This window comes from Pseudomonas sp. NPDC087342, assembly GCF_044744265.1.
GTDB classification, from domain to species: domain Bacteria; phylum Pseudomonadota; class Gammaproteobacteria; order Pseudomonadales; family Pseudomonadaceae; genus Aquipseudomonas; species Aquipseudomonas nunensis.
Genome location: NZ_JBIUXZ010000017.1, coordinates 66,377 through 109,426 on the forward strand (window position 1 = coordinate 66,377; position 43,050 = coordinate 109,426).

The window sequence follows — 43,050 nt, forward strand, 5'->3', positions numbered from 1 at the left end:
ATCGAGAACGCGCCGAGGTCGTGGAGGATGTCTTCGGCGGCAATCGTCTCGCGGCGGATGCGGCTTTCGGCGAAGGCCACGTCCTCGGCAATGCTCGGGTCCAGGTGATGGCAGACCATCAGCATGTCCAGGTGTTCGTCGATGGTGTTGCGGGTGAATGGCCGGGTCGGGTTGGTCGAACTCGGCAACACATTGGCAAAGCCGCAGGCCTTGATGATGTCCGGCGCATGACCGCCGCCCGCGCCTTCGGTGTGATAGGTGTGGATGGTGCGGCCCTTGAAGGCGGCGAGGGTGGTTTCGACGAAGCCGGATTCGTTGAGGGTGTCGGTGTGGATCGCGACCTGCACGTCGTATTGATCCGCCACGCTCAGGCAGTTGTCGATGCTCGCCGGGGTGGTACCCCAGTCTTCGTGCAACTTGAGGCCGATGGCGCCGGCCTTGACCTGCTCGATCAACGGCTCCGGCAGGCTGGCGTTGCCCTTGCCGGTGAGGCCGATGTTCATCGGGAACGCATCGGCGGCCTGGAGCATGCGCGCCAGGTGCCACGGCCCGGAGGTGCAGGTCGTCGCATTGGTGCCCGTGGCCGGGCCAGTGCCGCCGCCGATCATGGTGGTGACGCCGCTCATCAGCGCTTCTTCGATCTGCTGTGGGCAGATGAAGTGAATGTGCGTGTCGATGCCGCCAGCGGTGAGGATCATGCCTTCACCGGCGATGACTTCGGTACTGGCGCCGATAGCGATGGTCACGTCCGGCTGCACGTCCGGGTTGCCGGCCTTGCCGATCCCGGCGATGCGCCCGTCCTTGAGGCCGACGTCGGCTTTGACGATGCCCCAGTGATCGACGATCAGCGCGTTGGTGATCACCGTGTCGACCACTTCAGCGGCGAGCAGTTGGCTCTGGCCCTGGCCATCGCGGATGACCTTGCCGCCGCCGAATTTCACTTCTTCGCCGTAGGTGGTGAAGTCTTTTTCGACTTCGATCCACAGCTCGGTGTCGGCCAGGCGCACCTTGTCACCGACGGTGGGGCCGAACATATCGGCGTAGGCTTGTCTGGAGATTTTCATGTGCTTGCCTTGGAAAATAATTGAATGGGAGATCGCATTCGCGGGCAAGCCTCGCTCCTACAGGTCATGTGTCGTTCGCGGAATCGGAATTCAACACGAACTCTGTAGGAGCGAGGCTTGCCCGCGAAGAGGCCGGTACGGGCTGCACACGACTTAAAGGTCACCCATGATCCTGCCGGCAAACCCGAACACCCGCCGATGCCCGGCCAAATCCACCAGCTCGACCTCGCGGCTTTGCCCCGGTTCGAAGCGCACGGCGGTGCCGGCCGGGATGTTCAGGCGCATGCCGCGGCTGGCGGCGCGGTCGAAGGTCAGGGCGTCGTTGGTTTCGAAAAAATGGTAATGCGAGCCGACCTGGATCGGCCGGTCGCCGCTGTTCGCCACCTTCAGGCTAATTGTGCGGCGGCCGACGTTGAGTTCGATGTCGCCGGGCTGGATCTGGTATTCACCGGGAATCATCCATTCACTCCTTGCAGAATCTTGTAGTAGAGGGCGGTCGGCCGGTAGTTGCCGGCGGGATCGCAAGCGTAGTCGGGAATCTGGCCGGCGCGGGTGTAGCCCAACGCCTGGTAGAAGTCTTCGGCGGGGGAGCCGGCCTCGGTGTCGAGGTAAAGCATGCCGCGTTTGTGCTGGCGGGCGGCGAGTTCCAGGGCGCTCATCAATTGCTGGCCGAGGCCGCGACGGCGCGCATGTTCACGCACCAGCAGTTTCTGCACCTCGGCACGGTTCAGGCCGTTGGCTTTCTGGCACAGGGTCAACTGGACGCTGGCCTGCACCTGCTCATCCTTGACCACCACCCACAGCAGCACGTTGCCCTTGTTCAGGTTGGCCTGGACCTCATCGAAATAGGCCCGGGCCTGAGTCGCATCGAGGTCGGCCATGAAACCGACGCTGGCGCCATAACCCACGGCGTCCAGCAGCAAATCGATCAAACCCTGGCGATAGTGCGCAAAGCTTTCAACATTCACGCGACGCAGTTGGGCGGCGTTCATCGGTGTTACTCCTTGTTGGCGTTCGGCGGCTCCGCGCCAGGATTGAGGGTCAGTTGCATGAAGGTCAGGTCCAGCCAGCGACCGAACTTGGTGCCCACTTGGGGCATCTGCCCGGTGATCAGGAAACCGGCGCGCTCATGCAGACGAATAGAAGCGGCATTGCCGCTTTCGATGGCGGCGACCATCACATGCTTGTCGCAGCCCCTGGCGCGTTCGATCAGCTCGACCATCAATTGCGGGCCGAGGCCGTTGCCGCGCTGGTCGCTGCGCACATAGACCGAGTGCTCGACGGTGTGGCGAAAACCGTCGAACGGCCGCCAGTCACCGAATGAAGCGTAGCCCAGCACCGTGTTATCACCGTCAACGATCACCAGGATCGGATAACCCTGGGATTGCCGGGCGCTGAACCACGCCTGGCGGTTGCCCAGGTCCACGGCCTGTTCGTTCCAGATCGCAGTGGTGTTGAGCACCGCGTCGTTGTAGATGTCGCGGATCGCCGGCAGATCGGCGTGCAATGCATCGCGAATGAGATAAGTCATGGCGCGGCCTCAAGCGATCGGTTGGTGGACGGTGACCAGTTTGGTGCCGTCGGGGAACGTCGCTTCGACCTGGATCTCCGGGATCATTTCCGGGATGCCTTCCATCACTTGTTCGCGGCTCAGAAGGGTGGTGCCGAAGTGCATCAGCTCGGCCACGGTGCGACCGTCACGAGCGCCTTCGAGCAGCGCCGCGGAGATGTAGGCCATGGCTTCCGGGTAGTTGAGTTTCACGCCGCGAGCCAAACGCCGCTCGGCGACGAGGCCGGCGGTGAAGATCAACAGCTTGTCTTTTTCGCGTGGGGTCAGGTCCATCGTTGGGAATCCATATCGGCAGTTAAAAGGTCACGCATTCTTTTGTAGGAGCGAGGCTTGCCCGCGAAGCTTTTGGCGGCCTTGAGGTCCCCTTCGCGGGCAAGCCTCGCTCCTACAGGGAGTTGTGTTTCAGGTGCTCCAGATTCTTGGGGGGACGGCTTCTCGTCCGAGTAACGCAGGTCTGAGCAACCGCCACAAATCTATAAGCCAACCCCGTGCCAACAACGCTTCGCTGGCCAGGCAGCGCGCCACCAACAGTCCCGGCAACTGGGTCAGATCCCCGCGTACGTCATTGGGCAGCGAGCGGCAGGTTTCCAACAAATCACTGTCGATCTCCCCGGTCACCAGCAACGTCGCAAACACCGGTTGCCCATCCAGGCCAATCGGCGAGTCGAGCAAACCATCGCTCCCGACAATGCGCTGGCGTTCGTGCCAGAGCAACTGGCCGTCGCGGCGAATGTCGAGTTTTGCCTGGAAATGCCCAAGGTCGAAGCGCTCGCCACTGGCCGGGCGACCCAGCGCCACAACGTCCCAGTAGAACAGCCGGGCATCGCCTTCAAGGTTGATCGAGGTGCTGAGTTCGGCCTGGGCCGCGCTGAAGATGATCGTTTCCTGGGGCAACCATTCCAGTGTCGCACCGGCCGCCACCTTCAAGTCGAGCTGCTGATAAGCGGGGCCGGCCGCGCGATACCACTTGGCGGCGCCGGGGCTGGTGATTTGCGCCCAGGCATCGGCGCCGACGCTGGCGCTGATGTCCAGCCGATCACCCCCGGCAATCCCGCCCGGCGGGTGGACGATGATGTGCTGGCACACCTCGGGCCCTTCGGCGTACAGGTGCTTTTGCACGCGCAGCGGGCCTTGATGCCGGCGCAGGACCGGGCGTGTGCTCACGCCGAAACGGGCGTAGCCCAGCTCCAGCTCGGCGTGCCAGCTCGGGGTAAACAGGACAGTGGGTAAAGGTAAATTCATGATTTCTGATTATCGTTAGGACGCTACAGACTAGATCGTAACCAGTCCGCGCACACCTTCGGCTTCCATATTTTCACCGCGACCCTGTTGCACGATCTCGCCCCGGGACATCACCAGGTACTGATCGGCCAGTTCAGCGGCGAAGTCGTAAAATTGTTCCACCAGCAAAATCGCCATGTCGCCGCGAGCGGCAAGCTTCTTGATCACCGCGCCGATTTCCTTGATCACCGACGGCTGGATGCCTTCGGTGGGTTCGTCGAGGATCAGCAGGCGCGGACGGCTGGCCAAGGCCCGACCAATCGCCAATTGCTGCTGTTGGCCGCCGGACAAGTCACCGCCACGTCGTTGCTTCATTTGCAGCAGCACCGGGAACAGCTCGTAGATGAATGCCGGGACTTCTTTCGCCTCACTGCCGGAGAAACGTGACAGGCCCATCAGTAGGTTTTCTTCCACGGTCAGTCGCCCGAAAATCTCCCGGCCCTGGGGCACGTAGGCGATCCCGGCATGCACCCGTTGGTGCGGCTTGAACGTGGTGATCGGCTTGCCTTCCCAATTCACCGCGCCCTCCTTGGACGGCAGCAAACCCATCAGGCATTTGAGCAGGGTGGTCTTGCCCACGCCGTTGCGCCCGAGCAGGCAAGTGACTTCGCCGACCTTCACGTCAAACGAGAGACCGCGCAGGATGTGGCTACCGCCGTAGTACTGGTGCAGCTTGTCGACTTGCAGCATTTTTGAATTCTCCTAAATCCCCCGTAGGAGCGAGGCTTGCCCGCGAAGGGGACCTTAAGGCCGCCAAAAGCTTCGCGGGCAAGCCTCGCTCCTACGGGAGCAAAATCATCTTCCGAGATAAACCTCGATCACGCGCTCATTGTCCTGCACCTGTTCCAGCGATCCTTCCGCCAGCACGCTGCCCTGGTGCAACACGGTGACGTGGTCGGCAATCGAGCCGACGAAACCCATGTCGTGTTCCACCACCATCAGCGAATGCTTGCCGGCCAGGCTTTTGAACAGCTCGGCGGTGAATTCGGTTTCGGCGTCGGTCATGCCCGCCACCGGCTCGTCGAGCAGCAGCAATTGCGGGTCCTGCATGAGCAGCATGCCGATCTCCAGAAACTGCTTCTGACCGTGGGACAACAAACCCGCCGGGCGATTGACCGACGTGGTCAGGCGAATGGTTTCCAGCACTTCAGAGATACGGTCGCGTTGCTCACCGCTCAATCGCGCGCGCAAACTCGCCCACACCGATTTGTCGGTTTTCTGCGCCAGCTCCAGGTTTTCGAACACGCTCAAGGCTTCGAACACCGTCGGCTTCTGGAACTTGCGACCGATGCCAGCCTGGGCGATTTGTACTTCGCTCATCTGCGTCAGGTCCAGGGTTTCACCGAACCAGGCCTTGCCGTGACTCGGGCGAGTCTTACCGGTGATCACGTCCATCAGCGTGGTCTTGCCCGCGCCGTTGGGGCCGATGATGCAGCGCAATTCGCCGACGCCGATGTACAGGTTCAGGCTGTTCAACGCCTTGAAACCATCGAAGCTGACGCTGATGTCTTCCAAGGTCAGGATCGTGCCGTGGCGCGTATCCAGGCCAGGGCCGACACGTTGGCCGAAGCCGATGCTGTCGCGGCTGGTGCCCGCGTCCTTGTTCGGTTCCACCGGGAAAAACGCGGGTTCGAGCATAAATTCCGCCGTCGCTGTAACTCTCATTGTTCGCCCCTTTTCTTCAGCAGACCGATCACGCCTTTAGGCAGATACAAGGTCACGACGATGAACAGGGCCCCGAGGAAGAACAGCCAGTATTCCGGGAAGGCCACGGTGAACCAGCTCTTCATGCCGTTGACCACACCGGCGCCGAGCAACGGCCCGATCAGCGTGCCGCGACCGCCCAGCGCCACCCAAACCGCTGCTTCAATGGAGTTGGTCGGCGACATTTCGCTCGGGTTGATGATCCCGACTTGCGGCACGTACAGCGCACCGGCCAAGCCGCACAACACCGCGCTCAACACCCACACGAACAGCTTGAAACCGCGTGGGTCGTAGCCGCAAAACATCAGGCGGTTTTCCGCATCTCGCAACGCGGTCAGCACCCGGCCGAACTTACTCTGCGCCAGACGCCAGCCGATAAACAGGCTCGCCACCAGCAACACCACCGTGGCGAAAAACAGCACCGCACGCGTCCCCGGCTCGGTAATGCCAAACCCGAGAATCGTGCGGAAATTGGTAAAGCCGTTGTTGCCGCCAAACCCGGTTTCGTTGCGGAAAAACAGCAGCATCCCGGCGAAGGTCAGGGCCTGGGTCATGATCGAGAAATACACACCTTTGATCCGCGAACGGAAGGCGAAGAAGCCGAACACCAACGCCAGCAGTCCCGGTGCCAAAACCACCAGGCACATGGCCCAGAGGAAACTGCTGGTGCCGGTCCAGTACCACGGCAATTCGGTCCACGACAGGAAGGTCATGAACGCCGGCAAGGCATCGCCTGAAGCCTGGCGCATCAAGTACATGCCCATCGCATAGCCGCCGAGGGCGAAGAACAGACCGTGACCGAGGGACAGCAAACCGGCGTAACCCCAGACCAGATCGAGGGCCAGGGCGACGATGGCGTAGCAAAGAATCTTGCCCACCAGCGTCAGCGTGTAGGCCGAAACGTGGAAGACGCTGACCGGCGATAGCAGCGACAGCAGCGGTAACGCCAACAGCAAAACGAGGATCACCGCACCCACGGAGATCGTGACTTTGGGGCCGGCCTTTTGTGAGGCTGTGACGATAAGAGGCTGGTTCATCAGTCGATCACCCGTCCTTTCAGTGCGAAGAGGCCTTGCGGACGTTTCTGAATGAACAGAATGATCAGCGCGAGGATCAGGATCTTGCCGAGTACGGCACCGATTTGTGGTTCGAGAATCTTGTTGGCGATACCGAGGCCGAACGCCGCGAGCACGCTACCGGCCAACTGGCCGACGCCGCCAAGCACCACCACCAGGAACGAGTCGATGATGTAGCTCTGGCCGAGGTCTGGGCCGACGTTGCCGATCTGGCTCAGCGCCACGCCACCGAGGCCGGCGATGCCCGAGCCGAGGCCGAAGGCGAGCATGTCCACACGTCCGGTCGGTACGCCGCAGCACGCGGCCATGTTGCGGTTCTGGGTGACCGCACGCACGTTCAGGCCCAGGCGGGTTTTGTTCAGCAGCAGCCAGGTCAGCACCACCACAAACAGCGCGAAGGCGATGATCACGATACGGTTGTAGGGCAGCACGAGATTCGGCAGCACTTGAATCCCGCCCGACAACCACGCCGGGTTCGCCACTTCAACGTTCTGCGCGCCGAACAGCAAACGCACCAACTGAATCAGCATCAGGCTGATGCCCCAAGTCGCGAGCAGGGTTTCCAGCGGGCGGCCGTAGAGGTGACGAATCACCGTGCGCTCCAGCGCCATGCCGATGGCGGCGGTGACGAAAAATGCCACAGGCAATGCGATCAGCGGGTAGAACTCGATGGCTTGCGGGGCGAAGCGCTGGAACATCAGCTGCACCACATAAGTCGAGTAGGCGCCGAGCATCAGCATCTCGCCGTGGGCCATGTTGATCACGCCGAGCAGGCCGAAGGTGATCGCGAGGCCGAGGGCGGCGAGCAGCAGGATCGAACCGAGGGACATACCGCTGAACGCCTGGCCGAGCAACTCACCGATCAGCAGTTTGCGTTTGACTTGAGCGAGGCTGGTTTCGGCGGCAGTGCGCACGCCGGCATCGGCTTCGACGCCGGGTTCGAGCAAACCTTCGAGGCGCGTGCGGGCCAGCGGGTCGCCGGTTTCACCGAGCAAACGCACAGCGGCAAGACGCACGGCGGGGTCGGTGTCCACCAGTTGCAGATTGGCCAGTGCGAGGCTCAGGGCGGCGTGAACGCTTTCATCTTTTTCGCCAGCCAGTTGCTGGTCGAGGAATTTCAGCTGCGCCGGTTTGGCGCTTTTCTGCAATTGCTGCGCGGCGGCCAGACGGATTTTGGCGTCGGCGGCGAGCAATTGGTGGCTGGCCAGGGCGGTGTCGATCAGACCCCGCAGGCGGTTATTCAGGCGCAGGGTTTTCGGTTGGCCGTCGACGGTCAATTCGCCTTGTTGCAGGGCGTTGATCAGTTCGACACGGGCCGGATCGGGCTGCGCGGCCCAGGCTTCCAGGAGTTTGGCTTGCTGCACGGGATTGGCCGCGACGAAGTCTTCGGCGTCGCCGGCGTGGGCGGCCATCGGCAGCAGGAGCGCGAGGGCAAGAAATAGACGATAGAGGGACATGGCAACGTCCTGAAAGGCGATGAGGAACCTTGTAGGAGCGAGGCTTGCCCGCGAAGGGGACCTCAAGGCCGCCAAAAGCTTCGCGGGCAAGCCTCGCTCCTACAGGTTTCGTGTGAGTTCAGTCAGGTGCCTCAGTTGCTCTTCACCGCATAATCCGGCTTCTTGTCGTTGCCATCGATAAACGGGCTCCACGGCTGGGCGCGGATCGGGCCTTCGGTTTGCCACACGACGTTGAACTGACCGTCGGCCTGGATCTCGCCGATCATCACTGGCTTGTGCAGGTGGTGGTTGGTCTTGTCCATGGTCAGCGTGTAACCCGACGGCGCGGCAAAGGTCTGGCCGGCCAACGCTTCGCGGACCTTGTCGACGTCGGTGGACTTGGCTTTTTCAGCCGCTTGCGCCCACATATGAATGCCGACGTAGGTGGCTTCCATCGGGTCGTTGGTCACCGCTTTGTCGGCGCCCGGCAAGTTGTGTTTCTTGGCGTAGGCTTTCCAGTCAGCGACGAATTTCTTGTTCTGCGGGTTCTCGACCGATTCGAAGTAGTTCCACGCCGCGAGGTTGCCCACCAGCGGTTTGGTGTCGATGCCGCGCAGTTCTTCTTCGCCTACCGAGAACGCCACGACTGGAACGTCGGTGGCTTTCAGGCCCTGGTTGGCCAGCTCTTTATAGAACGGCACGTTGGAGTCGCCGTTGACTGTGGAGATGACTGCCGTCTTGCCACCGGCCGAGAATTTCTTGATGTTGGCGACGATGGTTTGGTAATCGCTGTGGCCGAACGGGGTGTAGACCTCTTCGATGTCCTTGTCCGCCACCCCTTTGGAGTGCAGGAACGAGCGCAGGATTTTGTTGGTGGTGCGCGGGTAGACGTAGTCGGTGCCGAGCAGGAAGTAACGCTTGGCGCTGCCGCCTTCTTCGCTCATCAGATATTCAACTGCCGGGATCGCCTGCTGGTTCGGCGCCGCGCCGGTGTAGAACACGTTTGGCGACATCTCTTCGCCTTCGTACTGCACCGGGTAGAACAGCAGACCGTTGAGTTCTTCAAACACCGGCAATACCGATTTACGCGACACCGACGTCCAGCAACCGAACACCACGGCCACTTTGTCCTGGGTCAGCAACTGCCGGCCTTTTTCAGCGAACAGCGGCCAGTTCGACGCCGGGTCGACCACTACCGGTTCCAGCATCTTGCCGTTCACGCCGCCCTTGGCATTGATTTCGTCGATGGTCATCAACGCCATGTCTTTGAGGGATGTTTCGGAGATCGCCATGGTGCCGGACAGGGAGTGCAGGATGCCGACCTTGATGGTCTCGGCGGCCTGGACAGTCCAGGTCATGCCCATCGCGGCAATGCTTGCCGTGAGTGTGAAAGCCTTGATCAAGCTGCGACGCTTCATTGTGCGATCTCCGTGAACATTAGTATTTTTTTTGATTGGCAGAGGCGGACTACTGAAGGCTGTTTTGCAAGGGCTGTGCCTGGTCGGGTTTTGGCAAGGAAATGTCGTGTTAGAGCGGTCGCGCGGGGATGGCGGCGCACCAGGAAGGAACGCCGAGGATGCACTGGTGCGCCTGCTTGCGCCAGATTGGGGCGAAGGTGTTGCAGGCAACACTAAACAAATGTGGGAGCGAGCCTGCTCGCGAAAGCGGTCTGCCTGTCACAGAGATATTGGATGTACCGCCATCTTCGCGAGCAAGCTTCGCTCCTACAGGGGATTTGTGTCGGGAGCGGAATCTGAGAGCGCCGACGAACCGTGTAGGAGCTGAGCTTGCTCGCGAAAGCGGTGGGTCAGTCGATATTTATTTTGAATGTCGGACCGCATTCGCGAGCAAGCTCGCTCCCACAGGGTTTAGTGTTGGTTCTGGAGATCAGCGGCGGCGCATGAGGCCGATGAAGAACAGGCCGCCGATGGCTGCGGTAGCGACGCCAATCGGCAAGTCTTCCGGGGCGATCAGGGTGCGGGCGGCGACGTCGACCCAGACGAGGAAAACGCTGCCGAGCAAGACGCAGACGGGCAACAACCTACGATGCTCAGCGCCCACCAACCGCCGCGCAATGTGCGGCACCATCAACCCGACAAACCCGATGGACCCGCTGATCGACACCAGCACCCCAGTCATCAGCGAAGCAATCAAAAACACCCGCAACCGCACCGTGCGAGCATTCAAGCCCAGCGTCACCGCCGTCTGCTCACCCGCCATCAACGCATTCAATGGCCGGGCCATCCCGAGCAACAATACCAGCCCAAGCAACACGCTGACCGCCGGCACCGCCAGCAACTCCCAGCGCGCCAACCCGAGACCGCCGAGCATCCAGAACATCACCGCCGAACTTGCGCGGTGATCGCCCATGAACAGCAGCAAATTGGCAATCGCCATCATCACAAACGACACCGCCACGCCGCACAACAGCAGGCGATCACTGTCCAGCCGCCCGTTGCGATTGGCGATCATCAGCACGATCAACATGCTCGCCAGCGCACCGATAAACGCCGCAATCGGCAAGGTCAGCAACCCGACAATCTCCCCGACATGCAGCACCACAATCACCGCGCCCAACGTGGCGCCCGAGGTCACGCCGAGCAGGTGCGGGTCGGCCAGCGGATTGCGCGTCACCGCTTGCAGCACCGCACCGATCAACGCCAACCCGGCACCCACCAATGCCCCGAGCAACATGCGCGGCACGCGGATCAGCCACACGATGTGTTCCTGCCCGGCGGCCCAGTCCGGCACGCCGACACCGAAGATCTTGTGCAGCAAAATCCGCCACACCACGTCCACCGGCACCCGCGCCGGGCCGAAGCCCAGGGACACCACGCACGACACCAGCAACAGCGCGCCGAGTGCGATCAGCAGCAAGGCATAGCGACGCTCGATCATTCGCCGTGGAACCCTTTGGCCAGGGTTTCAACCGCGAGTACGTTGTCGATCCCCGGCGTGGCCTGCACGTACGGGATGACAATAAAGCGCTGGTTCTTGATCGCGTCCACCGATTGCAGCGCCTTGTTGTTGAGCAGGAATTGTTCTTTCTGCTCGGCGGTGACTTCGCCGTAGTCGACGATCACGATCACCTGCGGATTGCGCTCGACCACGTTCTCCCAATTGACCCGCGTCCAACTGGCCTCGACGTCATCGAGAATGTTTTGTCCACCGGCTGCATCGATCAGCGCTTGCGGCATGCCGAGACGGCCAGAGGTCATGGCCCGGTCTTCGCCGCTGTCATATAGAAAGACGCGGGGTTTGTCGGCGGGCAGATCCTTGCGCACCTCTTCAACTTGCGCCTGCATATCCGCGATCAGGGCGTTGGCGCGGTCCTGCACGTCGAAGATTTTGCCGAGGTTGCGCAGGTCGTTGTAAGTGTCCTCCAGCGTGGCCGCCGGGCGCTTCATCACGAAGGCGCAGGACTCGGTCAGCTCGTAGACATTGATGCCCAGCGGCTGCAGGGTTTGCGGCGTCAGGTCACCGCCGACGCGCATGCCGTAATCCCAACCGGCGAAGAAGAAATCGACGTTGGCGTTGAGCAGGGTTTCCACCGACGGGTATTTGGCCGCCAATTCCGGCAAGCCATTGAGGATGGTCTGCATTTCGGGCGTAACCGACTTCCATCCCGTGACGCCGCTGTAGCCGGCCATGCTCGGTTTGAGGCCGAGGGCGAGCATCATCTGGGTCATGTTGATGTCGTGGCTGACCGCGTGTTTCGGCGCTTGCTTGAACGTCACTTCGCGATTGCAGCTCTGGACGGTCAGCGGGTATTTCGTGGCCTCGGCAGAGGCGTGGGCAGCGCCCAGCAACAGGGCGACGCACAGCAGGGAACGCACAGTCATGGTTGGGTTATCCAGGTGATTCGGGGGTAGCCGTGGAGGGGGTGGTCATCGATCAGCGCTTCGACGCCGAATACATCGCGCAGCAGCGGGGCGGTCAGGACTTCTTTCGGTGTGCCGCTGGCGACGATGCGACCGTGGTTGATCACGTACAAACGATCGCAGAAAGCAGCGGCCAGATTCAGGTCGTGAATGCTCGCCAACGTGCCGATATTCAGGCGTTTGACCAGTTGCAAAAGCTCAAGCTGATAGCGCGGGTCGAGGTGGTTGGTCGGCTCGTCGAGGATCAGCAATTGCGGTTGCTGGGCCAGGGCTCGCGCCAGGATCACTCGCTGCTTTTCACCGCCGGAGAGGGTGGCGAAGGCATGGTCTTCGAAGCCTTGTAAGCCAACGGATTCCAGTGCTTGATTGGCAAGGTTTCGATCTTCGAGGGTGTCACCGTCGAACAGGCCTTTGTGCGGCGTGCGGCCCATGGCGACCACTTCCTCGACGGTGAGGCCGAAGGCATCGGGGAATTCCTGCAACACGACGGCGATGCGTTGTGCGCACCAGCGTGAGGATTGTTTCCAGACGTTGTGGTGATCGAGCTGGACCTCGCCGCTCTCGGGTTTGCTGAAGCGATAGGCGCAGCGCAACAGGCTGGTCTTGCCGCTGCCGTTGGGGCCGATCAACCCGACAAATTCACCGGCAGCCACGTGCAGCGAGGCGTCACGCAGTTGGAACTGGTGATGGCAGTGGCCGTGGCCCAGGGGTGTCCAGGCGAGGTTTGTGAGGTTGAGCGAGGTCATGCATTTACTCTGAAATATTGGGTGTTGCTGGTGACGCCTTCGCGGGCAAGCCTCGCTCCTACAGGGGTTGTGTCAGTCACAGAATTTGCGAACGACACAACCCCTGTAGGAGCGAGGCTTGCCCGCGAAGAGGCCATTGAATCAAAAGGTGTAATCAGCCGTGACAAAGAAAGACCGCGGCTCCCCAAGTATCCACTGCTGCCCCTCATTGTATTGGCTTTGCGCATACTGCCGGTCAAACAGATTGTTCACCTGCAACCCCAGCGTCGTATTGCGCAGCGCTTTCCAGGACAGCGTCGCATCGACCACGGTGTAGCTCGGCAACTCATTCTGATTCGCCATGTCCGCATAACGCGCATCCACATAGCGCACGCCAGCACCGGCTTTCAGGTCTTGGTTGATCGCTTTGCTCAGCCACAGATTGGCGGTTCGGCGCGGAACATCGCTCGGGCGGTTGCCGTTGTACGAGACGGTTTCACTGTTCACTACCGCCGAAAAATCGTCGTACTTTGCCTTGACGATGGCGGCGTTGGCTTGCAGTTGCCAGGCGTGGGGCAGTTGCAAATCTAGGCTGGCTTCGATGCCATTCGACGATTGCTGGCCGACCTGTTGCTTGAGTGTCGGGTTGCCCGGATCGTCGGTCAGCAGTTTCTTTTTGACGATGTGATACGCCGCCAACGTGAACTCGCCGCGCTGATCCCAGAACAATTGCTTCACACCTATTTCGGTCTGCTTGGCAGTGGCGAGGTCGTATTGCTGCTGGCTCGGACTCAGGGAAATCAGGCCGCCGACGCCGTCGGTGCTGGTGGCGTACTGGCCGTAGAACGAGGTGTCCGGTGTCAGGGCAAATACCAGCCCGGCCTTCCAGTTATTGCCGGTCAGGGTCTTGTCGCTTTGGCTGCCGTCTACCAGGTTGTCGCGATCCACATGCACGTAGTCGCGGCGCACACCGGTCACCAACGACCAGCGCTCACTAAGCTGCGTGCGGTTTTCCGCAAACACCGACATCTGTTTGGTCGTGGACTGGAATTGACTGCGATACGGATCGGCACTTTCAAAGCGACCCGGTTGCGGGTGGTACAAGTCCACCGGTTGCCCGTTCGGCAGCACGTCGTTGAACGGCGAGTTGCTGTCGAGCTGGAAGCGGATGCGGTTGTAATCGACGCCGGTCACGGTCTGGCTGTCGAGGCCGAACAGGGTGTGTTTGAAGGTGACGGTCTGGCGATCACCGATCTGTTCCTGGGTGTGGCCGATGCCGAAATAACCGCTGCGGCTCAGTTGCTGGGTGTCGCGGTCAAAGTTGTAGTTCTCGGCGTTCTGCCAGCGACGCTGGGCCTTGAGGTAATATAGTTCGTTGCTCGAACTGACGTTATCTGAGATCTGCCATTCGCTGGTCAGCCGCGTCCACTGGTCGTTGTAGTGCTGCTTGTCGTTACTGACGTTGTAGTTCTTGTCCCGCAGGCTGTTCTTGAAGTGGCCATTGATCAGCGGCGTGCCGAAGTAGTTCATCGGCTTTTGATCGCCGTAATCGTGGGCCAAGGTGAACGCCAGATCGTCGGTCGCCTGCCAGCGCAGGGCGGCGCTGATGAAGTCGCTGGAGGAGTCACCGCGATCCACCCAACCATTGCTGCGCAGGCGATTGAGGTTCAAGCGATAGCTCAAGGTGTCGGTCAGCGAACCGCCGCTGTCGAAGGCTTGCTGCTGACTGTCGTAGGAACCGTAGCCGACCCGCAGGTGGTTTTCGATCTCGCCGTCGAAGGGCTTTTTCGGGATCACATTGACCACCGCGCCGGTCGCGCCTTCGCCGTACAACACCGACGCCGGACCGCGCAGCACATCGACGCGCTCCACCGACCAAGTATCCACCGGGAACGTCACCGTGCCCATGCCGGAGTACATGCGGTTGCCGTCATACAACTGCATCACCGAACCCTGCCCGGTAAACCCTCGCGCCGACAACGACGTGCCGCCATCGCCGGGCGTGCCGGTGCGGCTGATACCGGTGCTGCGCGATACCGCGTCCTGCACGCTGCGATCACCACGGGCGCGGATCTGTTCGCCGGTCAGGCTTTCGACACTGGCCGGGGTTTCCATCGCCGTGAGTTTCAGGCGCGAACCGGCGGTGGTCGGCGTGTTCAGGCTGACGCTTTCATCATCGACGGCGGTCGCGGTGATGGTGCCGGTGGGCAGAGTCAGCGGTTGCGCCTGGGCACTGCTGTTATTCAGGGCGAGCAGGCAAAGGCTGGACAAGAGGTACTTGTTCATCGGGGCGGTGAATCACTTCTGCAAAGAAAACCCGCAACAATCCTGTTGCGGGCAGGGCGGTCCATTTGCGTTATACAGTAACACTAAAAATGGCCGGGAGATAAGCGCGCGAAGTCTACAGATCCCTCTAATGCGCGCATCTCGCCTGATTCATGATGACGGTGAGGTGGATTCAGTTTGCCGGTTGAAACGCGACAGCAGCAGCCGATCCAGCACCCACACGACAATCAGCGAAGCCCCCACCAGCGGAAAAATCACCGCCAGCACGAGCATGATTGCCACCCCGGTTTTCCATTTCGGCAGGTCATGGCGCAACGGCGGAACGCCGAATTTTCCCTGTGGACGACGCTTCCACCAGATCACCACGCCACTCACCGCACTGAGCAGAATCATCAGGCAGATCAGCAGCACAATGATCTGATTGAACACACCGAACATCTTGCCTTCATGCAGCATCACGCCGATTTCCGTGGCGCGGGCGACGCTGCCGTATTGCTCGAAACGCACGTCGGCGAGGACGTCGCCGGTGTATTGATCGACGTGCAGGGTGGCGTCGTTGCGCGGGTCATCGGCGAACACCGCGATGGTGAATACACCGGTGGCGGTGGTCGGCAAGGTGATGCTGTAACCCGGCTCGACCTTGCGTTGCACGGCGATGTTTTGCACATCTTGCAGGCTGATGGTCGGCGCGGCGGGACCAGCCGGTGCTGCGCCGTGGGCCATGTGTTCGGCGTGGTCGCCGGACATCGGCATCGGCGTGTTTTCCATCGCCCAAGGCACGGTCTGGCGGGTAGCGCTGTTGAGGCTGCGGGCCTCGACGTCGGACTTCGGCACGTTGTCCCACATCGCCGCCGGGAAGGTGTTCCAGACCTCGGCGTATTGCTTGCCCCAGAAGCCGGTCCAGGTCATGCCGCTGAGCAGCATTACCAGTAGAAATGCCGCGCCCCAGAACCCGGTGACCGCATGCAAATCACGCCACAGCACACGACCTCGACTGTTCAAGCGCGGCCACAATACACCGGCATACTGACCCCGCGGCCACCACAGGAACACGCCGGACACCACCAGCACCACGCCCCAGCCAGCAGCGAGTTCCACCAGCCGATCACCGACGGTGCCGATCATCAACTCGCCATGAATCGACCGGGCAAGGGCTTGCAGGTTTTTCTTGGCGTCTTGCTCGCCAAGGATGTCGCCGTGGTACGGGTCGATGAAGACGTTGAGCTCGTGGCCGGCATTGATCACCACAAACTGCGCGCTGCGTTCCGCGTTGGGTGGTGGCAGGTATTGTTTGATCTGGCCCTCTGGATACGCCGCTTTCACCCGCTTGAGCAGGTCATCGGCGGACACCGCGTGATGCCCGGCCGGGACGTTCATCAGGCTGCCGTACATCAACGGATCGAGTTGCGGTTTGAACAGGTAGATCACGCCGGTCAGGGCCAGCATCACCATGAATGGCGCGACGAATAACCCGGCATAGAAATGCCAGCGCCAGGCCAGGTTGTAGAAATTCGGTTTGGGCTGTTTCATCGGTTGTGCTCCGCTTTGGCATGGATCTGTTTTAGTTGTTGATGTGCGGTTCCTTCGCAACCCATCGCGAGCCAGCTCACCCTTCAAGTTTTGCGCTGTCCCTGTGGGAGCGGTGCTGGACCTGTAGGAGCGAGGCTTGCCCGCGAAGCTTTTTAGAAACTCATATCCACCTTGGTCCAGAGCGTGCGCCCCGGTTCGTTGATGGCTTGTGGATCATTGGCCGGGTAGCCGAAACCGGCATTCCCCGCCAGGTTCAAGTGCTCGGCGTACGCCTTGCCGAACACGTTGTCGACGCCGGTGCTGACCTTCCAGTTCTTGTTGATGCGGTACGCGCCGTTCAGCGAGAACACGCCGAAACCCGAGCTCTTGTCGAAGTCCTTGCCGACCACGTTGCCCTTGTTCTGGTCGATGCGGTTTTGCGCCGCGACTACGCGCCACAGCGCCCCGGCACTCCAGTTGTCTTCGCTGTAGGTCAGGCCGAAACGTGCATCCAGCGGCGGCATCTGCGGCAGTGCCTTGCCGTCGCTGCTGTTCTTGCCCCAGGCGTAGGCCAAGGTCGCGTCGGCCTTCCAGTTCGACGTCAGTTTGTAAGCCGCACCCAATTCACCGCCCATGATTCGCGCGTCGATGTTCTGCGCTTGCGAGGTGGTGCCCATCATTCCAGGCGTGTAGTTGAACAGGATGTAATCGCGCACTTGGCCGACATAACCCGAGGCCCAGGCTTCGAGGTCTTCGGTCTTGTATTGCAGGCCGAAGTCGAGCTGGGTGGTTTTCTCGGGCTTGATCGAATCGAAGGCATTCACCGAACCGGCAGGCCCGGCATCCGGTGAAAACAGCTCCCAGTAATCCGGGAACCGTTGGGCGTGACCGAGGCCGGCGTAGAGCGTGGTCGGGCTGTCGGCCAGGTCGTGCTCGTAGCGCACGAAACCGCTGGGCAGGGTGTCGGCGCGGGTTTTGTCTGCCGTCGGATTCGGCATGCTCATCATCCCGGCGTCGACGGTCTGCCGATAATCCTTGGCCGAGGCGCGGTCCACTCGCGCGCCGGTGATCACGCGATCACGGTCGGCGGCGTACCAGGTCAGTTCGCTGAACACGCCGTAGTTATGGAAGTCGGCGTCCTTGGTGTAGGGCAGTTCCTTGTAGGTGTCGATGCCCATGCTGCTGCGCTGGCGATGCTCGTTGGTCTGCGCATCTATCCCGCTGATCAACTGCACATCGGCCCAGCGCCAGGTCGCCTTGATCCGCGCGCCGAGGGTGCGGCGGTCGACGTTGGAGGCCATCGGCCCCGCCATCATCCCGGTGCCAGATGGTGTGCGCAGGGTGTAGTTGTCCATCACGTGGTCGGCGTAGTTGTAATAGACCTGCGCTTCGACCTTATCCAGCACGTCGCCGATGTTGGACTTCTCGAAGCGCAGCCCGAGGCTTTCGCGCTTGAACTGCGAACCGTCCATGCCTCGTCCGGCGTAACGCGCTTCACCATCGCCCTTGCCGGCGGTGAGTTCCAGCAGGGTGTCGGCGTCCGGGGTCCAGCCGACGGCGACATCGCCGTTCCACTTGTCGTAGCGCGACGCCACGGTGTCGTTGTTGCCGTCCTTGTAGTCGTCGGAATGCGCGGTGTTGCCGATTACCCGTACATAGCCCAGAGGCCCGCCAGCCGCGGCATCCACCACTTTGTCGAAGCGACCGTTGGAGCCGGCCAGGACGCTGGCGTTGACCCGGGTGCCGAGTTCGCCGAAGTGTTCCGGTTCGCGATCAAACAGGATCGTGCCGGCGGAGGCGCCCGGTCCCCAGAGCACGGTTTGCGGGCCTTTGATCACGGTGAGCTTGTCGTAGGTTTCCGGCGAGATGTAAGAGGTCGGCGCGTCCATGCGACCGGGGCAGGCGCCGAGCATCATGCTGCCGTTGGTGAGGATATTCAGCCGCGAGCCGAACATGCCGCGCAGCACCGGGTCACCGTTGGTGCCGCCATTGCGCACCAGGGCGAAGCCGGGAATGGTCTTCAAATAATCGCCACCGTCGCTGGCCGGCACCGGTTGGCGCGGATCCTTGGGGTTGGTGACGACGGTCAGCGGCGAACTTGGGGCGATGGCGGTGATCACCGTCGGGCTTAATTCTTCGGTGTGACCGGCGTGTTCATCGGCCAGCACCATCGGCGACAGCAAAACGCCGCACAGGAAAGCGGTGGCGTGGGTGCAACTCAAGCGTGTGTCAGCAGAAAACCTGGACATGACAATTTCCATCGAACAGTCGTAAACGACACGGCCGACAGCCTGCGCAATCCCGGAAGGTCAAGGGTGGTCCATGTGGGAGCGAGCTTGCTCGCGATAGCTAACTGACAGGCAACACATGTGTTGAATGTGCAACCGTCATCGCGAGCAAGCTCGCTCCCACAGGAACTGTATTCAAACCCTTGACTGACCGGTATCGAGCCTTTGGCTATCTTCTAAACCGTGTGAAATCGGGGTGGGTGTTTACGACGCGATGGGTGGAGCGCGGGTTCGGGCTCCGGGGAAGAAGGTTTGCCGGGCGTGGCCCAGGCGAGGGGAGGGTGTGGTGAAAGTGGCGGTGGGCGTTGAATCGAAGGCGACGAAAGTCTGACCGCCAGTCAGCGCCGGGCAGTTGAACAGCAGGCTGCAATAGCCGCATTTTTCCCAGAGCGCGTGGTGTTCTGCTTGCGGTGGGCAGTGTTCTTCAGCCTGTTCACCGTGCCCGTCCATGTTCATGTCCATCGACATGTTCATGCTCATGGACATCGAGGCGCGCTGATCCATCGGCATCGACTGGGAAATCAGTGGGCCGATAAAGATCATCAGCATGGCGAACAGGCTGATCCAGCTACCGCGGGTCAGTCCTGACGACTGACGACGGTGTGTGGAGGACCTGGCGCTAAGCGGGCGCATGGCGTTGGCGGCTCAGGCGATTACTGGGCGTGGGCGTGCATTTGCAGGTCTTCCGGCGGCTTCTTCTGCACTGAAACGTCAACGGTCACGTCACCGGACTTTTCAAAGTGCATGGTCAGCGGGAAGCGCTTGCCGTCGCTCAACAGGCTGCGGTCTTTCAGGTTCAGCAGCATTACGTGATAGGCCATCGGCGCAAAGGTGATATTGCCGCCAGCCGGGATTTCGACGCTCGGCACCTGCTGCATTTTCATCAGGTCGTTTTGCATGACGTGCTCATGCAACTGGGCGACTTCGGCAATCGGCGAGTCGACGCTCAGCAAGCGGTCAGCGCTTTTTCCGGTGTTTTGAATCACGAAGTAAGCCGCCACGGTGGGCGCGTTGGGAGGCAACTCTTGCGACCACGGATGGGCGATTTCCAGCTCGCCGGCCTTGTATTCATGGGCATTGGCAAAGCAGGCAGGCAACAGCAACGCGGCCAGGACGATGAGTTTGTTCAACATGGCAGTTCTCCAGAACGATTCAAAACGCAGGTCAATTGCGAGAAGGAATCACACCAGAGGGGAAGCGCGGGGGTTGAGACTCGGCCATTGCTGGCGCGGTGTGGGTGTATCGAGAGAAGCGGCGGGCAGGCTGCGATTGGCCTCGAACCGCGCGAAATACAACTGCGGCACATGCCCAGGCAGAGCCACCAACGGCGCGGAACCCGAGCAACACCAGCAATGCTGCATGTTGGAATGATCGTCGTTCTGCGGGGCTTTCTGTTCAATTTTGCCCAGGGAAATCGCCACCATCTTCGTGCCGCTGGACGTGCAGAAAGAGCCCCACAACAACTGCTCGGCGGGTGACTTCGCCGACTGCGCCATCGCACCCGTCATCGGCATGGCGAGCATATTGAACAGCACTGCAAAGCAGGCGATCCAGGCAAATGCGAGCCGTTGTCGGGACATGGGACAGATCCGGTTGGGTGGGCGATCAGGCGCGGCTATTTAGCCTGATCAGGGCCGATAAGTAAAAAAGCGGCGTGCGGTGTGGTGTCGCAGCGCCTCGATCAATAGGAGCAACAACCTGCGAGCAATTTCCGGCTCACCGTTATGAAAGAGTGTAGCGACTTCGATTCGGAGTGCCTGGGCAAATTGCGAGTCACTTTGGATTCTTGCCTGGATGGTCTGTGTGACGTCCTTGACCGCTGCACGATTGAGGCTCCCATCGCCTGGGTCTTCGTCTTCACAGGCCTTGATGTAATTGAATAGATCGGCAGGTGTCTGGAGAAATTCGGTGATATCGAAACGAGCGAATTTTTCTGACATTTAGCTCTCTGGGAAGGTTGCTCATGGGTGCTCAGGAACATAGAACAGGGCCTGAAATACCACCAGTCAGTCGATTAGGACGATTTTGTGTGTAAGGTCCGATAGAGAGGTAGGGCGTTTCGCATCCCTGTAGCAGCTGCCGAAGGCTGCGTTCGGCTGCGCAGCAGTCGCCAATCCTGTCACTGAGGTTTACCTGAACACCGCGTTGCCAGAATTACGACTGCTGCGCAGCCGAACGCAGGCTTCGCCAGCTGCTACAGATATGGGGGGACTCGACTCTGAGGGCAGTCAGTACCGCCGTCACCGACCCAAACTCCCGCTCAACCCCCGCCAAAACCGGCCGCTTCAACACCAACACCGGCACCCCACGCTCCCGTGCCACTTCCAGTTTCGGCTCAGTCGCGGTGCTGCCGCTGTTTTTGCTGATCAGCACGTCGATCTGCCGACGTTCAAACAGTTCGCGTTCTTCCTCGATCACAAAAGGCCCGCGTGCGCCGATGACTTCGCAGCGTTCGTTGCCGGGGTAAACGTCGAGGGCGCGCAGGGTCCAGAATTGCTCGGGCGGGATTTCGTGCAGGTGTTGCAGTGGTTCGCGACCGAGGGTGAACAGCGGTCGGTGGAACGGCTTCAGGGCTTCGATCAATTGCGCCCAGTCGCTGACTTCGCGCCAGTCATCGCCGGGCTGTGGTTGCCAGGCCGGGCGTCGCAGGGCCCAGCACGGGATGCCGCTCAACTGCGCGGCGGTCGCGGCGTTCTGGCTGATTTGTGCGGCGTAGGGGTGGGTGGCGTCCAGCAGCAGTTCGATGCCTTCATCGCGGATGAATTGCGCCAGACCTTCCGCGCCGCCGTAACCGCCAACGCGAACCTGACAGGTCAAATCCGTCGGCACACGACCGACGCCAGCCAGGCTGTAAATGTGTTCCGGCCCGAGGGTACGAGCGATGGCCAACGCTTCCGTCACGCCACCGAGCAGCAACATCCGCTTCATTGAAAAGCTCCCGCATGGCCAACAATCCCACCCTGACGATCAATCGCAAACACCTCGACCTGAACCTGAGCCGGCACCACACTGCGAGCAAACTCCAGCGCATGCCGACACACTTCATCCCCCAGCGCGATGCCAACAGCACTGGCCATGGCCAACGCCTGCTGACTGGTATTGGACTCGCGAATCGATTGCTGCAACGCCGCATCAGCGCCAATCGCCGCCGCCCATTCCGCCAGTTGCGGCAGGTCGATGCTCGAATGCCGACTGTGCAGATCCATGTGCCCGGCCGCCAGTTTGCTGATCTTGCCGAAGCCGCCGCAAATACTGAGTTTATCCACAGGCACTCGGCGCAAATGTTTGAGCACCGCGCCGACAAAGTCGCCCATTTCGATCAGGGCGATTTCCGGCAGGTCGTAGACCCGGCGCATGGTGTCTTCGCTGGCGTTGCCGGTGCAGGCGGCGATGTGCAGGTAGCCGTTGGTTTTCGCAACGTCGATGCCCTGGTGGATCGAGGCAATGTACGCCGCGCAGGAAAACGGTCGGACGATGCCGCTGGTGCCGAGGATCGATAATCCGCCGAGAATCCCCAGGCGCGGGTTCATGGTTTTCAGTGCCAGGGCTTCGCCGTTCTCGACATTGACCGTGACTTCGAAACCGCCGCTGTAGCTCAATTCTTCAGCCAGTAAAGTCAGGTGATCGGTGATCATCTTGCGCGGTACCGGATTGATCGCCGGTTCGCCAACGCCCAACACCAGGCCCGGCCGGGTGACGGTGCCGACGCCGCGGCCAGCAATAAAACGAATGCCGGGCTCGGTGCCCAGACGCACGTGGGAATAGAGCAACGCGCCGTGGGTCACGTCCGGGTCATCCCCGGCGTCCTTGATCGTGCCAGCCTCGGCACCGTCGTCGCGCAAACGGCAAAACTCCAGGCGCATCTGCACTTGCTTGCCTTTGGGCAGGACGATTTCCACCGCATCCGCCGATAGGCCGCTGAGCAACAGGCGTGCGGCGGCGAGGCTGGTGGCGGTGGCGCAGCTGCCGGTGGTCAGGCCGCTGCGCAGGGGCGCGGGTTGTTCGGCGGTTTCGTCACGCATCGAGCGGTTTCGTCACATCGAGCAAGGTAATTGGTAGCGCCTGACGCCAGGTATCGAACTCGCCCAACGGCTGCGCCTGGGCAATGTGGATGCGGGTCAGCTCGCCACCATGTTGTTCGCGCCAGGCCATCAGGGTCATTTCGCTTTGCAGCGTGACGGCGTTGGCGATCAGTCGGCCGCCAGGTTTCAGCGCGGCCCAGCAAGTGTCGAGCACACCTTCGCGAGTTACGCCGCCACCGATGAAAATCGCGTCCGGAGATTCGAGCCCGGCCAATGCTTGCGGCGCGCTGCCGCGAATCAGTTGCAAGCCCGGAACGCCAAGTGCATCGCGGTTGTGTTCGATCAACAATTGCCGACCGTCATCCGCCTCGATGGCCAGAGCCCGACAGCTCGGGTGCGCGCGCATCCATTCGATGCCGATCGAGCCGCTGCCGGCGCCAACGTCCCACAACAGTTCGCCGGGTGTCGGCGCGAGGCGGGCGAGGGTGATGGAGCGCACGTCGCGTTTGGTCAGTTGGCCGTCATGCTGGAAGGCGGAGTCGGGTAACCCGGCCAGTCGGGACAAGCGCGATGTGTGCGGTTCGGCGATGCATTCGATGGCGATCACGTTGAGATCGGCAACCTCTGCGGTCCAGTCGCTGGCAACACTGTCGATACGCCGTTCTGCATCACCGCCCAGATGTTCGAGGACGCTAAAACGACTCGGCCCAAAACCCCGCTCACGCAGCAACGCCGCGATGGCCGCCGGGCTCTGCCCATCATTACTCAACACCAACAACCGCACCCCACTGAACAGGTGCGCATTGAGCGCCGCAACCGGTCGAGCTACCACCGAAAGCGTCAGCACCTCCTGCAACGGCCAGCCCATCCGCGCCGCCGCGAGGGAACAGGAAGAGGGCGCCGGCAAGATCAGCATCTGCTCCGCAGGCACTTGCCGCGCAAGGCTGGCGCCGACGCCAAAGAACATCGGATCGCCGCTGGCCAGCACGCACACCGGCTCGCCATGGCGCTCCAGCACCGGGGCAAGGGAAAACGGACATGGCCACAATTGCCGCTCGCCACGGATGCACACCGGCAGCAAATCCAGTTGGCGCTGGCCGCCAATGATCCGCGAAGCGCCCAGCAGCGCCCGTCGGGCGTTCTTGCCCAGGCCCTTGAAGCCGTCTTCACCGATACCTACTACTGTCAGCCAGGGTGACATCTACCGTCCTCAAAAAAAGTCCGCAAACGGACTGTTCCGACGGGCAGGCTTTTCATGCCGTCGAACAAAGCAGGCATAATACCGCGCCTTCGCCCGCGAAGCGCCTTTCCCACATAGCCGGCCGCCCCCTTGAACGAACGCCCGATGTCCCAAGCCTTACGCCCCTCGGCCTGCCCGGGGTTGCTGCGTATTGTCCAGGCGCTGGATGGCGGGATCTGCCGGATCAAGTTGAATGGCGGCTCGATCAGTGCCGAGCAGGCTGACGCGGTGGCCGATGCCGCCGAGCGCTTCGCCGGCGGGGTGATCGAGGCGACCAACCGCGCCAACCTGCAGATTCGCGGGATTGGCAGCGAAGAGACGGCATTGATCGAGGGCCTGTTGGCCGCCGGATTGGGGCCGAGGACGGCGGCGGGCGATGATGTGCGCAACCTGATGCTCAGCCCGAGCGCCGGGATCGACCGGCAGATGCTGCTCGATACGCGCCCGTTGGCCGAACAGATCCTCGCCAGCCTGCAAAGCCATGAACGTTTCCACGAGCTGAGCGCCAAGTTCGCCGTGCAGCTCGATGGCGGCGAAGCGCTGGCGATGCTCGAACATCACCATGACCTGTGGCTGAGCGCCGTTGAACAAGATGGTGAGTGCCTGTTGGCTTTCGGTCTGGCCGGTTGCCCGACGGAGATGCCGATCGGTGCGGTGCGGCTGGAGGATGGTCACGCACTGGTGATCGCGGTGCTTGAACTGTTCCTCGACCTGGCCCGCCCCGAGCAGACGCGCATGCGTCATCTGCTGGCCGAGCAACCGGTGGCCGGGTTTATCGCGCAATTGGCCGAACGAGTGCCGCTAGTGCCCTTCACCAGCGTGCCGCGTGCCTCAAGCATGCCGCCGATCGGTGCTTATCCACAGCGTGAACCCGAGCGTTTCTATGTCGGCGCAGTTCCGCCATTGGGCCGACTCGACGCCGCCATGCTCCGGGGCGCCGCAAAATTCGCCCGTTTACATGGCGATGGCAGCCTGCGGTTTACACCATGGCAAAGTCTGCTGCTGCCCAATATCCAAGAGCGCGACGCCGCTGAAGTTATCCACAACCTGGAAACTCTCGGCCTGCGCTGTTCGGTCGACGATGCCTTGGCGCATCTGATCGCTTGCACCGGTTCCGCCGGTTGCGGCAAAGGCCTGGCGGACACCAAGGGCGATGCCCTGCAATTGGCGGCACTGCTGCAACGTCACGGTCAAATCCAGAATGTGCATCTGTCTGGCTGCTCGCGTTCCTGCGCGGCCGCGCACGTTGCGCCAGTCACTTTGCTGGCAGTGTCACCCGGTCACTACGACCTCTATTTTCGCGATGCAGCGCTGCCGGGTTTCGGCGCGCTGCACGCACGCAACCTTACTATTGAAGCGGTCGCGACCTTGCTCGACGCCCGCTCACGGAGCCCCCTAGATGCTTGATTACATCCGCGACGGTCAGGAGATCTATCGCAACTCCTTCGCGATCATTCGCGCCGAGGCCAACCTCTCGCGCATCCCGGCCGACCTGGAAAAACTCGCCGTGCGGGTGATCCACGCCTGCGGCATGGTCGAGGCCATCGACGGTCTGCAATTCTCCGACGGCGCCGGCAAGGCCGGGCGCGATGCGCTGGCGGCCGGTGCGCCGATCCTGTGCGATGCGCGGATGGTCAGCGAAGGCGTGACCCGTGCGCGCCTTCCGGCTAACAATCAAGTGATCTGCACTTTGCGCGACGAGAGCGTTCCAGAGCTGGCCCGCGAGCTGGGCAACACCCGCTCCGCCGCTGCGCTGGAACTGTGGCGCCCGTACCTGGAAGGCAGCGTTGTGGTGATCGGCAACGCACCGACCGCGCTGTTTTACCTGCTGGAAATGATCGACGCCGGCGCGCCGAAACCGGCGCTGATCCTCGGCTTCCCGGTGGGCTTCGTCGGTGCCGCCGAATCCAAGGCCATGCTCGCGGCGGACAGTCGCGGTGTGCCGTTCGTGATCATGCAAGGTCGGCTGGGCGGCAGCGCCATGGCCGCCGCCGCTGTCAACGCCCTCGCTACGGAGATCGAATGATGCAGCAACCTGGACGCTTGATCGGCCTGGGCGTGGGCCCCGGTGATCCTGAACTGATTACCGTCAAAGCCCTGCGCCTGCTGCGCGAGTCGCCGGTGGTGGCGTACTTCGTCGCCAAGGGCAAAAAAGGCAACGCGTTCGGCATCATCGAAGCGCACCTGCAAGAAGCGCAAAACCTGTTGCCGCTGGTGTACCCGGTGACCACTGAAGCGTTGCCGGCGCCGTTGTCCTACGAACAAGTGATCAGCGATTTCTACGACACCGCCGCCGAGCAGCTCGCCGAACACCTGGATGCCGGCCGCGATGTGGCGGTGATCTGCGAGGGCGATCCGTTCTTCTACGGCTCCTATATGTACCTGCACGATCGCCTGGCCGAGCGTTACGTCGCCGAAGTGGTGCCGGGCGTGTGCTCGATGCTTGGCGGCGCCTCGGTGCTGGGTTCGCCGCTGGTGTATCGCAATCAGAGTTTGTCGGTGTTGTCCGGCGTGCTGCCTCATGAAGAACTCAAGCGACGCCTGGCCGATGCCGATGCCGCAGTGATCATGAAGCTGGGGCGCAACTTTCCCAAGGTGCGCCAGGTGCTGGAAGAACTGGGCATGGACGGGCGCGCGCTGTACGTCGAACGCGCAACCATGGCCAACCAGAAAATCGTTCCGCTGGATGAAGTCGAGCCGATGTCCTCGCCGTACTTCTCGCTGATCATCGTCCCCGGTGAACGGTGGCAAGGGTGATGGGTCGTCCTGCACCAGCGATTGTCATTCTTGGCAATGGCAGCCTCGCCACGGCGCGCAGGATTCAGCAGCGCTACCCGGACGCCGTGATTCACGGTCTGGCCGGGCGGGTTGACGGCGCCGACCGTACCTATACCGAGTTCGGCGCGACTTTGCGTGAGCTCTACCAGCAGGACACACCGATCATCGCCCTGTGTGCGGCCGGCATTGTCATCCGCACCCTGGCGCCATTGTTGCTGGAGAAAGGCGCCGAGCCGCCGGTGCTGGCCGTGGCCGAGGACGGCAGCGCCGTGGTGCCGCTGCTCGGTGGCCTGGGCGGGGTGAATGTGTTGGCGCGGGAAATCGCCGCCGCGCTGGATGTCGCCGCAGCCATCACCACCAGCGGTGAACTGCGTTTCGGCACCTGCCTGCTCAACCCGCCCAGTGGTTATGCCCTCGGCGATCTGGAGTTGGGCAAGCGCTTCGTGTCGGACTTGCTCGCGGGCGAATCCGTGCGCATTGAAGGCCCGGCGCCGTGGCTGGCCGAGGCGCAGTTGCCGGAGAATCAGCAAGCGCGATTGGCGATTCATGTCGGGCATGCCGAGCGCCAGCCGAATGCCAATGAGCTGCTGATCTACCCGCGCAATGTGCTGGTGGCGGTGACGACGGGAACGGCAGAAGCCATTCGTGCGGCGTTGCATGACGCGAACATCGCAGTGCAATCGCTGGCCTGTTTGTTGGCCGATGAACGCGACATGGCCAACAGCGCATTGCGCGAAGCGGCGCTGGAACTGGGTGTGCCACTGCGTTTCGGCGCTCGATCCGGGACGGCGCTGGAACAGGGTCGGGATGCTGTGCCGGCGCTGCTGACGGCTATCGAAGTCGACGGCTCGATGGCCATCGTGGTCGCTGCCGAACCGCTCGATCCACTGCTGATCGGCCGCCCGCGCGGTCGTCTGGCCGTGATCGGTCTGGGCCCTGGCGCTGCTGAACTGATGGTGCCGGCGGTGAAAGCAGAGCTGGCCCGGGCCAACGATGTGCTGGGTTATGAAACCTACGTGCGCATGGCCGGGCCGTTCCGCGCCGATCAAGTGATGCACTGCACCGACAACCGCGAAGAAATGCAGCGTGCCCGTCACGCCTTCGAACTCGCGGCCCAGGGGCGTTCGGTGGTGGTGGTGTCGTCCGGTGATCCGGGCGTGTTCGCCATGGCGGCGGCGGTTTTGGAAGCCTTGCACGAATCGAGCGATGCGAACTGGCACAACGTCGATCTTGAAATCCTGCCCGGCGTTTCCGCTTCCCTGGCCACGGCGGCCCAGGCCGGTGCGCCGCTGGGGCATGACTTCTGTGTGATGTCGCTGTCGGACAACCTCAAGCCGTGGTCGATCATCGAGAAGCGCCTCGACCTGGCCTCTCAAGCCGACCTGGCCCTGGCTTTCTACAACCCGATTTCCCGATCACGTCCATGGCAATTGGGCCGCGCACTGGAGATCGTCGCACAACATCGCACCGCCGCAACACCGGTGGTGCTGGGCCGTGACATTGGCCGTCCGGGCCAGACGTTGCGCGTGACCACGCTGGGGCAATTGACCCCGGATCAAGTGGACATGCGCACCATGGTGCTGATCGGCTCGTCCACCACGTGCGTGTTCCCGCGTGCCGAGGGGGGCGAATGGGTTTATACGCCACGTTGGTATGGTGATAAGCCCGTCGGTTAACCAACTATTAAAACGCCTCTTTTGAGGCGTTTTTTTATGGGACTCTGTTATATCCGGTATGGGTTATTCAATCCCGTATTGCCGGTGCTTGAGTTTCAAGTTGTGTAGACACTAATTGAATATCTTTGCGATTTGATAAGTGGGGTCTGAGTCGATAGTTTGGCTTTCAGTTGCTCCGCCTTTCAGCGTTGAAAGATGGATTATCGAAGAATAGTTCTGCTGGGTTAACTCGTTATAAATGTTGCACTGCCGTTCGTTTTATTTTCGTTCGGCTGTGCTCGATTGATATGTTTTGTTAAATATGGATGTTTAACTATGAGTCAACAGGAAGTTGTGAGTAGTCGTGAATATGTCGGTATTGCCGACCTTCTAAATCGTTCCGAATTGGAGCGCATACTGACGCCGTACAAGAAGGCTGATCAGTACGAGGCTATCCTTCGCTATTACCAGGGTTGCATCGACGCGCAGGATGACCAGAGCTTGCTTCGCCCACTGGCATTGCTGAATGAAGCGTTAGGCTCGTTGGCGCCCGCTGTACGCCGACGTCGAGATACGGAAGACGAGCGCTCCCCCGGTGACGCTGCCGAAGCGGTACAGGAGCTTCATCAGAAGGTCAGTGATTACGGCTCCCGAGTGACTCAAAGTGTAGAAGCATTGAAAAACGCGATGCCGGAAGTACCGAAAAAACTGCACTTTGTCTGGCTCGGTGGTGGCATCGGGGACATCCAGCGCGACTACATCAATGTCTGGAAGCAAGTGATGGTCAAGGATGGCCATAAACTAATGCTGTGGTATGACGGCGATGCGCTACTGGCTTATGAGACAAATCGAATCATTGTCCAGGCGGCGAAAGCCGACGCCATGGCGGCCGGGGATATAAACCTTGCATCCCCCACCGATCTTGGCGACCTGTATATAGAACGGTTGATGCCGCTGAAGGAGCAACTTTATACCCATATCCTGAATGCAATGGCTCGGGGTCAAAGCGCCGATGAGGCGCGAATCGACCTGTTGGTCCGTGGCTACGCACAAGACGAAGAAGTCCTCAGGGCTTTGCGCGAAAAACATCTTCTCAGTATTGCCGCCCTGGCAAGTGAAGATCTGCTGCTATGCGATCTTCATTTGCTGGAAGCGCCGCTACGCGTCGAGGATATCTACCAGCGGGAAATAAACTTGCGAGGTAACTTTGCAGGCGCTTCCGACGTCGTGCGTACGGAAGTTATGTTTATTGAAGGGGGGCTTTATTCCGACGTGGATAATCTCCCACCTCTGATGCAAAAACTGGGCGGTGTGGACATCAGCACATTGGGAGAAGAGGCCCGGCTAGGCGTTTTGCAGTTACTGCTGGATCACAACCCTGAATGGATGCCTGGCCGTCAAAGTTTAGCGGCCCGGTATACAAAGTATTTCAATTCCATTCCTCTGCATCAACGTGCTGCTCTGGAGGCCTTCGCCAAAAGCCGACCGGCGTTGAATGATGTGTTTCATGTCCCGGAAAATCGTCAAGCCCGACCGAATGGTCTTCGCGCCGTGGCAGTGAAGGAAACGGTTAATAACTCGTTTCTGATGGCGCATCCGGGGTCTGCGACGGTCGGTGCGGTTATCGATCGTTTCCTGCTCAATTATGAAGTGGTGAAGACCACGGCACGCAGGGCTGTCGAGCAAAAAGTCAGTTATTCCAACTTGCCGGCAATGGATAAACTTGCATTCACAGCGGCACTAAAAATCATCGGTCCGCCGGACAGTATTGAAGAAGAGATCGCTCTGAAGTGGATGGCCAGGGGGGCTGCCCAGTATTACAGCGATGGCATTTATCCAGATAGCCAACTCACCGTCCATTTGACTGGGCCGGACGCGATGCTCGCCGGTATAGGCGATTATGAAAAACGCAACTTGACGCCGAGGTCGGCCGAAGAGTTGCGCGTGTTCGTTGCTATCAAGGGTAACGGCACGGTGAATCGGCAAACCGAAGAGGAGCAGGATCACTCCTGGAAGGAGCAGACCCTATCGGAAGAACAGTGGTTGATCGATGAAAAAAAACGCTGGCAGGAAGGCAAGTTTCAGGCGCGCTACAAAGGCGACATGGCCGAGTTGCTTAAACGCCAGACCATCGAGTTTGACGCCGGCTGGCCGTTAATCGAAGGTCGACACGTGTTGTCGACCGCCGTTCTCCAGCGATTGCTTGACCACCTGGGCGAGCCCTTCCTGAGGGCTATGAGTCAGGGCAGCGATGCCAGCGTGACGTTTGAAAAACTCTTGCCGCTCGGGTTTGACGATCGCCAGGTCATCATCGCTCAAGACGTCAGGGCGTTCCCGCCCGCATCGGTCAGCGATGCCAAGACCCAGGGTTTTTCCATTATGGAAGTGTTGGAACGCCTGGCGGACGGCTCAATGCTGACAGAGCAATTGAGCGCCGCCCAACGCTTGTTGCTCGGTCAACTGTTGGGACTCGAGTCGCTGGACAATCGCAGCTTCGTGGCGGCTGCGGACGAGCTCGGCCAACTGGTCAGAAAGGTCAGCGATAAAGGCGTTGCTGGACGTTACGCAGTCATCGAGGAGCAGCTATTCAAGTACAAGGCTGCTGAATTCATGGCAGGTTTTGAAAAAACGGTCGAAGAGCCTATGGCTCACGACGTCAACGCACTGTTGCTGAAGTACAGCGCCATGGAAAAACCGCTGAGCCTGCGCCAATTGGGGCAACAGGTGGCTCGTATCCAGCAAGTGGCAAAAGCCGAATTCCGTGAACGGCTTGCCGAACGCTCTGGCGAACTGCAGGGCAGCTTCACCGAGGGTAACGCTCGGTTTGTCCCCCAGGATCTGCTGTTCGATGGCTTCGGTGACACCATCGGTCGGCGGTGTTACCCCTTGGTGCTCGTCATGGCGGCAGCGATCGCCAAGGGAAACGCGGCGGTCGAGACTTTGCGCGAACGTTTCTTCATGAGCATTGTGGAACCTGAGGACAGCAGCTCGAAAAGCTTTGTGCGCGCCATCGAATCGCTGCACGGTGTGGAGGTGGATGAGGTTGGCACTCCGCCGCGAGTCAATCTGCAGCAAGTGGTGGATTTGCTGAAGGCCCGGACAGCGACCAGCACGCTAATGCTCAACTCCGACAACCACGCCATGTTGGTGGCCAAGACCTGGATCGGTGAACGCGCTGCCTATCACTTCTACGATCCGAACCTTGGTGTTTTCGAGTTTGCGCACCCCGAAGGTATGCTCAGTGACCTCAAGAACTTCTTCGAAAAAATGGGCATGGCCGATTATTACAGCGCCTATGTCGAGCGCGGCCAACCGACGTTTGATCTGGTCGAAGTGCAAAGCGACCGGATTGCGCAGTGGGAGCTGTCCTCGGGTGTGCGCGTCGAAGACGTGCTGTTGCCTGGCACATTGAAAGAGTTGGATGCTGTCGGTGGCCGAAAACGCCTGGCCAGTGCCCGGGGCGAGTCGCTGGTGAGTAATTCGCGACTGGGCAAAAGCCTGATGGAGCTGGACAGTCATTGGTGGGGCCAGCAAATCACGCAGGCCAGCCAGGATCTGCAAGCCAAAAACCAGCTGACTGCCGACTTTATCCCATTGTTTGAAACCCTGGAAATCACTCCGCGGGGCGACTATCAACTGAGCCTGATCAAACCCGAAAAGCCCGGCATCCCCGAGCAACTGGTGCGCGTCACCACCGACGATCAGCGCTTCCTGCGCATCAAGAATCACCTCACCGAACTCTTCGACAAACTGACCACGCGCCGGACCAGCGCGCTCGATCCGACCGGCGTTGGTGCGGTCCACACACTCAACGCCGGGTTTGCGATCCAGGCCTTGATGAATGCGTTACGTGGCCGCGAAGGAGATGATCGAAGCCTGACGTTGGCGGTGCGTCTGCACGCTTATGTGAACTACGCGCAGATCGTCCATGGCCTGGTGATCGATATGGTTGGCGTCGTCAGTCTGGTGCGTCAGGGTCTGGCCCAGGAGCGCTTGATCGCACAGACCAGTTCCACGGTGGCCAGCGAAGCGCTCGGGCATGTGGCGGGTGAAGGCGTCGGCACGGTGTTGGGCATGGTTAATGTCGGGTTCGATGTTTACCAATTGAGCCAGGCGGACAACGATGTGGATGTCGCCCGGTTTGGCACCCAACTGGCCTTCGACTGGGCCAGTCTGGTGCTCGGCGCTGCGGGCATGGGCGCGGGGCTGGTGTCGGCTGCCACGGTGGCGGCGTTTTTCGGTGGGGCATCGGTGATCGTCGGTGGACTGGCCGTCGGTGTCGGCGCATTGGCCCAGGGCTTTGCCATGGTGGCCGAACGGTCCAAGCAGGTCGGGCTGTTTTTCCATGAGCTGGATCAGGCCTATCGCGGTGAGCCCTTCAGCTGGAGCGCACAACAGAACGCCTGGCAGGCGCACCCGAAACTGGTGGTCCAGAGCCTGGACCTGCGCAGCGGCGTGGTGACGTACGACAGTCAGCGCCTGTTCCCGTTGCGCGATCATTTCGGCGTTCCGGATTACGATGTGGATTACGACCGCGCGATCAACCTGCGTGAAGGTCTCGAACTGCCCGGCTCTGGCACATTCCGCCCGGCGGTTGGCGAGGTGATTATCCTGCCGTGCACGCCTCAAACATATTACGGCTACGACTACCACACGCTGCCGTTCTCCTCCTTGCGGCATGACCAGGGCTTCGATATCGCACGCCGTCTGGAGACGAAGAAGCCGAACGGGCAGTGGCAGTTCCTGTTTACGTTCTATTCCTTCCCGGGCGAGTACATTCTGCAGAATATTTACCCGTCCTACCGGCCTCACACCACGACAGTGATTCAGGTCCGGCTCGACGATGTGCCGCGCACGCTGGTCGTGCCGACGCTGCTCAAAAGCTGGCATGGCCGGATCACTTATGAGATCGAAGTCAGCGATGCGCCTTGTGCACTTATGCTCAACCAGGGAGTGGATGTTCGACTCAAGTCGTCGAACCTGAAGACATTGCAGTGGACGCTGCTGGCAACCTGGGCGAGGGAGATTGACGTACAGTTCCTGAACGGCGGGGTCTTGAGAGTCGGCGGGGTCAACATCACCTGCCACGGCGAAGCTATTTTTGATACCACGCTGCTTTTGTCGGGCAACAATCGCTTTCGGGTCGACCATCGCCAGCAGGTGTTGATCCCGCTGGAAGTGGATGCACTGTCGGGTGCTGATGCCCCGACATTGCGATCGCACTTCAAGGCGTTGGCCCGGGAACACCGACTGGAGCAACCGTACACGCCTGTGCACAATTTCCTTATCCCGTTCGATGACGCCAAGGAAGAACGCCGCACCACCGCCTACTACGATTCGGCGGAGGACCGTTTCCTGTACATCCAGGACGACGACGTCATTGTGCCCGAGGATCCGCTGTTGGGCGCGGTGGTGGAGGGCGCTGCGTATTTCTATCACCCGCAAAGTGCCGAGGTGATCAGGACCGATGTGGTCAGTGGCCTGATCAGTCACCGCTATCGGTTGATGCTCAAGCGTGGAGAGTTCGCCGTCACGCAGTGTTCAGCAGTGCCCGGCGGGGTCAGGGTGGTACAAGAATTCATCGAGGGCGATCAAAGCTACAGCCTGGAATATCTGCTCACCGACGAAGGCGTGTTTCTCACTTCGCTGACTCGCGGTCTCGACACCACTTGGGAGGACGTTCTGGGGCTGTCGCCGACGCTGGCGGACTGGAAGCCGCTGTTGGACGATTACACTGCGTGGCCCGCCGAGACCTCGACAGAGCGCTTCAAAACATCGAACTGGCAGCTGGGTGCTTTTGTTGCCATTCACTGGAAACCGGAAGAAGGCCGCTCCGACATGAGTTGGGTGCGCAGCAGCGATGGCTTGATTATTCGACCGCCGCCCCAGCGACGTCACCTCCGGGGCTGGAAGGATTCGGAAGCGGACTACAACCAGTCAAGCCTGCTGGCGCCGGCGGGTACGGAAGGGGATGTGTTTGTTGTGTACAAACGTGGCAGCTCGCGCCTGTGCGTGCAGCGCCGTTCCATCGTCGATGAACAGGTCAAGCTGTCAGCCGAGTGGAAGACACTCAAGGAACTTAAAAGCGTCGTGGTGACGAAGGAAGGTTGCCTGGCCCTGACCGAGGAGGGGCTGTTCTACGATTTGACGCCCGAAGGCGAATTGCAACTGGGCGGGCTGACCGAAGTATGGCTCAAGGATCGGCTGCAATGGTGGACGCAGTTGCCGGCGCTGGTAGCCGACGTTCCTTTCACCACGCTGGCCTTGATCGGTTTGGACAATGCTCGCGGTGATGCGCGCTTGTGCGCCTGGTACCTCGAAGGTCGCCTGGTGCTGGCCGACCTGGGCCATGGCAAGGAAGTGCGGTTGTTGGGGACCACCCCGGATAACGCGGCGTCCTGGCTGTTTGACGTCGCCGCTGGCCAGATCTATCGCCAGCCCTTTATCGACGATAAACAACTGCCGAACGCCTTTGGTGGCGGCACTCGATTATTGATCTCTGATGCGCTGCCAACACTGCAACCACTGTGGCGCCCGTGGACCTTCGCCGACGTGACACGTCGGGGCGCTGGCCTGCTGGCCACGACCGTTGAAGGCATCCAGATGGAACTGAACTATAACGAGCCTGCATTGATCACCGGCGTCGACAGCCAATGGGTGCGCGAACACGCCGACGCCTTGGGCGAACATCTCAAAGCGCTGGTAGATAGCACACAGCGTTGCGCCCCGTTGCTCAATGTGGCTCATCCTGTGCGCCAACAATGGTTTGTCAGCAGTAGCGGGCGTTTGATCGACGCAGCCAACGTGCCGCGTCCCGAGTCATCCGTTGCACTGGGCACTCAGCGGTATACCAACGTCTTGCTGTTCGATGCGGCCGACGGCTTTTTGCGCCGCTATCCGCTTACCGGCACCATCGGTCCAATGAGCTATGTGCAACGCAACGCCGATACGCTGACGGTGCAAAGCAACCTGACGCTTGATGATGTGCTGCCATTGATTCCCGACGATGTCAGGACTTTGATCCTGCGTCTGGGCCATACCGGTGCGAAGTGCCGACTGTCAAAAGCGGCCTGGCGGCGGCTGGAATCGGTGATCGTCGATTGCCGACCGCCATTGGGCAAGCAAGCGGCACTGGTCAAACTGGACTGGACACTGGACTCGCCGGAGCAACTGATCGTCAGCGTGGTGGATGAACACCTGGTGATGCACGATCCCGTCACGTGCCACAGCCTGATCTTCCGTGAAGCCTGTGCGAAAGATGTCACGCTACGCGGCGAGTTGCTGCTGTCGATAAATGGATATCAGCCTTTTACCATTTCGTCGCTGGTGAGCAAGCCAGGTACTACGGCTGGCATACCACTCAAGACGCTATTAATGATTCGGCAGGTTGCAGCTGCTGAAAATCAGGTGTGATTCCTAAACGCTGAGCATGCTTACGGATCCCCTTCACATGGTTTTTGACGTGTGGAGGGGCAGCGCCGCAAGATGTGAAGTCACTCAGATGAGTCAGAGTAAAACCAGGGCCGAGGACAATAAGTTCCTCGGCCTTGTGCATTCATGGCACCAGATAACCCTTCACCCCGGTGAAGATAATCTGCGCCGCCAGTGCGCAGACGAACAACCCCATCAAGCGGCTGACAATCTGCAAACCCTGATCGCCAAGAATCCGCTCGATGCGGTTCGACAGATAAAGCACCACCCCCACCGTAAAACTGGCCAGCGCAATACTGAGAATCGCCGTGAGCTTGTCATCCCAGTGTGGCTGACTTACACCCATCACCAGCAGCGCACCGATGGTGCCGGGGCCGACCGTCAGGGGAATGGTCAGCGGCACGATGGTGACGTCCTGCTGCACGTTGTCGGTCTGTACTGCCGACTTGCCTTGGGCCATGCCCAGCGCCGAGATGAACAACACGCTGCCGGCACCGATGCGGAACGCGTCCACCGTGATGCCGAACACACTGAAAATCACTCGCCCGAACAGGTACAGCAAGACACTGGATACCAGTGTCGCGACCGCCACTTTCCAGGCCAGGCGCCGTTGTTCCTTGCGCGAATAACCGCGGGTCAGACTGATGAAACAGGACAATACGAAGAACGGGCTGTAGAGCACCAGCATCTTCAGGTAAACGCTGAACAACACGTGGAGCATGGGTGCTAGCTCACTGGCGGGGGAAGTCGAGGGGGAGTCTATCAGGCGCTACAGCGTCTGTCGGCTCAGGACGTTTGCGCCGCCGCCCGGTTCTGCTGATCGCGCTGGGCCACCCAGTGTTCGATCAGTTCGCGCAACTGCGACAGCTCGACCGGTTTAGCCATGTGCCCGTCCATGCCGGCCTGGCGAGCGCGCTCTTTATGCTCGGCGAGGATATGCGCGGTCAGCGCCACTACGGGGGTGCGAATCCGCTGATTGCCGACTTCCCATGCGCGCAATTGTTGGGTCGCGGAGAAACCGTCGAGGATCGGCATTTCGCAGTCCATCAGCACCAGGTCATAGCGCTGGGCTTTCATCGCCTGCAAGGCTTCTTCGCCATTGCTGGCGGTGTCCGGTTGCAGGTTGAGCTTGCCCAGCATGCCGCGAATGACTTTGGTCGAGATGCTGTTGTCTTCGGCCACCAGGATGCGGAAATCACTCGGTACCTTGACCGGCAGGGTAGGGCCGACCGGCAGGTGATGCGACACGGCCAGGCCTTTGTTGCGCTGGTTCAGTTCGTCCGCCAGGGTGGTCTTGAGGGTGTAGCCGGCCACCGGTTTGGCGAGGATGCGCTTGATCCCCGAGTTGCGGGCAATGATCTTGCTCGGCGCATTACTGATGCCCGTCAGCATGATCAGCAGGATGTCGTGATTGAGGCTCGGGTCTTCCTTGATCTTGGCCGCCAGTTGCATGCCGGTCATGCCGGGCATGTTCTGGTCCAGCAGGACCACGTCGAAGTAATCGCGCAAATGCGCCTTGGTGCGCAGCAAGGCCAGGGCTTCCTTGCCGGAGGGTACGGCGCTGACGTTCAGGCCCCAGGCGCTGCACTGTTGCACCAGCACTTTGCGGCAGGTGTCGTTGTCGTCCACCACCAAGACGCGGGCGCCTTGCAATGGGCTGTCGAGATCGGAGGTCGGGTGTTCGAGGCGGTCCGGGTCCAGCGGCAAGGTCAGCCACAGAGTGCTGCCCTGATTGGCGCCGCTCTTGATCCCGAACTCCCCTTGCATCAGGCGAATCAGTTGCCGGGCGATCACCAGCCCCAGATTGCCACCCAGGCGAGTCGCCGAGAGGAAATGCTTGCTGTGCAGTTCGGCGTGCATCAGCGCATCGCGCTCTTCGGCTTCCATCGGCACGCCGCTGTCCTGCACGGCGATGCGCAGACGCGGTTTGGCGCTGCGGTCGTCGAGGGCGACGACGATCAGGATCTCGCCCTCGTCGGTTTTCTTCAGGGCGTTTTCCAGCAGGCTCAGCAGGGTCTGGCGCAGACGGGTCGGGTCGCCGCTGATCACGCGCGGCACTTGTGGCTGGATAAAGCTGATCAGTTCGACGTTCTGCTGCTCGGCCTTGGCGCGGAAGATACTCAGGCAATCTTCGATCAGGGCATTAAGGTCGAATTGCACGTCGTCCAGTTCGATTTGCCCGGATTCGAGCTTGGAAATGTCGAGAATCTCGTTGATCAGTGTCAGCAGTTCGTTGCCGGCGCTGTGGATGGTTTGCACGTAATCGCGTTGCTTGACTGACAGCGGTGTGCCCAGCAGCAGTTCGGTCATGCCCAATACGCCATTCATCGGCGTGCGGATTTCGTGGCTGATCTTGGCCAGGAACTCGGCCTTGGCGTTGATCTCGGCATTGCTCGCGGCCAGGTCGCGGCTGACGCTGAAACGGTCTTCGGTGATGCTGCGCTGACGTTCGCCCAAGGCGATGCTCATCAACAAGCCACTGATGCAGATGAAGGCCAGCAGGGTGATGATCAGGCCTTGCGGCGCCACCAGGGTCAACCCCAGCAGCGCGGGCAAAATGATCAGCGCGCCGATGTTGAACACCACCATCGCCGCGACGAACAGCCGGGCCGGGCGATAGCCTTTTTGCCAGTGGAAGGCGCTGACGAACAACATGCTCAGGCCCGCGAGTGCGACCAGGGCGTAAGTGATGATGTTCAGCGGCAGGGTGTTGACGAACAACAGCAGCAGACCGGCGACTACGGTGAACAGAATGTCCCCGAGCAGCAGTTTGTTCAGCGGATGCGGACCCAGTGGTGCAAAAAAACGATAGGCGAACATCAGCCCGCACGGTGCGGTCAGCAACAAGGCGAGATAAGCGCCCGGCGTCTGGATCGCATGCCAGTCCGGCAGCCACGGCCCCGCCAGGTTCAGCAGCAGGATCAGGCTGAGCATCAACAGGAGTTCACACGCGGCAAGCCACAGGCTGCTGCGCGAGCGCGTATAGGCGTAACGCACGATGTTGTGCAGGATCAGCATGGCGAGGCAGCCGAACAGCAGGCCGTAGATCAGCGTGAGGTTCTGGTTGGCCGCAGTCATCACTGCCGATTGCAGGGTGATGTAAGGCCGCAACTGGTGCTCGGAAACCAGCCGGACGTAGACATCGAGGGTTTTGTCGCTCAGGGGTAGCGGCAACATGAAGTCGCTGCTGGGCAGTGGCCGATTAACCTGAGGTTGTTGGGTGCCAGTGTTCAGTTGCTCGACCAGCGTATCGCCGTCCAGCACATACAGGTTGAGGTGCGACAGGTCGGGGGCGAACACCCGCAGCAATTGTTCGTGTTTGCCGGGTGCCAGCTTGAAACGCAGCCATAACGCACCGTCGGGCTCGGCTGCGGTGAGGCGGTCGAGTTCGATGGGGCTGAATTGATTGATGAAGCGTGCGGAGCGGATGTCGCTCAACGCCAGGTCGCCCTGTTCGTCGAGCAATACCGACCAGCCACTGCCTTGCGCGGCCTGGGCCGGGAGCATGCAGAGCAAGGTCAACAGAGTGACGGTAAGTCCTATGGCAATCCTGAGCCAGCGCACGGCGAAATCCCTTCGTAGGTTGATGCCAGAATATAACTATGCGCGGCGCCGGAATAGTCCGGCAAGGGCATCAAGCCCTTGCCTGGCCGAATGGATGCCTTATTCCTGATTTTCGCCACGCTCGCGGGCAATGGCGCGGTAGCCAATGTCCTTGCGATAGAAGCTGCCTTCCCAGTCGATCTTGGCCGCCAGCTTGTAAGCCTGCTGCTGCGCCGCATCAACACTGGCGCCCATGGCGGTGGCGCAGAGCACCCGACCACCGGCCGTTACAACCTGACCGTCCTTGAGCGCAGTACCGGCGTGGAAGACTTTGCCTTCCAGTGCCGCGGCTGCGTCCAGACCGTTGATCGCCACACCTTTAGCGTAGTCGCCAGGATAGCCGCCAGCGGCGAGCACGATGCCGACGCTCGGACGTGGATCCCATTGCGCTTCAACTTTGTCCAGGGCTTGCGCCAGGGCCGCTTCAACCAGCAACACCAGGCTCGACTGCAAACGCAGCATCACCGGTTGGGTCTCAGGGTCGCCGAAACGGCAGTTGAACTCGATAACTTTTGGGTTACCGGCTTTGTCGATCATCAGGCCTGCATAGAGGAAGCCAGTGTAGACGTTGCCTTCATCGGCCATGCCGCGCACGGTCGGCCAGATCACCAGGTCCATGACGCGCTTGTGAACTTCGGCGGTCACGACCGGGGCAGGGGAGTAGGCACCCATGCCGCCGGTGTTCGGGCCGGTGTCGCCATCGCCAACACGTTTGTGGTCCTGGCTGGTGGCCATCGGCAGTACGTTCTTGCCGTCGACCATCACGATGAAGCTGGCTTCTTCGCCGTCGAGGAATTCTTCGATCACCACGCGGGAACCGGCGTCGCCGAATGCGTTGCCGGCGAGCATGTCGCGCACGGCGTCTTCGGCTTCAGCCAGAGTCATGGCGACGATCACGCCTTTACCGGCGGCCAGGCCGTCGGCCTTGATCACGATCGGTGCGCCTTTTTCGCGCAGGTAGGCCAGGGCCGGCTCGATCTCGGTGAAGTTCTGGTAGTCGGCGGTCGGGATCTTGTGACGCGCCAGGAAGTCCTTGGTGAACGCTTTCGAACCTTCCAGCTGGGCAGCGCCTGCGGTCGGACCGAAGCAATCCAGGCCACGGGCGCGGAACAGGTCGACAACACCGGCAACCAGCGGGACTTCCGGACCGACGATGGTCAGGGAGACGTTCTTCTCGGCGAAATCAGCCAGTTGCTCAAGGGCCAGCACGTCGATGGCGACGTTCTCGCACTTGGCTTCAATGGCGGTGCCGGCGTTGCCCGGAGCAACGAAAACCTTCTGCACGCGTGGATCCTGAGCCACTTTCCAGGCCAGGGCGTGTTCACGGCCACCGCTGCCAATGATCAAAACATTCATTTCAAAAAACCTCGGATGACGCTAATTCTGTGGAGCAGCCTCAGCTGCTTGGCTAACGGCATACGGCATCTGCCATACACCGAACCTGTAGGAGCGAGGCTTGCCCGCGAAGGCATCACCTCGGTATTGCTGTTGCACCGCGGCGTCCCTTTCGCGGGCAAGCCTCGCTCCTACAAGAGCAATGATTAGTGACGGAAGTGGCGCATGCCGGTGAACACCATAGCGATGCCAGCTTCATCAGCCGCGGCAATCACTTCCGCATCACGCATCGAGCCGCCTGGCTGGATCACTGCGGTAATGCCAACCTTGGCTGCGTTGTCCAGGCCGTCGCGGAACGGGAAGAATGCGTCGGAGGCCATCACCGAGCCTGCCACTTGCAAACCGGCGTGTTCAGCCTTGATCGCGGCGATGCGGGCGGAGTTCACGCGGCTCATCTGGCCAGCGCCGACACCGATGGTCTGGCGGTTCTTGGCGTAGACGATGGCGTTGGATTTAACGTACTTGGCGACTTTCCAGGCGAAGATCAGGTCGTTGATTTCCTGCTCGGTCGGGGCACGCTTGGTCACGACTTTCAGGTCTTCGCTGCCGATCATGCCGATATCACGGCTCTGTACCAGTAAACCGCCGTTGACGCGTTTGTAGTCCCAGGCAGCGGCGCGGTCAGCCGACCACTCGCCGCAGGTCAGCAGACGCACGTTGGCTTTGGCGGCCACGATCGCGCGGGCTTCTTCGCTGACGGATGGGGCGATGATCACTTCGACGAACTGACGCTCGACGATCGCCTTGGCGGTCTCGGCATCCAGTTCGCGGTTGAAGGCGATGATGCCGCCGAATGCGGATTCGGTGTCAGTGGCGTAAGCCAGTTCGTAAGCCTGGCGGATGCCGCCTTCGGCGTCCGGGCTGACGGCAACGCCGCACGGGTTGGCGTGCTTGACGATCACGCAGGCTGGCTTGACGAAGCTCTTCACACATTCCAGCGCAGCGTCGGTGTCGGCCACGTTGTTGTACGACAGCTCTTTACCTTGCAGTTGGGTCGCGGTGGCGATACCGACTTCGGCCGGCTTGGCTTCCACGTAGAACGCCGCGCTCTGGTGTGGGTTCTCGCCGTAGCGCATTTCCTGAGCCTTGACGAACTGGCTGTTGAAGGTGCGCGGGAACTCGCTGCGACCTTCGGTGCTGAGGGTTTCAGCGGCCTGGTTCACGGTGCCCATGTAGTTGGCGATCATGCCGTCGTAGGCAGCGGTGTGTTCGAAGGCCTTGAGCATCAGGTCGAAACGCTGAGCGTAGGTCAGGCCGCCGGCCTTGAGGCTTTCCAGGACATTGGCGTAGTCGCTGGCATTCACCACGATGGCCACGTCTTTATGGTTTTTGGCCGCCGAGCGGACCATGGTCGGGCCGCCGATGTCGATGTTCTCGATGGCGGTCGGCAGGTCGCAGCCTGGCTTGTTGATGGTGGCTTCGAACGGGTACAGGTTGACCGCAACCAGGTCGATCGGCTTGATGCCGTGCTCGTTCATGATCGCGTCGTCGATACCGCGACGACCGAGGATCCCGCCGTGGATTTTCGGGTGCAGGGTCTTGACCCGACCGTCCATCATTTCCGCGAAACCGGTGTAATCCGCGACTTCCACTGCGGCGACGCCGTTGTCGCGCAGCAGCTTGAACGTCCCGCCGGTGGAGAGGATCTCGACACCCAGGGCTTCAAGCTCCTTGGCGAATTCGAGGATCCCGGTCTTGTCGGAGACGCTGATCAAGGCGCGGCGGATCGGCAGGCGGGTAGTCTGGTCGGTCATTTCAATTTCCATCAAAAGCAAAGGAGTCAGCAAAAAAGGCGACCGTTTTTACGCGGGCGCCTTTCTGGTTTGATTGAATGCTTACAGCAAATCGTACTGCTTGAGTTTCTTGCGCAGCGTGCCTCGGTTCAGCCCGAGCAGCTCGCTGGCCTTGGTCTGGTTGCCCTTGACGTAGTTCATCACGCACTCGAGCAGGGGAGCCTCGACTTCGGAGAGCACCAGGTTGTACACATCCGTGACGGCAGCGCCCTCAAGGTGGGCGAAATAATTGTGCAGCGCCTTCTCGACACTCCCGCGAAGGGACTGTCCTTCTTCGCTCGGCGTATTGAGGTGCTGTTTCAAATTCAAGTTG

34 protein-coding genes are annotated in these 43,050 nt (G+C 60.8%); 5 read left to right on the forward strand and 29 right to left on the reverse strand.

What is annotated here, in order from left to right:
- The 24 genes from ACIOYV_RS24770 to cbiE form a co-directional block, all read right to left on the reverse strand.
- Positions 1-1,064: urease subunit alpha (locus tag ACIOYV_RS24770; protein ID WP_401327820.1), on the reverse strand; the 1,064-nt coding region annotated here is incomplete at its 3' end.
- 153 nt (positions 1,065-1,217) lie between these two features.
- A complete protein-coding gene (locus tag ACIOYV_RS24775; protein WP_121732917.1) occupies positions 1,218-1,523 on the reverse strand; it encodes an urease subunit beta in 306 nt (101 codons plus the stop codon).
- The gene (locus tag ACIOYV_RS24780; protein WP_265042771.1) at positions 1,520-2,056 is read right to left on the reverse strand and encodes a GNAT family N-acetyltransferase; all 537 of its coding nucleotides are present in this window, start codon (positions 2,054-2,056) and stop codon (positions 1,520-1,522) included. Before ACIOYV_RS24780 ends, ACIOYV_RS24775 begins: the two co-directional genes overlap by 4 nt.
- Before the next feature lie 5 nt (positions 2,057-2,061).
- Complete coding sequence (locus tag ACIOYV_RS24785) at positions 2,062-2,595, reverse strand: GNAT family N-acetyltransferase (protein ID WP_401327825.1); 534 nt, start codon at positions 2,593-2,595, stop codon at positions 2,062-2,064.
- A 9-nt stretch (positions 2,596-2,604) separates the two neighbouring features.
- Positions 2,605-2,907 carry an urease subunit gamma gene (gene ureA, locus ACIOYV_RS24790; protein ID WP_033055605.1) on the reverse strand — a complete coding sequence of 101 codons (303 nt, stop codon included), beginning with the start codon at positions 2,905-2,907 and terminating at the stop codon, positions 2,605-2,607.
- 129 nt (positions 2,908-3,036) lie between these two features.
- Positions 3,037-3,876 carry an urease accessory protein UreD gene (locus ACIOYV_RS24795; RefSeq protein WP_401327828.1) on the reverse strand — a complete coding sequence of 280 codons (840 nt, stop codon included), beginning with the start codon at positions 3,874-3,876 and terminating at the stop codon, positions 3,037-3,039.
- A gap of 30 nt (positions 3,877-3,906) precedes the next feature.
- The gene (gene urtE, locus ACIOYV_RS24800; RefSeq protein WP_401327831.1) at positions 3,907-4,605 is read right to left on the reverse strand and encodes an urea ABC transporter ATP-binding subunit UrtE; all 699 of its coding nucleotides are present in this window, start codon (positions 4,603-4,605) and stop codon (positions 3,907-3,909) included.
- Between the two features lie 105 nt (positions 4,606-4,710).
- Complete coding sequence (gene urtD, locus ACIOYV_RS24805) at positions 4,711-5,580, reverse strand: urea ABC transporter ATP-binding protein UrtD (RefSeq protein WP_401327834.1); 870 nt, start codon at positions 5,578-5,580, stop codon at positions 4,711-4,713.
- Positions 5,577-6,656 carry an urea ABC transporter permease subunit UrtC gene (gene urtC, locus ACIOYV_RS24810; protein WP_401327837.1) on the reverse strand — a complete coding sequence of 360 codons (1,080 nt, stop codon included), beginning with the start codon at positions 6,654-6,656 and terminating at the stop codon, positions 5,577-5,579. Before urtC ends, urtD begins: the two co-directional genes overlap by 4 nt.
- Positions 6,656-8,152 carry an urea ABC transporter permease subunit UrtB gene (gene urtB, locus ACIOYV_RS24815; protein ID WP_401327840.1) on the reverse strand — a complete coding sequence of 499 codons (1,497 nt, stop codon included), beginning with the start codon at positions 8,150-8,152 and terminating at the stop codon, positions 6,656-6,658. The genes urtC and urtB overlap by 1 nt, the downstream gene beginning before the upstream one ends.
- A 131-nt stretch (positions 8,153-8,283) precedes the next feature.
- On the reverse strand, positions 8,284-9,549 hold the full coding sequence (gene urtA / locus ACIOYV_RS24820) for an urea ABC transporter substrate-binding protein (protein ID WP_054044050.1): 1,266 nt from the start codon (positions 9,547-9,549) through the stop codon (positions 8,284-8,286).
- Between the two features lie 469 nt (positions 9,550-10,018).
- Entirely contained in the window at positions 10,019-11,029 is a 1,011-nt protein-coding gene (locus ACIOYV_RS24825; protein WP_401327843.1) for a FecCD family ABC transporter permease, read from the reverse strand.
- Positions 11,026-11,973, reverse strand: coding sequence for an ABC transporter substrate-binding protein (locus ACIOYV_RS24830; protein WP_401327845.1), 948 nt, complete (start codon positions 11,971-11,973; stop codon positions 11,026-11,028). Before ACIOYV_RS24830 ends, ACIOYV_RS24825 begins: the two co-directional genes overlap by 4 nt.
- Positions 11,970-12,758, reverse strand: a complete 789-nt coding sequence (locus tag ACIOYV_RS24835; RefSeq protein ID WP_401327848.1) for an ABC transporter ATP-binding protein — start codon at positions 12,756-12,758, stop codon at positions 11,970-11,972. The genes ACIOYV_RS24830 and ACIOYV_RS24835 overlap by 4 nt, the downstream gene beginning before the upstream one ends.
- A gap of 141 nt (positions 12,759-12,899) precedes the next feature.
- Entirely contained in the window at positions 12,900-15,023 is a 2,124-nt protein-coding gene (locus ACIOYV_RS24840) for a TonB-dependent receptor (protein ID WP_401327851.1), read from the reverse strand.
- 150 nt (positions 15,024-15,173) lie between these two features.
- A complete protein-coding gene (locus ACIOYV_RS24845) occupies positions 15,174-16,553 on the reverse strand; it encodes a PepSY-associated TM helix domain-containing protein (protein ID WP_401327853.1) in 1,380 nt (459 codons plus the stop codon).
- Positions 16,554-16,705: 152 nt separating this feature from the next.
- The gene (locus ACIOYV_RS24850) at positions 16,706-18,781 is read right to left on the reverse strand and encodes a TonB-dependent copper receptor (RefSeq protein WP_401327856.1); all 2,076 of its coding nucleotides are present in this window, start codon (positions 18,779-18,781) and stop codon (positions 16,706-16,708) included.
- A gap of 243 nt (positions 18,782-19,024) precedes the next feature.
- Positions 19,025-19,453 carry a DUF2946 domain-containing protein gene (locus ACIOYV_RS24855; protein ID WP_401327859.1) on the reverse strand — a complete coding sequence of 143 codons (429 nt, stop codon included), beginning with the start codon at positions 19,451-19,453 and terminating at the stop codon, positions 19,025-19,027.
- A 20-nt stretch (positions 19,454-19,473) separates the two neighbouring features.
- Positions 19,474-19,953: a copper chaperone PCu(A)C gene (locus ACIOYV_RS24860; protein ID WP_054616360.1), complete on the reverse strand. Its 480-nt coding sequence runs from the start codon at positions 19,951-19,953 to the stop codon at positions 19,474-19,476.
- Between the two features lie 48 nt (positions 19,954-20,001).
- On the reverse strand, positions 20,002-20,400 hold the full coding sequence (locus tag ACIOYV_RS24865; protein WP_054044040.1) for a DUF2946 domain-containing protein: 399 nt from the start codon (positions 20,398-20,400) through the stop codon (positions 20,002-20,004).
- A gap of 48 nt (positions 20,401-20,448) precedes the next feature.
- Positions 20,449-20,760 (reverse strand): hypothetical protein, encoded by a 312-nt coding sequence (locus tag ACIOYV_RS24870; protein ID WP_401327863.1) that lies wholly within the window; start codon positions 20,758-20,760, stop codon positions 20,449-20,451.
- Positions 20,761-20,974: 214 nt separating this feature from the next.
- On the reverse strand, positions 20,975-21,748 hold the full coding sequence (locus ACIOYV_RS24875) for a cobalt-precorrin-6A reductase (protein WP_401327866.1): 774 nt from the start codon (positions 21,746-21,748) through the stop codon (positions 20,975-20,977).
- Positions 21,745-22,842 carry a cobalt-precorrin-5B (C(1))-methyltransferase gene (locus ACIOYV_RS24880; protein ID WP_401327869.1) on the reverse strand — a complete coding sequence of 366 codons (1,098 nt, stop codon included), beginning with the start codon at positions 22,840-22,842 and terminating at the stop codon, positions 21,745-21,747. The genes ACIOYV_RS24875 and ACIOYV_RS24880 overlap by 4 nt, the downstream gene beginning before the upstream one ends.
- Positions 22,835-24,043, reverse strand: a complete 1,209-nt coding sequence (gene cbiE / locus ACIOYV_RS24885) for a precorrin-6y C5,15-methyltransferase (decarboxylating) subunit CbiE (RefSeq protein WP_401327872.1) — start codon at positions 24,041-24,043, stop codon at positions 22,835-22,837. The genes ACIOYV_RS24880 and cbiE overlap by 8 nt, the downstream gene beginning before the upstream one ends.
- Before the next feature lie 144 nt (positions 24,044-24,187).
- On the opposite strand from cbiE, the gene cobG reads away from it, so the two are divergent.
- From cobG to ACIOYV_RS24910, 5 genes are all read left to right on the forward strand, one after another.
- Positions 24,188-25,489 carry a precorrin-3B synthase gene (gene cobG / locus ACIOYV_RS24890; RefSeq protein ID WP_401327875.1) on the forward strand — a complete coding sequence of 434 codons (1,302 nt, stop codon included), beginning with the start codon at positions 24,188-24,190 and terminating at the stop codon, positions 25,487-25,489.
- On the forward strand, positions 25,482-26,108 hold the full coding sequence (locus ACIOYV_RS24895) for a precorrin-8X methylmutase (protein WP_401327878.1): 627 nt from the start codon (positions 25,482-25,484) through the stop codon (positions 26,106-26,108). The genes cobG and ACIOYV_RS24895 overlap by 8 nt, the downstream gene beginning before the upstream one ends.
- On the forward strand, positions 26,105-26,839 hold the full coding sequence (locus ACIOYV_RS24900) for a precorrin-2 C(20)-methyltransferase (protein WP_204280778.1): 735 nt from the start codon (positions 26,105-26,107) through the stop codon (positions 26,837-26,839). Before ACIOYV_RS24895 ends, ACIOYV_RS24900 begins: the two co-directional genes overlap by 4 nt.
- Positions 26,839-28,536: a precorrin-3B C(17)-methyltransferase gene (cobJ, locus tag ACIOYV_RS24905; RefSeq protein ID WP_401327882.1), complete on the forward strand. Its 1,698-nt coding sequence runs from the start codon at positions 26,839-26,841 to the stop codon at positions 28,534-28,536. The genes ACIOYV_RS24900 and cobJ overlap by 1 nt, the downstream gene beginning before the upstream one ends.
- Positions 28,537-28,851: 315 nt before the next feature.
- A complete protein-coding gene (locus tag ACIOYV_RS24910) occupies positions 28,852-35,928 on the forward strand; it encodes a TcdA/TcdB pore-forming domain-containing protein (protein WP_401327885.1) in 7,077 nt (2,358 codons plus the stop codon).
- Positions 35,929-36,070: 142 nt separating this feature from the next.
- On the opposite strand, the gene ACIOYV_RS24915 is transcribed toward ACIOYV_RS24910, so the two are convergent.
- From ACIOYV_RS24915 to fis, 5 genes are all read right to left on the reverse strand, one after another.
- Complete coding sequence (locus tag ACIOYV_RS24915) at positions 36,071-36,667, reverse strand: MarC family protein (protein ID WP_054044032.1); 597 nt, start codon at positions 36,665-36,667, stop codon at positions 36,071-36,073.
- A 65-nt stretch (positions 36,668-36,732) separates the two neighbouring features.
- Entirely contained in the window at positions 36,733-39,510 is a 2,778-nt protein-coding gene (locus tag ACIOYV_RS24920; protein ID WP_401327888.1) for a response regulator, read from the reverse strand.
- A 99-nt stretch (positions 39,511-39,609) separates the two neighbouring features.
- Positions 39,610-40,905, reverse strand: a complete 1,296-nt coding sequence (purD, locus tag ACIOYV_RS24925; protein WP_054044030.1) for a phosphoribosylamine--glycine ligase — start codon at positions 40,903-40,905, stop codon at positions 39,610-39,612.
- A 185-nt stretch (positions 40,906-41,090) separates the two neighbouring features.
- A complete protein-coding gene (gene purH / locus ACIOYV_RS24930; protein WP_054044029.1) occupies positions 41,091-42,698 on the reverse strand; it encodes a bifunctional phosphoribosylaminoimidazolecarboxamide formyltransferase/IMP cyclohydrolase in 1,608 nt (535 codons plus the stop codon).
- 81 nt (positions 42,699-42,779) lie between these two features.
- Positions 42,780-43,050: DNA-binding transcriptional regulator Fis (gene fis, locus ACIOYV_RS24935; RefSeq protein ID WP_401327892.1), on the reverse strand; the 271-nt coding region annotated here is incomplete at its 5' end.

Coding starts and splice junctions, on each gene's coding strand:
- ACIOYV_RS24900 (WP_204280778.1), top strand. CDS start 26,105: ATGATGCAGCAACCTGGACGCTTGATCGGCCTGGGCGTGGGCCCCGGT.
- ACIOYV_RS24875 (WP_401327866.1), bottom strand. CDS start 21,748: ATGAAGCGGATGTTGCTGCTCGGTGGCGTGACGGAAGCGTTGGCCATC.
- ACIOYV_RS24835 (WP_401327848.1), bottom strand. CDS start 12,758: ATGACCTCGCTCAACCTCACAAACCTCGCCTGGACACCCCTGGGCCAC.
- ureA (WP_033055605.1), bottom strand. CDS start 2,907: ATGGACCTGACCCCACGCGAAAAAGACAAGCTGTTGATCTTCACCGCC.
- ACIOYV_RS24860 (WP_054616360.1), bottom strand. CDS start 19,953: ATGTTGAACAAACTCATCGTCCTGGCCGCGTTGCTGTTGCCTGCCTGC.
- ACIOYV_RS24870 (WP_401327863.1), bottom strand. CDS start 20,760: ATGTCAGAAAAATTCGCTCGTTTCGATATCACCGAATTTCTCCAGACA.
- cbiE (WP_401327872.1), bottom strand. CDS start 24,043: ATGTCACCCTGGCTGACAGTAGTAGGTATCGGTGAAGACGGCTTCAAG.
- ACIOYV_RS24840 (WP_401327851.1), bottom strand. CDS start 15,023: ATGAACAAGTACCTCTTGTCCAGCCTTTGCCTGCTCGCCCTGAATAAC.
- ACIOYV_RS24775 (WP_121732917.1), bottom strand. CDS start 1,523: ATGATTCCCGGTGAATACCAGATCCAGCCCGGCGACATCGAACTCAAC.
- ACIOYV_RS24845 (WP_401327853.1), bottom strand. CDS start 16,553: ATGAAACAGCCCAAACCGAATTTCTACAACCTGGCCTGGCGCTGGCAT.
- ACIOYV_RS24830 (WP_401327845.1), bottom strand. CDS start 11,973: ATGACTGTGCGTTCCCTGCTGTGCGTCGCCCTGTTGCTGGGCGCTGCC.
- purD (WP_054044030.1), bottom strand. CDS start 40,905: ATGAATGTTTTGATCATTGGCAGCGGTGGCCGTGAACACGCCCTGGCC.
- urtB (WP_401327840.1), bottom strand. CDS start 8,152: ATGTCCCTCTATCGTCTATTTCTTGCCCTCGCGCTCCTGCTGCCGATG.
- ACIOYV_RS24795 (WP_401327828.1), bottom strand. CDS start 3,876: ATGAATTTACCTTTACCCACTGTCCTGTTTACCCCGAGCTGGCACGCC.
- urtA (WP_054044050.1), bottom strand. CDS start 9,549: ATGAAGCGTCGCAGCTTGATCAAGGCTTTCACACTCACGGCAAGCATT.
- ACIOYV_RS24865 (WP_054044040.1), bottom strand. CDS start 20,400: ATGTCCCGACAACGGCTCGCATTTGCCTGGATCGCCTGCTTTGCAGTG.
- urtD (WP_401327834.1), bottom strand. CDS start 5,580: ATGAGAGTTACAGCGACGGCGGAATTTATGCTCGAACCCGCGTTTTTC.
- ACIOYV_RS24785 (WP_401327825.1), bottom strand. CDS start 2,595: ATGACTTATCTCATTCGCGATGCATTGCACGCCGATCTGCCGGCGATC.
- ACIOYV_RS24855 (WP_401327859.1), bottom strand. CDS start 19,453: ATGCGCCCGCTTAGCGCCAGGTCCTCCACACACCGTCGTCAGTCGTCA.
- ACIOYV_RS24915 (WP_054044032.1), bottom strand. CDS start 36,667: ATGCTCCACGTGTTGTTCAGCGTTTACCTGAAGATGCTGGTGCTCTAC.
- cobJ (WP_401327882.1), top strand. CDS start 26,839: ATGGGTCGTCCTGCACCAGCGATTGTCATTCTTGGCAATGGCAGCCTC.
- urtC (WP_401327837.1), bottom strand. CDS start 6,656: ATGAACCAGCCTCTTATCGTCACAGCCTCACAAAAGGCCGGCCCCAAA.
- ACIOYV_RS24895 (WP_401327878.1), top strand. CDS start 25,482: ATGCTTGATTACATCCGCGACGGTCAGGAGATCTATCGCAACTCCTTC.
- ACIOYV_RS24910 (WP_401327885.1), top strand. CDS start 28,852: ATGAGTCAACAGGAAGTTGTGAGTAGTCGTGAATATGTCGGTATTGCC.
- ACIOYV_RS24780 (WP_265042771.1), bottom strand. CDS start 2,056: ATGAACGCCGCCCAACTGCGTCGCGTGAATGTTGAAAGCTTTGCGCAC.
- cobG (WP_401327875.1), top strand. CDS start 24,188: ATGTCCCAAGCCTTACGCCCCTCGGCCTGCCCGGGGTTGCTGCGTATT.
- purH (WP_054044029.1), bottom strand. CDS start 42,698: ATGACCGACCAGACTACCCGCCTGCCGATCCGCCGCGCCTTGATCAGC.
- urtE (WP_401327831.1), bottom strand. CDS start 4,605: ATGCTGCAAGTCGACAAGCTGCACCAGTACTACGGCGGTAGCCACATC.
- ACIOYV_RS24880 (WP_401327869.1), bottom strand. CDS start 22,842: ATGCGTGACGAAACCGCCGAACAACCCGCGCCCCTGCGCAGCGGCCTG.
- ACIOYV_RS24850 (WP_401327856.1), bottom strand. CDS start 18,781: ATGTCCAGGTTTTCTGCTGACACACGCTTGAGTTGCACCCACGCCACC.
- ACIOYV_RS24825 (WP_401327843.1), bottom strand. CDS start 11,029: ATGATCGAGCGTCGCTATGCCTTGCTGCTGATCGCACTCGGCGCGCTG.